This is a genomic window from Rhodospirillaceae bacterium (assembly GCA_002746255.1).
In the GTDB taxonomy this organism is placed as follows: Bacteria; Pseudomonadota; Alphaproteobacteria.
Map to the genome: position 1 here is coordinate 1 of NVWO01000015.1, position 44,408 is coordinate 44,408.

A 44,408-nucleotide genomic window follows, 5' to 3' on the forward strand; every position below is an offset into this window, starting at 1 on the left:
TCCTCCGCAAACGCTGCGCCGCCCACAAAACCAAGCGCAACAACAAATGCGCCAGCCTGTAGAACCTTGCTTAATTTCAACATTCCAAATCCTCTCAAACTAATGCCCCTTAGGTTCGAATAGACGAATCAAGAAGAAAACAAAGGGAACTTTTCTTGCTTTTCACCTGGCAACAAAGCCCGGTGCTTTTTCCTCTGCAGAAAAAAAACTGGCGGAGCCCGAAGGCCCCGCCAGATGTTTTGACGTTCTTAGAACTGACGCGTCAACCGCAGTACGAACTGGTCCTGGTCCTGGAAGAGACCAAAGACATGCCCGCCATTGCCAAGCTCGCCAGGATTGCCCTGACTTGCCACGTTGCTCGACGGCTGACCCTCTGAGTAGAAGAAATTCACTTCTGCCCGAAGACGCCAGAAATCACCCCAGATGAACTCCACCCAAGGCAGGAAGAACCCGCCGCCATGGGTCAGATCCGTACCCCAAGCGATACCTGGGTTAATCAGATCGTAGTTGTAGTTCATCAACAAGACGATTGTGAAGATGAAGGTGTGCTCGGACGACGCCGCATTCCACCCAGCCGTATCGATGACTTCCTCATTCGGGTCGAAGTCGGTGAGCCAGCGATCAAACAGCTGGAAGGACAGGAAGGAAGGCCGTCCCGTACCGATGTAATCCATCAGGCGAACGCCTGTAGATTCGGCGCGCAACATCCACAGCAACTGACTTTTCTCAGTCGGTGCAAGACCATGCCCGGCACTGCCGAACGCGCCCGCGAAGGCCGCCGCCAGGCCGCCCTGGGCCTGCATATTGGCAATGCCGGTGGCATTGCCAGAGAAACCACGGTTCATCGGACGTTCCGGTGTCCACACAACTTCTGCCGCCAGGGTCCATGGCCCGACGCCAAGCACGCTGAGATCGTAGTTAAACGACATCGCATAGTTGTTAAGGATCGGGAAAATTGCCTGACCCAAAGCACCTAAGCCGCCATTTGCGACGGATGTCGGCCCCTCACCCTTGAAGCCCAGGACCGAAGTCGAAATCGGCGACGCGGCCAGATGGGTGCGAATGAAGGCAAAGGAATAGCCCGTGTAGTTCGACCACGCACCAAGCGTACCAGCCCAGCGGACGGCCCCGGTTATATCGTCCTTGTCGCCCGAACGATGTTCGTAATTGAGCGGCAGGATGGCATCCTGGAAGAAGTTGATGGAATCGAAGGGGTTCGGCTGCCAACGGCCACCAAAGAAGTCAACGGAATTACCAAGATCCCGCCCACGATCCAGACCCGGGCGAATGATAACCTGCAGGGAACCGTCAAGTTCCGGCACCTGAGCAATCACGTTGAACATGATCAACGGTTTCCGCCATTCCTCATTTTCCGGCTCGAAGAAAAGACGCCAGCGAAGGTCGCGGCCATGGAGGATGTCCATCGCCTGGAAGAAGTCCGTCTCGCCCCAGACAACCTGCTGCTTGCCGAGTTTGAAGACGAAACGATCGCCAACATCAAATTCGATGAAATATTCACGAAGCTCTTCTTCGTCCAGCTCTGCCTTAATAAAATTCGGCTCGGCCATGTTGTCGCCGCCGCCCTGCTGGAGAGCATTGAAGAATTTGCCGTCGCGCGTACCGCGATCGAGGCTTCTCAGGAACTCGGTTTCCGCTTCCCGTGAAACACGACCGACGATGCCGATGCGAACGGGTCCGATTGAACCGTCCAGATCAACACGGATGGTCGTCCGCAACATCGAGATCATGTATTTGTCATCGAAAGTCGTGCCTGGCCGGTTGGCGAGGTTCATCGACATCTGTTCGCGGACGTACCCACTGGTTGACCACGAACCTGGGATCCATGGATCGTCGTCAAAGACGATCCCTGCTGTCGCACTGCCAGCGCCAAGAAGGGCCGCTGGAGCAAGCGTCGCCGCCAATAGCATCGAGCGCGCCGGCATCTTTCTAAAAATAGAGTTTTTATTCTTCATCGCCATATTTCCCTAAGGTTTGCAAACACAGCCCGTTACAGGCCAAAGCTACACATATGCACATGTGTAAAAGCCGAATGAATCTTTAAAAAGCCGTAAAGATCCCCCGTATTCGACAATTTCGATTTGTCGATTTCTTCAAACGAACGCACTTTGTAGATCAACTCCCCTAAACGACAGGCCGTTCCCTAAAACGTCCCCGAACACACCAAACGACTGAAAACTTTAAAAACGTCGTCGGCTCAACACGTGCCGGCTTGAAAAACACCGGCTGCTTTTTCGTTACGTAATCTTTCCCGCATGCCCGATAACGGACGGGCCACACAAACGTAACTTACCCCAGTCATTTTTTGCTTGTCCAGCCTTTTGTTAAGGACAGGAGACGGCACAAACCGTGCCGTCTCCTGCTTTTCCTTATTGGCTTTTTTGTGCATAGCAATAAATGGTCTCTTTCTCTGCCTGACCGATCAGCTCCCACTGGCCGGAGCCGTTGCCGGCTCCGCCGACGACCCCGCCACACCGAAGATGAATTCCGGCCGGAAAACATAGGCCATTGCCGGAATGACGAAGAGAGCACTCAAGGCCGATATCGTAAGCCAGACGCACATCAGAGCCCCCATTTCCGCCTGGAACCGGACCGAAGAGAAGGTCCAGAGAATGATGCTGATCACCAGAGTGCTCGCGGTAATCAACACCCCACGACCGGCGCTATGCAGCGCCTTGATAATCGCCGCCATCGGGTCTCTGGTTTCTCGAAGTTCCTCGCGAATGCCATCGGCAATGTAGAACGCATAATCAACGCCCAGGGCAATGCCAAGGGCCGCAACCGGCACGGTGTTGATATTCATGCCGATGCCCTTCATCGTCATATAGCTGAACGTGATCACGTTCGAAAGCGCAACCGGCACCATGAAGAAGAGGGCCGACGAAGCGTTCCGATAGATAGCCGCCGCGCAGAGCCCAATCCAAAGGAGTGCCAGGGCAATGGATTCGAGCTGCTTGGCGAGAATGACCTCGTTCACTGCCCCCAAGACACCTATCAAGCCGCCGGCCAGGTAATATTCGGGATGGGCCTGTGCTGCGATCTCTCCAATGGCGGTACCGCCTTCATGGGCCTCTCTTTTACCGGTCCCACCAAGCACGGCATCGCTGATGCCCCCGCCATAGTCGGAGATTTCATGCGCCATGCCGAAATCTTTCTCAAGTTCAAGCGGGTTCTCTGCAATGTAGTCCTTCAGACGCGCGATGCCGGTGCGGATCGTTGTGCCCCTGTGGTCACGGAACATGAAGCGGATCGAACCTTCGCTGTAGACAAAGTTGTTGAACTTGTCCGCATCCCCAGGCTCGGAACCGGAAAGGTAAAGATAAGCCAGCTCCCCGTTCACCAGAATGTCGTCGCCAATCTCGTAAAAGCGTGGATTGCCTTCGTAGAAAACCCGTTGAATCGCCGGCAGAAGGTCGGCGAGTGAGACGGACCCGCCGATTTCAGGCTGCGCCTCCATGAAACGCTGCAGATTGGCCATGTTCCGGAGAATTTTTGGCGATTTCAACGTGTTCCGAGGCCCTCTCACGACGATAAACATGCGATCGGCCCCACGGTACGTCGTATTGATAACGTCCGAGTCGATGTTGTATTTCGAATCCACCCATAGGATCGGCGAACCTGAATTGGCATCCCCCACCGTGAGGTTAAAGGACATCACCCCCCCCATGATGAAAATCACCAGCGCCGCGATCAAAACCCATTTCCGCGACCCCCTGGCGGTGGCCGTACTCACAGCCAGATTCAGGAATTTAAAGATGGCCGGCTGTAAATCAACCGGATGCAACACGGCTTTCGGGTTTTTCACGTAGCTCAACAGCAGCGGCGTCAGGAAATACGCGCTTATGATGATCGTAAACACCCAGATCGTCCCGGTGATCGCCACCTTTTCAAGCAATGGAATGGGCGTAAGCGCAACGACCAGTATGGCGCCGGCGGAAGTGGCAAGCCCAAGAAAAAGCGGCCTGGTCAGCATCGTCATCGACTGCAGCGCCGCCTTCCTCATGTCCGTGTAGCCGGCGTTGACGTTGTCATCAAATCGAACTGTCAGCTGCAGGGAGTGCGAGATGGCCGTCGCCGTTAACAGAAACGCCACAACAATGACGAGCGGATCGAAGTTGAAGCCCATTAAGGCGACGATCCCCAACGCCCAGGTGCCGGACACAAGACCGGACAGCAAGGGCAGAAGCGTTCCCCGCCAGGTCCGCATGACGAGAAACAGGAAGGCCAGAAGTGCCGCCCAGGTAAGCATGAAAATTGTCATCGTCTCCGGGAAATAATAGTGGACCCAGCCATAGAGCATGGGCTCGCCCACCACCCGGATACGGACCGTGTCGTCCCGTTCCTTGTCCAGAATTTCGTTAATCTTGTTAAAGGCAGGCGTGTATTCCAATAGACGGTCGATGAAATCAACCGTAATCAACACCGAGCGAAGATCCTTGGAAACATAGGTTCCATAAACCGTTCTTGACGTCAGAATTGCGTCGCGAAGCTGGTCGAGCTCCTTCTGGGTCTGCGGAACGCCTTCACCTGCCCGATAGGTTTCCTTGTCCATAAACGGCCGGGTTTCGACACCCGCCGTCGAGGCCTTCACCATTTTCAGCTTGCGACCGGCGATCGAGATAACCTGAAACTGGTTGACCCCTGGAACCTCGCGCAAGTTGAACTGCAAATTCTTGATCTTCTGCAGGAACGGCGTCGTGAAGATATTCCCCTCTTTAGCCTCCATCATGATGGTAATCATGTTCGAGCCGCCGAAGGTTTCCTTATATTTTTCGTTAATCTTAATGTAAGGATGATCCTGCGGCAGAAGATCAGGGAAATAACTTTCAATTTTCGTCTGCGTCGCCACCACAATGCCAAGCGCCAATGTCATGCTTCCCAAAACAATCAGGAAAGCAAGACGGTTGCGGATGGTAAACTCGCACACCACTTCGATGAGCTTCGTCATCCGTTGGTTATAGTCCTTAGCCATAACTCACAGTCCTCCGCAAACGACTAAAAATGTGTTTCGGGGCGGGGAAGTTCAACCCACTCCCCAGAAGCCACCGTCAGAATCCCAGCATCTTCACCGCAGACATATATTTTGCCCGCCATCGGCTGGATGTCGACAAACCAGGGGGATTTAGCAGGATCGATCCGGCTGGCAGTCCAGGTTTCTGCAGACGCATCGCTTTTCACGATAACGCCACCCTCGCCCGTGGCCAGCCATGTTTGATCTTGTTCAACCCATTCAACGTCATAAAGATGTGAGATAGGAACGCCTTCGGCCTCAAGCTGCTCCCAGGTCTCACCCCCATCGCTGGTGATGAGAATCGTGCCCGAGCCACCGACGAGAACACCGTGGTCCTTGTCCCGAAATTTCATGCTGTTGATTGTGTCATAGGCGGGACGCGTTTCCAGCCAGTTGTAGCCACAATCCTTTGTCTGGTTCACGTAGCCATACTCGCCGGTGATCATCCATTCGCATTCACTCAGAATGGCGACGTCATAGAACGAGATGTCCCGCTCAAAGCGGCCGCGACGAATGACGTCCTGATTCACGCGTCGAACACCGCCCGCCAGATCGGTAAAGCGCTCTTCAAAAAAGGACCGATCATAATAGCGATATTGCTGTTCCCAGGTTTCGCCCCTGTCTTTCGTAAGAAGAACTCTCCCCAGGCTGCCAACAGCGATCGCCATGTCCGTATTCGGCACGACACGCACGCGGATCAGCTTGTTGGCAATCTTGGATTTCTCAGATTCTTTTTCCACCCAGGTCTCGCCGCCATCGCTGGTTACCAGGATGACACCGGTGTTGCCCACCACGACGGCGTGATCTTTATCCCACGTCGCGATCGCCATTAAGTTCAAATCTGTTTCGGTCTTTTGAACGACCCAGCTAACGCCGTCATCCTCACTGCGGATGATTTTACCACCATTGCCAACCATCCAGATGATGCCCGGCTCAGGCGTTTGAACGCCATAGTAGCGGTCACGTTCCCCAATCGGGGGAATCTGAACTGGCTCTCCAACCGGCGTCAGCTCGATTTGTGCAAGGCCGTAAAGGCCTACAATGATTGCCCATGGAGCAATCTTTGCCGCTATGCCGCCTAGTTTCCCTCTTTTCATACGTCCTTCCCCTCAAAGGTGTCGTCGTCAAAGCTTCATTAAAGCGAACTCGGCCACCTTACATCGATGACAATTCCCAATACACAGCCCCGCGAACTATGAAACCCGGCCCACAAAAAAAGGACTTTGGGAAAACCAAAGGCCAATCGATCGATTTTCCGGAACACGCCAGAAACCCATTGCGGATTTCAACAGACGTCCCCCCCCTTAGTCGCGTAATTATAAAATCCAAAACTTTCGTTTGGTTTCAACAGCAGTAACGTGAAAAAGGCAATTTCGTCAATGAAGCATTAGCGGTTCCGCTAATCACGCCCGCAACCGCCCCCTATCAGCAAAGCTGCCTCCCAATCAACGGGACAGACATCAATGCTGCAATGCTGCAATGCAGTATTCCTGTTTGTTTTTAACCGTCTACCCCTTGGCTCACCTGTAAAATACCGCAATACATGCGGCGCACAAAAAACAACGGCGATCCCGTTACGATCCCGTTCCGGCAGAGGCGATAAATTCCTCGCGGTGAACATGCGACGGGTCGACATTTTTTTCTTTCAGAACCTTATCCACGGCCTCGACCATCGCCGGCGGGCCGCAAAGATAATATTCATAGTCGGTGAAATTCTCGCCTTCCATCTGCTTCAGAAGGCTGTCCGTGACATAGCCCTTGTCTCCCTCCCAGGATTCATCGGCATTCGCGCAAGCGTAATAAGGGGCAAAATCGGGAAGTTCTTCCTGCAATTGCGCAATTTCATCCTTACAGAAAACATCCCCCGGCTCTGTAATACCGAGAAAGAGGCGAATTCGCTTTGGATAGAACTGCGTCGCAAGCTGACGGATGATCCCAAGGTTCGGCCCAAGCCCGGTTCCACCCGCGATGAAAACCGGCGGACGGTCTGTCAGGCAGTAATGATAGAGACCAAACGGACCACGACCGGGGATGACGTCACCGACTTTCGCGCGCTCTTTCAAATAGGTGGAAAAGGTACCGCCATCCAGAATGCTGATATAGAACTCAATCCGATTTTCCATATTTGGTGTATTCGCGGCAGAATACATGCGCCATTCTTCCGTATCCGGCACACACAAGGCCACGTACTGCCCGGCATTCCAGAACAGCATCTTTTCGTCCTTGTAGTCGACCATCGCCTTAAGAACGAGGTGGTAGACGTTGCCCGAAGGTGACGCCGGCCCAACTTCCAGAATCTCGCCGCCACCTTTTTCCGGAACCGTGACGCGGTCCGAATCATATTCAAATTCGATTTCGACGTCGGAAGTAGGATGCGCCTGGCAAAGCAGAATATGGTCATCCTCCGCCTCCTCAGGCGTGAGGGCAGCCGGATCAAGGGCGCCCATGTCAACCTCGCCAGAAACGAGCCTGCCTTTGCAGGTTCCACAAATTCCCTGCATGCAGTACGCGGGCAAAACGACATTCTGAAGGCTGGCGCCGTGGACAAGATCGTCCGCCGAATCACATTCGAAGCTGATTTCTTTGCCATCTAAAAAGGTGCAATGCACTTTATGCATGGAATAAAAACCTCATACGTCTACCGTTTCAATGTCGCCGTTCGAATTTATGCACCCGCCGGGCCGTCGTTCCACCGGTTGATTTTTATAGGGGACACAACAAATCGAACAGCAAAAAACCAAGTGTCTTCAGGATTTTTTAGGGGAAACTTCCTCGCCATCATCCTCGATGCCGATAAGCCGCGTCGTCAAGATAAATTTGTTGTCAACGGTCAACGCACGCCCGACTGTCGTCGAAAGGTTCACCAGAAAGTCAAAGACGCTGTAGGACCGGCCTAAATCCTCTTCGATTTCGTCAAAATCGAGAACGACCTCTCCATCGCAAGCCACATAGTAGTAAGGACCGCGGTCCTCTACGTAAATCCCTTCCTTATCGGCCAGGTAACTTTCGACGATCGTTTCAATTTCATCCGTCTTCATCAGAGCCATCGACACGGTGTTGGTCGTGCGCAGCTTGTCCTGGCTCATGAATTTTTTCTGGAATGCCTCCGGATCGAAGGTTGCCTCGTCGTACGAAATTTCCTTGTTATGCTCTTCGAAGCTAACTTCTTCCGGCACCTCGATATCTTGCGATTTCTTTTTACCGTCTGCCATTTTTGTAATCCCCCGAGGAAAAATTTCAAGGACAAGGAAGGAGGCCCACCTCCTTTGACGAGGTCAATTTCCTTACCGCAGTAACGGATGCTATCGCAACGAATGTGATATAGAAACCAGGAATCCGGTCCACACATGGCGCCGAAAGCCTGTCACACACTGCGATAAAGACCCGCCAGAATTCAGCCCATCCCGGCTCAAACGGTAAGTTGCTTTGCCTTCTGCAAATCAACCTGCAGTTCGATCGGATCGAGGTATTTTTGCTTCCAGTCCTCCAGAATGCCCGCAAACCGGACCTCCGGTGAAGGAAGACCAATGGCCTCACGGGCTTTTTTGATTTCCGGCCTGTCGAAAACCGGCCGGAAGGCACGAACGCAGGCAAGCGTCTTCGGCAACCATCGGTCCAGCCAGACCTGCATGATTTTGCGGTTCATGAACCCAAATTCTGGATCGCCTCCAAGGATATTGTGGAAAAGATCGAAGTTCCAATCCCGCGCCACATGGTCTGCCCGCTTCATGTCCGGCAAGAACATCCCGGTCAGCGTGTCGCCAAAAAGACCCGCATAATCTTCCATGAGAACCTCACGAACAAACCGGCCATAAAGGGCCTCGTGCGTCAGATAAATAACGAACAGAATTTCGCAATGATCCGAGGTCTGGTCCCACAATTCATCGACCATTTTGATCGCCGGCGCGTAAATTTCGCCTTTCTCCCATAATTCCCGGGAGGATTTGACACCCGCATCAAAGCTGTCGGGCAGCAGTTTTGCCAGAAACAGCCGCTGCATTTGAATCATCTGCGAATTATCAAGCAGGTCGAAAGCCCCGGTGCACGTGGCCGCGCGAATAATATCGCTGAGCACGTCCCGACAAACGGAAGACATGGCGTTGAAGACGCCGTATTCGTGATGGAGAAACCCACCCCAGACCTTTCTGAGAATCTCCTCGCGCCACCAGCCGTCCATGCGGTCGCATGCCTTCATCTCGGCATAAGAGGCCAGACGGCGCTGCAACGTCCGCCAATCGTCCGCTTTTTCCCGTACATAGGGGTACTGCCAGCGCCGATTTGGATCACGAAAAGCGTACCAGTCCTGGCACTTCATTTCCGTGAAATAATTCCCCCAGGTGTCGCGTCCCCCGCTGAATTTTGACGGGAAATCCCCCCAGTCAAGCCCGCCGGGAATCCAGTCCGGATTTGGCTGAGCATAAAGGATCAGCTTCTCATATTCCGTTAGTTTCTTCCCACGCGGCTTCGCAAAATAGACAAGCCCGCGATTGCCCGAAAGCGGCTCCCCTTGAGGATCGTGCTCTGGATAGATCCCCCTTCGAGGGGCTACTTTTTTAATTGCCATTTGAGATACGCTCCCCGCGATTTTATTTTACCCGCTCGCTGTAACGGCAAGGGGTTCGAACAATTATGGCTGCCTGCAACAGAGGCGGGAGGGGATTGTACCTTAACCCCCCGCCGCGATTAATTTCTAGCACACGATGAAGGATCAGCTATGGAACACGCGCAGCGGATCTTCGATGATGCAATTACAGGCGCGAAGGTCATCGACCGTCCACATCCGCTCGGCATTTAGATGCGGTTGCGACATCAATGTGCCGTCTGGGCGCACGCCATGGAACCTCTCGACAAGATCCGCGATATTCCAACCATCGAATTCCTCGAAATAGGTCATCTGGTTCAGATAACGCTCCGGCTCCATAAAGAACATCCGCTCACACATATCCGAGCAGAAGGCATGATTCCGACCGGCGTAATCAACGATGCGCGCCTTCTTCGCCGCATTATAGATGTCCGGCGAAATCGTCGGCATCTGACAGGTGCGGCAATGATAAACGCGAACGTTGTTCTTCTGCAGCCACTGATAGGGAATGAAGTTGCTGGCCGGATCCTGATAGTTCGCACCCTGCCAGACGTCGTAGAACACCCCATAACGGGCGTACCAGCCCGGATAATTTTTCTCAAACCAGTCCGAATCTTTCGCGGTCGGCGGCTCGATGCGAATGTACATCAATGGCCAAAGCGCCGTCGCAACAAGGAAGGCCGAATGGTGGGACCAATAGGCCTCCTGCTTCGCTTCCAGCAGATTGCGCGGCGTCTTGATGCCGAATTTTGCAAGCCGGCCAAGCCACATGGACGCCCAGTCCTGATAGACCCAGCGATCCCAGGTAACAACCCAGGGCTCAACCTTGTTGACAGAACCATATTCCAGCACGGCGCCAACGAACGGCGTGATGAATTTGTTTTGCAGCCAGAACGTATTTTCAAGATCCGTCTGAATGTATTTATGATTTTCCTGGTCATGAATAATCGAAACAATCGTCTGATAGCCGTTCGCCATGTGGCGCAGCTCATCCGTTTCGATGCTGAGGAAAATCGTCGGCGTTACTTCGTCACCATTCGCCGCCGCCCATTCCGTCAAACCGACAATCAGCGGGTTCGTAAAGCAGGCCTCGGCAACCAATTGCAGGTTTAACGAACATTCGACCGGGTCGCCGGCGCAAAAACCGTCCGAAAGGGCGCGCTTGGCAGGCCGCCACAATGGGTTCATGTAGCGGGCACGCCGTGCATCCGAATGCCCAGATGGGTCATAGGTATGCTTCGCCATATAGCTGCTCAGATAGCCAATCTGCGCCGTATGGCGCACTTCGTCCATCGTCTGGGCAAGGTAGCCGTTTTTCAATTCCGGGCTTTGCGTCGCATTCCACAAAACGGCGGTACCAGAAATCGCCGCGTACTCACCCGCCTCCAAAAGCGGGGCACCCAGCTTCATAATCTCATTCCACCGCGGTTCGATGCGGCTGCCGACATTCATACGGGTAAGGCCATCGAGAAGCGTGCCGTACTGGCGCGAATCCTTTTCCTCTTCCATGCGGCAATATTCTTTGGCGATGAGCTTGAACTGTTCGCGCGCGGTCGGATTATAGGTGTACTTCGTCGGGTATTTGCCGCGACGCTTGTCCATATTCCAGCCAAATTCCTGAAGGTACTTGTGAACCTCCTGCGGTTTGACGTCTACCTTTGGAATAGCAACCATCTTCTTCCAATCCCCCCACGCCCCGCCAAAGGGCTGATAAAATCAAATGCTCATTGGAATTCTAATGTTTTGCGACAAAAGAGTCAACCAAATGACTGCTTTTTTATAAGGACTGCGGCGTGTTTTTATAAGACAGTCGCCAGCCTTAATAACATCTAAATTTGTAGCTTCCTCTGTAAACACCTCCCATCGCCTTGTTTAAATAGATTTTTTATGGCAATCGCGATAAGCACCTGTTCACAGGGTTCTGCGAAAGACCATATTGCACTACAACATTTTTGACGTCCGTCACGATCCGTTCCACTACCCGAAGCCTGACGGCCCAGACAAACGCGTGGGCCAGCTTCGACAAACAAAGGCACGAGACACGTGCAGACACAATTTCAGAAGGCACTTCGCTTGCATCAGCAAGGCGAACTGGCAGACGCGGAAAAAATTTATCGCCAGCTGCTCGGCGATGCGCCGGATTCAACAGACGCGCCGGACGTCTTCCACGCCCTCGGCGTGCTCTGCCAGCAGAAGGGTGAAAATACCGAGGCTATTCGCTGTTTCAAGGATGCGCTGACGCGCAACCCAAACGCGGTCGATACCTGTTTCAATCTCGGTGCCGTCCTTCACCAGCAGGGAAAATTCGAAGACGCCGTTCGCAATTATCAACGCGCGATCGACCTTGAACCGGAAAACACCGGCATCGCCTATAATCTTGCTGATGCCTTGCTGGCCCTTGGTCGTTTTGAGGAAGCCATTGCCGCCTATCGAATTTTTCTCGACCAGGCGCCAGACACCCCCACCGCCCATTATAATCTTGGCCTCGCGCTCATAAAATCCCATCGTTTTGAGGAAGCCATTGCCGCGTACCGGGCCGCGATTGCGAAACGCCCGGATTTCCCCGAAGCCCTTGCCAATCTTGGCACCCTACTGATGGAAGTGGGACAGCCCGACGACGCATTGGTCGCATACCGCCAGGCTTTTGCGCAGAACCCGGGCCTGGCCGAGGCCCATTACAACCTCGGCAACGCCTTGATGGGACTTGGAAAATTCGAAGAAGCGGAAATCATCTTTCGCGAAGCCATCCGCCGATGGCCTGCCTTTGCGACGCTGCATCTGCGACTTTCAAATCTAAAAACATTTTCGCCCGGGGACCCGGACATCGCAGCGATGGAAACGGAATTCGCCAAACCAAATCTTGACGAACAGCAAAAGGCAATCTTCTGTTTCGCCATCGGCAAGGCCCATGAGGATTGCGAAGCGTACGACCATGCCTTCGATTATTTTGAGAAAGGCAATGCCTTAAAGCACGCGTCCCTTTCCTTCGACATCGACAAGGAAGAGACGCGAACGAACCGCATCATCGCCACCTTCAACAAAGCCTTCCTGACCGGACAAGAGGGGCAAGGCGCAACCAGCGACATGCCGATTTTCATTCTTGGCATGCCCCGATCCGGTGCCACCCTGATCGAACAGATTCTGGCGACCCATTCCGGCGTCTATGGTGCCGGCGAGCGTCAGGAACTTGCCCATCACATCTCAAAACTGGGGGGCGCATCCGGGTCTGAATTTCCGGAAACGGTTCTGAACATGAAAGGCGAAGACTTTGCGCGTCTTGGACAGGCTTACGTCGATGCCATGGCCCGTCTGGCACCAAACGCGTCACATATTACCGACAAATGGCTGCAGAATTTTCACCATATCGGCCTCATTCACCTGGCCCTGCCGAATGCGAAAATCATCCATGCCACCCGCAACCCCTTTGACATCTGCCTCGCCAGTTACAAATGCTACTTCGATGGCGCGCGCGATTTCGCTTACGACCTCACCGAGTTGGGGAAGTCTTATAAACTTTACCAACGGTTGATGAACCACTGGCATGCCGTATTGCCAGGGCGCGTGTTTGACCTATCCTATGAAGGCCTTGTCACCGACCCCGAAACACATATCCGGCGCCTGCTCGATTTCTGCGCGCTTCCTTGGGAAGCGGCCTGTCTCGACTTCCACAAAACCGAACGCCTGGTGCCAACCGCAAGCGTTGCGCGCGTCCGCCAGCCAATGACCACAAGCGCCGTCCGCCGATGGCGGCAATACGAGCACCGCCTGACGCCGCTTCTCGAAGCGCTGGCCTAAAAAAACATCAAAGCACAAGAAGCCAACACACCACTTACGGCAACGCCGGAAAACAAAACCCTTGCGATGCTTGCCAAGGCGCTTGGACACCCCGCTCGATTGCGCATCCTTAAAGCCGCCGGAATCATCACCGGCGAGGTTGAAAGGGCACGTATCTGCTACACGCTTAACGCAGAGGCCCTGAAACCACTCCAAAGCTTCCTGGACGAAGTTGCGCGGCAAACAACCCAATCGCCCAAAACGGAATAGGATATCCATATGTCCAGTTTTGAACGCCACCTGACGATCTGGGTTACCCTTTGCATCGTCACGGGCATCGCATTTGGGCATTTTCTACCCGGCCTGTTCCAGGCCATTGGCAGCGCCGAAATTGCCCAGGTCAACATCCCGATTGCCATACTGATCTGGCTAATGATCATCCCGATGCTGGTGAAGGTCGATTTTTCGGCGCTGGACGGGGTTCGCGAGCATTGGCGTGGGATTGGCGTGACGCTGTTTGTCAACTGGGCAATCAAACCCTTCTCCATGGCAGCGCTTGGCCTGTTTTTCATTGGCTATCTGTTCCGCCCCTATCTGATGCCCGAGCAGATAGACAGCTACATCGCCGGCCTTATCATTCTGGCCGCCGCACCCTGCACGGCAATGGTCTTTGTCTGGAGCAATCTTTCCAATGGCGAGCCGCTTTTCACACTAAGTCAGGTGGCCCTGAACGACCTTATCATGGTGTTTGCCTTCGCGCCGATCGTGGGCTTTCTGCTCGGTCTGTCAGCGATCATTGTACCGTGGGAGACACTCCTTCTCTCTGTCGGGCTTTACATCCTCGTGCCTGTCGTCATTGCCCAGCTTTTGCGCAAACGAACCCTGGGGACCGGCGGAGAGTCGGCCCTCAAGAAGCTGTTGGGCAGGGTGCAGGCCGTCTCGGTCGTTGCGCTTCTGATGATGCTTGTCCTCCTGTTCGCCTTTCAGGGCGAGCAGATCATCGCCCAGCCAATCGTGATCGTATTCCTTGCCGTGCCGATCCTGATCCAAGTCTATTTGAACTCGGGGCTCGCTTACATCCTCAACCGCAAGGTCGGATCGGCCCATTGTGTCGCCGCCCCCTCGGCACTCATCGGCGCGAGTAATTTTTTCGAGCTGGCCGTTGCCGTGGCGATCAGCCTGTTTGGTATCCATTCCGGCGCAGCCCTTGCGACGGTGGTCGGCGTTCTGGTCGAAGTACCGGTGATGCTCTCGGTGGTGAAAATCGTAAATGCCAGCAAGGCATGGTACGAGCGCGGCCCCGCCGTCCAGGCACAACAACACGAGCGAGCTAAAAAAGCCGCAGGGATCATGCGCTCCATATGAAGCGTGTTTTATTTCTTTGCGTTGCAAACTCCGCCCGCAGCCAGATGGCCGAGGGCCTTGCCCGGCATATTCTTGGCGACCAGGTCGACGCGTTGAGCGCCGGCTCAAAGCCCGCGTCCGTAAACCCTCATGCCGTCGCGGCCATGGCCGAAATTGGTATCGATATAACCGGCCAACACGCAAAATCTGTGGATACAATCGACCCCTCCAGCCTTGATCTGGTGGTCACGCTGTGCGCCGAGGAGGTTTGCCCGGCTCTGCCCGGGCGGGTTACGCGATTGCACTGGCCAATAACGGACCCGGCAGCCCCGTCGCGCGGCGAACCACAAGCGCATTTCCGCGCGGCACGGGACCGGATTCAGAAAAAAATCAAGGCGCTTGCCAAGACCATGGGCCCGTCTTAGGGAATCCCTTTCCCAAGCATTCGCCACGGCTCACAAACCACGCACCGCCTGACGCCACGTCTCGAAGCGCTGGCCTAAAGAAAAAACATCAAAGTGGTGCCCGCTGCCGGACTCGAACCAGCACTCCCGTTTCCAGAAAACGGATTTTAAGTCCGTTGCGTCTACCAATTTCGCCAAGCGGGCCAATTTAAGGGCAAACCTCGCGCACCCTAGCCCCGGGGCGGAAGACAGGCAAGCCGCCGGATTCCCTCAGTCGCTGCGTGCAGCCCGCGCCCGCCCGAAGATGTTTTGTTGAAAGGTTCGGGTCCTGCTTTTACCTTCCTGTCATGGATTTTTCAGCGCCGCTGATCCGCGGCACCCTCCTTGAACGTTACAAACGCTTCCTGAGCACCATCGCCCTTGAAGACGGCACCCATGTCACCGCCCATTGCCCCAATCCCGGCTCGATGATGGGCCTGCTTCCTGTCGGTGGCGAGGTGTGGCTGTCCCCGGCCCAAAACCCAAAGCGCAAGCTTCACTACACATGGGAACTCGTGCGCATCGGCAAAACCCTCGTTGGCATCAACGCCGCCTACGCCAATCGCATTGTCGAGGAAAAGCTTGTTGCCGGAGAAATTCCACAACTCGCAGGCTATGACACCGTTCGACGCGAAGTTCGCTATGGGCAAAACTCACGCATCGATTTTCTTCTCGAAAAAACAGGCCAACCGTCCTGTTACGTCGAGGTAAAAAGCGTCACCCTGCGGCTTGGAAATTCAGCCGCCTTCCCCGACTCGGTGACAGTCCGTGGCGCAAAGCATCTGGCCGAACTTGCCAAGGTCGTTCAAGCCGGCAAGCGTGGCGTGATGCTCTACCTTGTCCAGCGGGGGGATTGCGCCGACTTCGTTCTCGCCGGGGAAATCGATCCGGCTTATGCTGCGGCGATGAAGACGGCCCGGGCGGCGGGAGTCGAAATGTTGTGTTTTTCCTGCAAGATGAGCGTGGATGCCATCGAACTGGACCGGCCGTTGCCGTTCTCCCTTTAAAAACCCGACAAACGATAGAGGTATATCTGTGGAGCACGACCCTACAAATGACGACCCCTCCAATAGCTTTGAAGACCCTGGCAACATCACCTTTCACGGTGCCAAGGACTTTGAGAGCATGCACCGCGCCGGGAAACTTGCCGCCGAGACCCTCGATTTTATCACGCCCTATGTGAAACCGGGTGTTTCCACCGAGGAACTCGACCGCTTGTGCGATGCGTTCACTGTCGAACGAGGTGGCATTTCCGCACCGCTGAATTACCGTGGTTTTCCGAAATCCATCTGCACATCCGTAAACCACGTCGTTTGCCACGGCATCCCCGGCAAAAAGGCATTGCACGATGGCGATATCCTGAACATCGACGTAACCGTGATCCTAGACGGCTGGCACGGGGACACCAGCCGGATGTTTTACATTGGCAAACCAAGCGTAAAAGCCCGGCGTCTTATCGAGGTCACCTACGAATGCCTGATGCGCGCCATCGCGATTGTGAAGCCCGGCGTTCGGCTAGGAGACATCGGCCACGTTATTCAGGATTACGCCGAATCCCATCGTTATTCGGTCGTCCGCGATTTCTGCGGCCATGGCCTGGGGCGTATTTTTCACGAAGCACCAAGYGTGATGCATTTTGGCAAGCCGGGAACGGGCTTTCCCCTGCAAGAGGGCATGTTTTTTACGATTGAACCGATGATCAATGCTGGGAAGTTCGATGTGAAAGTTCTGGAAGACGGATGGACGGCGGTCACAAAGGACCGTTCGCTTTCCGCACAATTCGAACACAGCATCGGCGTAACGGCGACGGGCTGCGAAACTTTCACATTGTCGCCGGGTGGGCTCACACATCCGCCCTATAAAATCTGATGCGTACAAGAAGGATGGACAGTTCCCAATCCGAATTCCTCCGCGAAGCTGCAAGCAAAGGCTAGCCCGTCGAATGGACAAAAAACCGCATTACTTTGGTCACCGCGCACGCCTTCGCGAACGCTTCCTGAAAGCCGGGGCGGAATCCCTAGCCGATTACGAGATGCTTGAGATGCTTCTTTTTCTGGCCCATCCCCGCCGCGACGTAAAGCCAACAGCAAAGGCACTGCTGAAGAAATTTGGCAGTTTTGCAAAGGTTATCCGCGCCAAGCCAGACGCCCTTCTTGACATCCCAGGCATTGGTGCGACGGCAATYGCCGCATTGAAAACTGTCCAGGCAGCGGCCTTGAAACTGGTGCGCGAAGAAGTCATGAACCAGCCAGTAATCGGAAATTGGCAACAATTGCTCGACCACCTGCACGCAAGCATGGCCCATGAGGAAAAAGAGCATTTCCGCCTGCTTTTCCTGGATCGCAAAAACGCGATTCTGGCCGATGAAGTACAACAAAGCGGAACCATCGACCACGCGCCGATCTACCCGCGCGAGGTGGTAAAACGCGCCCTCGATTTAAACGCTTCAGCAATCATCATGGTCCATAATCATCCAAGCGGCGACCCAACACCCTCGAAAGCGGACATCGCCATCACAAAGGCTGTCCAGGCGGCCTGTCAAAAACTTGGCATCGAACTTCACGACCACATCATCGTCGCCAAAAGCGGCCACCAATCCTTCAAGTCAATGGGACTTCTCTAAACCCGCCGCTGCGTCAGACGGGTTTGGTGAACCTGTCGAAGTTTTCCCAAAAACGGGCACGAACGAAATCCTGCTCAAGCAAAATTTCGTGGCGCGAGGCGGCAAGAGAAACAAAACGGCCCTGTGCCAGGCGGCGGCTTAAACGTTCCTGTGCGGCGTTTTGCACGACCCGTTCCTCCCCGGCGCTAAGGAATAGAACCGGCACATCAATCGCGCGGACATAATCAGGGTCCGCCGTCTTGCGCATGGATTTAAAGGCCGCGCGCATCCAGCCATAGGTTGGTCCGCCCAGACCAAGCGCGGGGTTTTCCTCCGTCAGGATTTGGGTTTGCCGGAAACGGTCCGGGTCGGAGGTCAGGACGTTTTCCGCAAAGGCCGTCTGGTATGGGTCCGCATCCCCCATACCGGGAACGTAGCGATCCCCAAAACCAAACCGCACGGCCAGATGGGCCAGCCCTTCTACGAGCAGATTGGGAAACCCCAGCGTTTGGATACCAACCATCGGTGCCGACAGCACCGCCCGGGAAAAGAATCCGGGATGTTCGGCGAGATAACGAAGCACCAGGTGACCGCCCATCGAATGGGCAAGCGCCAGGTAGGGCCCGGCGCTGTTCGGGCGAACAATTTCGATAAGAAATTGATGAAGGTCGCAAAGCAGCGGATCGAAGGAACGCGCATGTCCCTTTCGTGGGCAAAGCCGTGCGGACAATCCCTGGCCCCGCCAATCCTTCGCCCAGACCGCAAAACCTCTGTCCAGCAGCTCGCCAATCGTCTCAACGTATTTTTCGATGAATTCCGCCCGACCGTTCAGGAAAACAACCGTTCCCCGCACCGGCCCTTCCGGCTCCCAGGCCGCGTAACGGATGCGCGCACCATCGCGGGCTTCAAAGACCTCAAAACGCCCGCGCGCGATAAGCGCCTTCCACTGGATCACCGTCCCTGACATAAGAGTAAAAGACTCCGTCACATTGTTACTTCCCTGATTCTATATGGCGAACTGGAAAGGGCAATGCGCGAGACGAGAAAGAATGCCTTCTATATGGGCACTATACGGGTCTACCGAACGGATAGCTTATGACGAAAGTCTTTCAGGCCTATTCCCGCTTCCTGGAAAACCTGCCGACGACCCAGCGGCGGCGGCTCCGCTTGTTCGGGAAAACGCAAGACAGCCACATTACACGCGGTGGCGAAACGTTCTGCAATTTCTCATCGAATAATTATTTGGGCCTTGCCCAACACCCGGCCCTGCGCGCGCGCGCAATCGCATGGACAGAAGCATGGGGAACGGGAACGGGTGCCTCGCGCCTCGTATGCGGCAATTTAGAACTCTTCGAAAGAGTAGAGGCAAAACTTGCGAAGGCGAAGCGCAAGGAGACAGCCCTTTTGATGGCGTCCGGTTATCAGACAAACGTGACCGTGCTGGCAACGCTTCTGAACCGCCGGATTCTTGGAGCAGAACCCCTTGTCTATTGCGACACGCTGAACCATGCGAGCATCCACCAGGGCTGCCAAAGTGCCGGTGTCCGCCAGATCCGGTACCGGCACAACGACCTGGACCATCTTGAATCACGCCTGGCACAGGATGCGCAGGAAAACCGGCCCCGCTTTATCCTGACCGAATCCGTCTTCAGCATGGACGGCGACCGACCGGACCTTGATCGCCTTGTTGAAATTTCGACGAAATACGATGCCTTCCTCTATCTGGACGAAGCCCATGCCATGGGGGTTCTGGGCCCGGACGGCTTTGGCCTTGCCACGGAATATGGCGACCGGGTCGACATGGTCATGGGGACCTTCAGCAAGGCGCTCGGCAGTTTTGGCGCCTATGTGGCTTGTTCTGCCAAGCTTCGGGATTTCCTGATCAACCGTTGCCCGGGCCTCATCTATTCGACCGGGTTGCCGCCGGCCGTTCTGGGTGCCAACGATGCAGCCCTTGATCTGGTGCCAAAAATGGCGGCGGAGCGAGCCTGGCTCCAAGGTGCCGCCGAGCGTGTGCGCCACGCTTTCCACGACGCCGGGCTTGACATTGGCGGATCAACAACGCAGATAATCCCCGTGATCGTGGGATCGGAAGAAAAGGCATTGCGCCTTAGCGCCGCCCTTGAGAAAGATGGCCTTCTGGGCGTCGCTATTCGCCCACCATCCGTTTCAGTAGGAGAAAGCCGCATCCGCTTTACGATTACTGCGGCTCATGATGACGGCGATATTGATCGGCTCATTGAAAGCACCGTTTGGGCAGCGCGGGATTTGCGCATAGTTTCCTGATTCTAAAGCCGAATTTATCACCAGATCACGATCACATCACGAAAGCGCTATTTGAATTCATCCGTAAATACCATTAGATGTTAGAGGGTGATGCCCCCCTGCAACGGGTTCACGGAAATCACGGATATAGGGAGCAAATTACGTGTTGAGAAATAAGTTATTTCAGGCCCTTACCATTCTTGGCGCCGGAATCGGTCTGACAGGAACAGCTCTGGCTGCAGGCAGTTCTCTGTCCGATGACAACTACCGTCCCCCGGAGATTTCGGTGGTGAAGGTAAATCCGCTCCGGGTCGTTGATGGCATGGTGATGCTCAGCAATGCGGGCTGCCAGATGGTTGAGCCGGAAGGCCAGTTTCTCGACATTGACGTGACGTTCCCACGGGATTGCCCGCGCATCAATCGCAAATCCAAAAAGGTTCGCATCCCGACCATTCAGACCCTGACCCTAAAACCGGGCACCTATAAATTCCGAGTCTCGAATACAAACGTTCCCTTTCCATCTGGCCTCGAAATCTACAAATTGAAAAAGAACGGAAAGAAAGAAAGAAAACCGATCTTTTCCAAAGGCGAGATTCTTGCGGGCTATGACGAGGTGTTTGAAATCGAGCTTAAAGAAGGCAAATACATCTACACAGGCCGACAAAATCTAACCTTTGATTACCCGTTGATCGTATCGAGCGGTGGCGCATCCAATGCCGATGCCGACACCCATACGAATTCGGCTTCCGCCAAGACCGGTGCAACTTCAACAATTCTCAATTAACGCGTTACGAATAACGCGTGATGGGTTTTTTAAAAATGCCCGGCGAGGGATCCCTCGCCGGGCATTTTTTATGACGGGCGCAATCTAGAAAAAACCTTCAATCACACTTCGCCGGCGAAAGCCTCATCCAGCGGCGTGTCGGCGATATGGTTGGTATAGTTCGAGAGCGTCTTCATGCCGATGCCAAGAACAACCTCTAGAATCTGCGCCTTGCTATATCCGGCATCAAGAAACGCCTTGGTGTCTGCATCCGACGGCCAACCACGCGACGCAACAACAGAGCCTGTGAAGCGGCGAAGCGCCTCAAGCTTCTTATCCGCAACCGGTTGGCCGTCGCGGACGGCGTGCACAACATCAACCGGCACCTTCTGCATCTTTGCAATGACACTGTGTGCGGCAACGCAATAGTTGCACTTGTTCTCGTGGCTGACGGCCAGCAACACGATCTGCTGCTCGGTGGAACTGAGTGACGTTCCCTCAAACAGGCCCGCTACGGTTCGATATGCCTTCAACAATGCCGGAGCTTCGGCCATCACGCCAAGAAGATTGGGCAGAAAACCATAGGCAGCTTTTGCCTCGGCAAGGTCTTCTTTCGCTGCTGCAGGCGCGGTGTCCAAGCTATGCACGGGATACGTCATTGGGTGTTCTCCTTTGGTTGATTGAAACTTTGGCCCTGTCTGGAACAATCGTTCAAAATATAACAAAAAAATTATTTAAGGCGACCGACGGCGTCCTCAATGATGGTTTCAAGCAACGCCCTCTCGGGGCGGCTGCGGAGCAGCACCATAAATCCCAACAGCGAGGCCAGCAGGCCACGCGCTGTCTCGGCGGGCTTCACATGTGCCGCAATCTCTCCCTTGGCTATCCCCTTTTCAATTACCCTTGCAAAGAAGGCCTCAACCTCTTCCTGTGCACAGGCGATGATCTGACCTACCTCCGGATCATGGGACGCAAGTTCCAGAGCCGTATTCGTCAGAAAGCAGCCGCGATTGTCCCCCTCCTCGGAAACGCTCGCCATAAAGGTTAAAAAAACCTGGCGGATCGCTTCACGCGGACCGTAAGTATCTTCGAAATCAGAAAGCAGCTTACGGCGTATTTTTTCGTCATACATCCGAAGCGCCGCGACAAAGAGCGTGTGCTTGTCCCCGTAGGTTGCGTACAGGCTGCCACGGTTGACGCCTGTGCAATCCACCAGGTTCTGCATTGAGGTTGCTTCAAAGCCACGCGCCCAGAAAGCCTGCATGGCTTTGTCCAGCACCGCGTCGGTATCAAACTGCTTTTTCCAAGGCATCTTGTTTTCCAAACTTGGTAAGCCGCGAGTATAGAACGATCATTCTATAAAAACGATATGTTTTTACCGCGATCATAACCAACGGGTAAACAACGGTTTTTCCCATCACACTGGCCTTCTACGCGAAAGAAAGAACCAAGCGGCACGAACCGGCGACGCCTTTCGAATGCGACGGTTCCTTCGGATATTGCTTCACAGAAGGGTGAATTGACGGCCCCTCTATGCCCACCCAATATCTGGGAAGTCTTTTCTTCAGACTGGGAATTTGCCGGTGTTTTACAATCCGCGCCCGTCCTTACGCTTGACAGTCGCCGGCCTCCTGGCCGCCATCTTCTTGGCAGCGCCCGTTTCCAGGGCCGCCGCCGTAAATGCACCTACGGTCATCACCCTCACGCAAACGCCTTGCCAATTTCTCGAACCGGAAGGCCAGGACTACGGCTATGAAAGCACGGCAAAAGCGGATTGCGTTCGCATCAACGCCGATACAGGGGACGCACGACTTGCCAACGTGACCCCCATGCAATTAAAGCCTGGCAAATACGTTTTTCGCGTAACGAACAGGAATGTCCCCTACGTGTTGGGGTTTTACCTTCGCGGAACCGGCCTCGGCAGGCTGACGCTTCCAGCCGTCTCGGGTGGCGGGCTTCAGACCGGCTATGCCCAGGATTACGAGATCGAGCTCACAAAAGGCGAATATGTCTACTCCTGCCCCTTGAATCCAACCCCCGACTACCCGATCATCGTCCGTGATTAGCTGCGGTTAAACGGCGACATTTCGGTTTAAAAAAAACTGAACGCCTGTAGAATTCCTCACCGTCGAGGCAACCCCACAGGCAGGGCGCGGCGGCATTCGCTTTTTCCTTTGACGTTTTATCTTTGAAAAGGTTTCAGTTATGATTCCACGTTACGCACGGCCAAAAATGACGGCCATCTGGGCACCCGAGAACAAATTCAAGATCTGGCTTGAAATCGAAGCCTGTGCCTGCGAAGCGCAAGCTGAAATCGGGGTCATACCCGCCGAAGCCGCAAAAGTCGTGCGCAAGCGCGGCAAATTTGAGATCGCGCGCATCGACGCGATCGAGAAAGAAACCCATCACGACGTCATCGCCTTTCTCACAAATGTGGCCGAACATGTCGGCCCGGAGGCGCGTTTTATCCATCAGGGCATGACGTCCTCGGACGTGTTGGACACCTGCCTTGCCGTCCAGCTTACCCAGGCAAGCGACCTTCTTCTCAAAGACATCCTGGCGCTTCTCGATGCCCTGAAACGACGGGCCTATGAACACAAAGACACCATCTGCATCGGACGCAGCCACGGGATTCATGCCGAGCCGACGACCTTCGGACTTAAACTGGCCAACCATTACGCAGCACTGCAACGCTGCCACAACCGCCTTGAAGCAGCCCGGGAAGAAATCGCCACCTGCGCGATTTCTGGCGCGGTCGGAACCTTCGCCAACATCGACCCACGGGTCGAAGCCTATGTGGCGGAAAAGATGGGGCTTCGGATCGAGACGATTTCAACCCAGGTGATCCCTCGTGATCGCCATGCGGTCTTTTTTTCCTGCCTCGGCGTCATCGCCAGCGTAATCGAGAATTTGTCCGTTGAGATCCGGCACCTGCAGCGAACGGAAGTCCGCGAAGTGGAAGAATATTTTGCGCCCGGCCAAAAAGGGTCCTCGGCCATGCCGCATAAGCGGAATCCCGTGCTTAGCGAGAACGTGACGGGCCTTTCCAGAATTATCCGAGGCTATGTTACGCCTGCGCTTGAGAACGTCGTGCTGTGGCATGAGCGCGACATCGCACATTCCTCCGTTGAGCGGATGATTGCACCCGACGCAACCGTCACGCTTGATTTCGCGCTTGCGCGGATCACCAGCGTTATCGACAAGCTTGTCGTCCATCCGGAGAACATGCGTAAAAACCTTGATGCCCTCGGTGGCCTTGTTTATTCCCAGCGCGTGCTGCTGGCCCTAACCCAAATCGGCATGAGCCGCGAGGATGCCTATGAAGCGGTCCAGCGAAATGCGATGCAAGCCTGGGAAAAGAACGGCGCGTTTCTCGACGCCCTTAAGACGGATAAGGATGTGTCAAAGCACATCGATGAAGCGGCACTGAAGGATCTTTTCAATCCGGCCCACCACACGCGTCACATCGATACGCTTTTCCGGCGCGTCTTTAAAACCGGGAAGGCGTGAAGAAAATCGACCGCCGCAAAGAAGGCGCGCCTAGCCTCTGGTGATCTGCTCAAGCGCAACCTGAAAAAGGCGATCCATTTCTTTTCGTACCTGACGTTGGGAAATGTCGACGCCTTTTTTCTGAAAATCCTCGTAAACTTTTTCAAGAACGTCTTCGTCGCCAGGTTTTTCAAAGTCAGACGCAATGACCTCTTTCGCATAAGACGCGGCATCGGCTTCCGTTAGCCCCAAAAGATCGGCAGCCCATAGCCCGAGCAATTTGTTGCGTCGTGCGCCAGCCTTAAACATCGTTTCCTCGTCGTGTTGAAACTTGGCCTCGGCCGCTTTTTCCCGATTCTTAAAGCTGTCGTTCATTGCTTTCCACCCTAACGATTACCTACCCGAAGGGACCCACGGCCTCCTTCTAGAAGCCCTCTATATAGCGAGAGCGGCGCAGAAGTGGTACCTGTAAGTTTAGACATGTGCACCCTCGCTCTCGCCTATCGTCCAGACGCCGACTGGCCCATCCTTCTGGGGGTCAATCGGGATGAACGCATTGCGCGGCCCTCCCTCGCGCCCGGACGGCACTGGCCGGACCGCCCCCATGTCCGCGCCGGAAAGGACCTCGAAGCCGGAGGGGCCTGGCTGGGCCTAAGCGACCAGGGAATGGTGGCGGGCGTCCTGAACCGCCCAGAAAGCCTGGGGCCGGCCCCGGACAAGCGCAGCCGCGGCGAGCTTGTGCTTATGGCACTTGACCATAAAGATGCGCCAACAGCGGCAAAGGCGCTTGCCAGACAAAATGCGGCTGATTATCGCCCTTTTAATCTGGTCATCGCCGACAGGCAGCACGCCTTTTGGATTCGCAACCTCGGCATGGGGACGATGGCATGCTGGCCATTTCCGCCCGGAATTTCCCTGATAACCGCCCATGACCGCAATGACCTTAGATCGGGTCGTATCCGCACCTATCTGCCGCGCTTCCGCGTGGCCCCGCTTCCAAACCCCGGCCAGGGCCGATGGGAAATCTGGGCCGCCCTTCTTGCCTGCCGTGAATTCGACGACGAGGCCGACCCCGCAAGCGCAATGACAATTGTCGGCAAGGATGGCTTTGGTACCGTTTCCAGCGCCCTGATTGCCCTGCCCTCCCCCCATCAACAGGCGGCATCCGTCTTCCGGTTTGCCAATGGCCGACCCGACGAAACACCCTTCGAAGACGTCGCCGTCTGAGCGGCCCCACCTCTCCCAATCCGGGCGCTCCCGCCCTCTGCGCCCCATTGTTTTCAAGGGGAAGAGTTGCTATATCTTGGGCGTGTTCTGGACCGCTCGCCCCTTGGGTCGAAGGTTTTCTTTTTTACAAAGATGAAGCCATGAACCGCCGCAGACGTATCTATGAAGGCAAGGCCAAAGTTCTTTACGAAGGACCGGAACCGGGGACTCTCGTCCAGCATTTCAAGGATGACGCGACCGCCTTCAACAATCAGAAACATGCAGTCATCACCGGCAAGGGGGTGCTGAACAACCGCATTTCCGAATATCTGATGGTCAAGCTGGCGGAAATCGGCGTGCCCACGCATTTTATGCGCCGGTTAAACATGCGCGAGCAACTTATCCGCGAAGTTGAAATCATTCCCATCGAAGTCGTCGTTCGCAACGTCGTAGCAGGATCGCTTGCCAAGCGTCTGGGGCTTGAAGAGGGAACGCCGCTGCCGCGTTCCATCGTTGAGTATTATTACAAATCCGATAAGCTCGGCGATCCGCTCGTCTCCGAAGAACACATCACCGCCTTCGGCTGGGCATCGACCCAGGACCTTGACGACATCATGTCCATGGCGCTTCGCATCAACGACTTTCTAAATGGTCTTTTCCTGGGCGTCGGAATTCGCCTTGTCGATTTCAAACTCGAATTCGGAAAGCTTTATGAGGGCGAACAGATGTACATCGTTCTGGCCGATGAAATCAGCCCTGACAGTTGCCGTCTGTGGGATATTCATACGAACGAAAAATTGGACAAGGACCTCTTCCGACACGATCTCGGAAACCTGAATGAGGCCTATCAAGAAGTGGCACGGCGGCTCGGCATTCTTCCAGAGGGCGGATCAAAGGACCTAAAAGGTCTGAATGCCATACAGTGACCAAAACAAATTTTTTATGAAAGCGGCATAACACATGAAAGCTGGCGTCCACGTCACGCTGAAGCCAGGCGTCCTCGACCCACAAGGCAAAGCCATCGCGAATGCGTTGGAATCATTGGGCTTTAGCGGGGTAAACGCCATCCGGCAGGGGAAGTATATCGAGATTGATCTCGACGAAACCGACCCCGGACGCGCCTTGAAAAAGGTCGAGGAAATGTGCACAAAACTGCTGGCAAACCTCGTGATCGAAAATTACGAGATTGAACTTTTAGAGTAGAGCCGAATGCGTTCGTTCCCAGGCGCTCATGCGAGACCATCATCGTGAAGACTGCTGTTATCGTCTATCCTGGATCGAACTGTGATCGGGACGTTCGCGTCGCCATCGCAAACGCGACAGGAACCGAGCCACTTGCCGTCTGGCATCAAAATAGCGAATTTCCAGATGTCGATCTGATCGTCCTGCCCGGTGGGTTTTCCTATGGCGACTACCTGCGCGCTGGTGCAATGGCCGCACATTCGCCCATCATGCGCGAGATTAAGCGGCGCGCTAAAAAAGGTGTGCCGATCCTTGGCATCTGCAACGGCTTTCAGATTTTGACGGAATCCGGCCTCCTTCCAGGCGCGCTTCTGCAAAATTCCGGCATCAAATTCCTTTGCCGCGACGTCCACCTTCGGGTCGAGACATCCGACAGCCCCTTCACGAAGGCCTATCGCCAGGGGGCCGTCCTGCGCATTCCGGTCGCCCATCACGAGGGGAAATATCACGCCGATCCTAAGACCCTTGATGCGCTGGAGAGCGAGAACCGGATCGCCTTTCGTTATTGCGACGCCGAAGGGGTCCTCAGCGAGAGGGCAAACCCAAACGGCTCCGCCCGCAACATTGCCGGTGTGTTCGACAAAGAACGCAAGATTCTTGGAATGATGCCGCACCCTGAACGACAGACCGAGCAGCTTCTTGGCGGCGAAGACGGAAAAGCCATGTTCGATGGGTTGGTAGCCGCCCTCGCATGACCGAAGTGAACCCCGAAATCGCCGCCCAGCACGGATTGTCTGCCGAGGAGTACGACAAGGTTCTGGAAATCCTTGGCCGCACGCCGAACATGACCGAGCTTGGTATTTTCTCTGTCATGTGGAGCGAACATTGCTCATATAAATCCTCGCGGCGCTGGCTGAAAACGCTGCCGACAGAGGCGCCATGGGTTATCTGCGGGCCAGGCGAAAATGCTGGCGTCATCGACATCGGTGACGGCCATGCCGTTGTTTTCAAGATGGAAAGCCACAATCACCCCTCGTTCATCGAGCCATATCAAGGGGCGGCGACCGGCGTTGGCGGCATCCTGCGCGACGTCTTTACAATGGGCGCACGGCCCATCGCAAACCTTAATTCGTTGCGTTTCGGAGACCCTGAACATCCAAAAACCCGCCACCTTGTCGCCGGCGTCGTTGCCGGCGTCGGCGATTACGGGAACTGCATCGGCGTGCCGACGGTCGGAGGCGAATGCAATTTTCACCCCTCTTACAATGGCAACATTCTTGTCAATGCGATGACAGTGGGACTGGCCGATGCCGATCGCATCTTTTACTCGGCAGCCGCGGGTCCGGGAAATCTGGTCATCTATGTCGGATCAAAAACCGGCCGTGAYGGCATTCACGGCGCAACCATGGCCTCGGCGGAATTTGATGAGGATTCAGATGCAAAGCGCCCAACCGTACAGGTCGGCGACCCCTTCACGGAAAAGCTTCTTCTGGAAGCCTGCCTGGAATTAATGGCCACGGATGCGATCGTTGCAATTCAGGATATGGGGGCCGCAGGCCTTACCTCATCTTCCTTTGAGATGGCCTCAAAGGGCGGCACCGGCATCGAAATGAACATCGACAATATTCCAGTCCGCGAGGAAGGCATGACCGCGTATGAAATCATGCTGTCGGAAAGCCAGGAACGCATGCTGATCGTCATCCATCCGGACCGAACGGATGCKGCCAAGGCGATCTTYGAAAAATGGGARCTGGACTTCGCGGTCATCGGCCAAGTRACGGACAGTGGCCACATGGTGCTGAAATCGGGCGGGAAAACCATCGCCGACCTYCCCATYGCGCCGCTGGCAAGTGCCGCCCCAAGCTATGACCGGCCGTGGGTTCGCCCAAAGGCCCGGCCTCCTCTTGCGCCAATGGCGGACCCGCCGGCACTGGAAGCCGGCAAGGCGCTGCTCCGCCTGATCGGCTGCCCCGATCTGGCCAGCCGACGCTGGATCTGGGAGCAATATGATCACATGGTGATGGCCGACACCGTCGAGCGACCCGGCGGCGACGCCGCCGTGCTTCGCGTTCATGGCACAAACAAGGGCCTGGCGGTCACAACCGACTGCACGCCGCGCTATTGCGTGGCCGACCCAAAGACCGGGGCGGCCCAGGCCGTCGCCGAAGCCTGGCGGAACCTGACCGCCGTTGGCGCCAAACCTCTTGCGATTACAGACAATTTAAATTTCGGAAACCCGGAACGCCCGGAAATCATGGGCCAGTTTGTCGCCGCCATCGAAGGCATCCGGGAAGCCTGCCTGGCCCTCGACTTTCCGGTCGTCTCGGGGAACGTCTCGCTCTACAACGAAACAAACGGGCAGGCCATTCTGCCAACACCCGCCATTGGTGCTGTGGGGCTGATTGCGGATTTGAACAAACGAACAACCCTTGCCTTCAAAGCCGAAGGCGACGCACTTATCCTGATCGGCACGACCCAGGGTGCCCTGGGCGCCTCGCTCTACCTTCGCGAGATTATGGGCAGGGAAGAAGGCCCGCCGCCAAAAGTTGATCTTGAAATCGAGCGACGAAACGGGGATTTTGTCCGTCATCTCATCGAAACCGGAAAGCTGACCGCCTGCCACGACATCAGCGATGGCGGCATTGCCATTGCGGTGGCGGAAATGGCCCTTGCCGGTGGTATCGGGGCCAAAATCACACCCGAAATGAACGGAACGGCCCAGGATGCCTGGCTCTTCGGTGAAGACCAGGGCCGCTATTTGCTGACGACCCAGGCACCGAACATGATTTTAGCCGCCGCCGAGAAAGCGGGCGTGCCAGCCTGCATCCTAGGGTGCACCGGCGGAGATGGATTGCAAATAAGTCGCATCCTCTCTATATCCTTAGAACAGTTACAAGAAGCCCATGAAGGCTGGTTTCCGGCTTATATGGCCGCACCCTAAAAAACAAAAAGCGGAGTTTGGTGCAACAAATGGCAATGGATGCCCAGGAAATCGAACGGCTGATCAAGGCAACGCTTCCCGATGCGGAGATTGCCATTACCGACCTTCGGGGTGACGGCGATCATTATGCCGCCCGGGTGGCCTCCGCCGCCTTCAAGGGAAAGACCCGCATTCAGCAACATCAAATGGTCTACAAGGCCTTGCAGGGCAACATGGGCGACGCACTGCACGCGCTAGCGCTTCAGACCGTCATTGCCGAAGGTGACTGAATCAAACGGCCCTACAAAACCCAGCAGGCAAAGAGGACAAAATGAGCGAAAACCCTATCTTTGATCGTATTCGTGAGGATATTTCGGAAAACGCCGTTGTCCTTTTCATGAAAGGTTCCCCCGTCTTTCCACAATGTGGCTTTTCTGCCACCGTCGTGGAAATTCTCTCGCGAATGCACGTAAAATTTAAGGGCATCGACGTGCTGTCCGATCCGGACCTTCGCGAAGGCATCAAGCAGTTCAGCGACTGGCCGACGGTCCCCCAGCTTTATGTAAAAGGCGAATTCGTCGGCGGCTGCGACATCCTCCGCGAAATGTATGAAAACGGCGAGCTTGCAAGCCATTTTCAGGAAAAGGGTGTTGAAGCAACCACCTGACCGGCCCAATTCGCGCCAAACAAAAAGGGCCGCCCAATGGGCGGCCCTTTTGCATGTCCGACGCCTTACACGACGTCAGCGCGAATAAAATTCCACCACAAGGTTCGGCTCCATCTGGACCGGGTATGGCACATCGCCAAGCGCCGGAACGCGAACAAATGTGCCCTTCATTTCCTTGTGATCCACATCGATATACTCCGGCACGTCCCGCTCTTGCGACTGCACCGCATCCAGAACGATGATTAATTCTCTGGATTTCTCCTTGATCTCAATGACGTCCCCTTCCTTTACCCGATAGGAGGGAATCGTCACACGCTGTCCGTTTACCCGAATATGACCGTGATTAACAAACTGCCGTGCCGCAAACACCGTCGGCACAAATTTCATTCGATAAACGATAATATCCAACCGGCGCTCTAGCAGGCCAATGAGACGCTCGCCTGTGTCGCCCTTTTGACGAACCGCTTCCTGATAGACGTTCCGGAACTGCCGTTCGCCGATATTGCCGTAATAGCCTTTCAGCTTTTGCTTCGCAGACAACTGCGTTCCAAAATCCGATACTCTCCGACGACGCTGGTTCGTCTGACCATGTTGGCCAGGACCGTACTCACGGCGATTTACGGGGCTTTTCGGGCGCCCCCAAAGATTGACGCCAAGACGCCGGTTAATTTTGTATTTCGACTGCAACCGTTTCGTCATAGAACCCTAAACGCCTTATATTTCCATGTTTTCCGGGCGGTTCCGCCCTGTAAGAGGCCGTACTATACGCATGCTCCCAGCCCTGTCAAACCGATTTCCCAATGCCTTAGCCCCGGGGCCGCTGCGCAAGGCACGAGACGATGCCGCGCAGGGTGCTAACTTCCCGATCCGTAAGCCCGGCCCGGGTGAAAATATTCCGAATATTTAGGACCATGCCGGACCGTTTTTCCGCAATTCTTAGAAAACCGCAGATGTCGAGCTCCCCTTCAAGATGCGCGAAAAAATCGAGCAGCGCCGCTTGTGTCGCCGGAAGGGTGCCTGTCCGAGAGGCCGAAACCGACGACGATGCCACATCATCCGGCGCAAGGCCGGCCTGAAACCACTCATAGCCAAGCAGAAGCACGGCCTGGGCAAGGTTCAGCGAAGAAAAGGCCGGATTTAGAGGCACGGCGATGATGGTCTTTGCAAGGGCGACATCTTCGTTGGTTAGGCCGGACCGCTCGGGCCCAAAGAGAAGGCCGACCTTCTCGCCCTTGTTCGCCACACTGCGCATGACGTTCGCCGCCACCCGCGGCGTCACCACAGGCTTTTCCATATCCCTGGTCCGCGTCGTCGTCGCGAAGACGTGGTGAAGGTCGGCGGTCGCTTCGGCCGTACTGGCATAAACGCGCGCCGCATCAAGAATGGCGTCGGCACCCGACGAAGCGGCGATGGTTTTCTCATTCAGCCACCCCGCCCGGGGGTTCACAAGGCGAAGCTCGCCAAGGCCACAATTCCCCATGGCTCGAACGGCGGTGCCGATATTTTCGCCGAGTTGCGCACCAACCAGCACGACAACGGGGCCTCCGGTTACCAGAATTTTCGTCGAATCGGTTCCCGCCATCACACTTTGGCGCCGTCACGAAGCAATTTATAGGTGATGCTGTCGTGAAGGGCATTGTAGGAAGCGTCGATCACATTCGTCGAGACGCCGACCGTCGTCCAATGCGCCCCCTTGGCGGCGCTTTCGATCATCACGCGCGTCTGGGCCTTGGTTCCAAAGTTCGAATCCAGAATGCGCACCTTGTAATCCACCAACACGATATTCTGCAACTGAGGATATGTCGGCGACAGCGCCTTGCAAAGCGCATTGTCCAACGCGTTTACCGGCCCGTTCCCTTCGGCCACGGTAAGGACATTCCTACCACCAACATCGACGCTGATTTTCGCTTCCGAGAGGGTGACCAACTCCTCCCGGGCGTTCCAGCGACGTTCATCAATCACCCGAAAATTAATCAGCCTGAAATATTCCGGCACACTATCAAGCGCGCGGCGCGCCAGCAGCTCGAAACTCGCCCCCGCGCTGTCATAGGAATAGCCCTCGAATTCCCGCGCCTTTATCTGCTCAACAAGCTGCGCCAGGCGTGGGTCGTCCGAATTCAGCTTAATCCCGATTTCCTTCAGCCGGGCCAAAAGGTTCGCTTTTCCCGCCTGATCCGAAATAACGACATGGCGACGATTGCCGACGCATTCCGGGTCAACATGTTCGTAGCTTTTGGGATCCTTGGCCACCGCCGAGACATGCAACCCCCCCTTATGGGCAAAGGCAGACTCCCCCACATAGGCCGCGTGATGGTTCGGAACCCGGTTCAGCCGGTCGTCGATCAAATGCGACAATTTAGTAAGCTGCTTCAAACCCTTGCTGCTAACGCCCGTCCGGTAGCCCATCTTCAACATCAGCGTCGGCAGTAGCGAGACGATGTTGGCATTCCCGCAACGCTCCCCAAGGCCGTTCATCGTGCCCTGAATCTGCCGCACACCGGCCCGCACCGCCGCCAGGCTGTTGGCAACCGCGTTTTCCGTGTCGTTGTGGCAATGGATTCCAAGATGGCTGCCCGGCACCGCCTCAACTACCTGGGAAAGAATCGACTCAATTTCGTGCGGCAATGCGCCGCCATTCGTGTCGCACAAAACCACCCAGCGTGCGCCCGCCTCATACGCCGCGCGCACACAGGCCAGCGCATAATCAGCGTCCGCCTTGTACCCATCAAAGAAATGCTCGGCGTCAAAAAGAACCTCTTCGACGCGTGTTTTCCCGTGCACCACGCTTTCACTGATCATGCGCAAATTTTCATCAAGGGTGGTTTCCAGGGCAATTTTGACGTGAAAATCCCAGGTCTTTCCAACCATGCAGACGGTTTGCGCGCCGCTTGAAAGAAGTGCTGCCAGGCCGGGATCGTTCTCGACGCTGCGCCCCGGACGCCGCGTCATGCCAAAAGCAGTGAAACGTGCGTGACGTAATTTCGGCGGGTTTGCGAAGAAACTGTCATCCGTCGGGTTCGCCCCCGGCCATCCCCCTTCAACGTAATCGATTCCAAGACGGTCCAACTCACAGGCAATCACCCCCTTGTCGCTGACATTAAAGTCAACGCCCATGGTTTGCTGCCCGTCGCGAAGGGTGCTGTCGTAGAAATAAATCCGTTTGTCGTCTTTTTTCTCGCGGCTCATCCCGCATGTCTCCAAATTGTCTTACCGGCCCGATCTTCAAGCAAGATCCCCTTTTCGGCAAGCGCGTCGCGAATACGATCGGCTTCCTTGAAGTCCTTTTCCAGGCGCGCCTTGTTCCGGAGGGCAATCTGACGTTCGATTTCCGCCTCGTCCAGATCAACGGCCCCCGCCGGCTGCCAGCGAAACCATGCCTCCGGGTCTTGCTGAAGCAGCCCCATCGCCGCCCCCGCCGCAAGCAGCGCCCCTTTTGCGCTGGCTTTTTCCGCCACCGTTTTGGCCTTGTTGATGGCGCTGGCCAGGCCGGCAAGGTTGCTCAACGCCATCGGCGTATGAAGGTCGTCAAGAAGCGGTGCCTCAATCACGTCTGGAACGGCCTCAAAGCCAGGTGCAATGGCTTCTACCTGACGAAGGGCCGTATAGAGCCGGTCCAGCTTCTCTCTCGCCTGGGAAAGCGTTTCCTCCGACCAGTTCAGGGGGTGGCGATAATGGGTCGAAAGCATGGCAAAACGAATGGCTTCGCCCGGGGCCTGCTGCAAAAGCGCACGCACTGTCAAAACATTGCCAAGGGATTTCGACATTTTCTCGCCGCCCACGGTGAGAAAACCATTGTGCACCCAATAACGCGCAAAGGGTTTGCCATCATGAGCACAGCAGCTCTGGGCGACTTCATTCTCATGATGGGGGAAAACGAGATCGCGGCCACCACCGTGGATGTCAAAAGTATCGCCAAGGTAGGCCCCGCTCATCGCCGAACATTCGATGTGCCAACCAGGCCGGCCGCGCCCCCATGGGCTGTCCCATCCGGGAATGTCCGGGTTGCTTGGTTTCCACAGCACAAAATCCGCCGCAACCCTCTTGTAAGGGGCCACCTCGACGCGTGCGCCGGCGATCAGTTCTTCCAGGTCCTTTCCCGAAAGCCGGCCATAATCCGGCATGCTACCCACTTCGAAAAGCACATGCCCATCGGCGACATAGGCATGGCCCTTTTCAATCAGGCATTCGATCATTGCAACCATCTCGGCGATATGTTCCGTCGCCCGTGGCTCTATGTCCGGGGGCAGCGCCGAAAGGGACGCCATGTCCTCGTGAAAGGCCTTGACCGTCCGCTCTGTCAGATCGCCGATCGTCTCTCCCTTTACGGCGGCGGCGGCGTTGATTTTGTCGTCTACGTCCGTGATGTTGCGAACGTAGGTCACGTCTGAAAAATGGCGCTTCAGCAGCCGATAGAGGATGTCGAAGACCAAAACCGGCCTGGCATTGCCGACATGGGCCCGGTCATAGACGGTGGGCCCGCAAACGTAGATGCCGACCTTGTCCGGGCGCAGGGAGGTAAAAACCTCCTTCTTGCGAGTAAGGGTGTTGTAGAGAACAAGTTCCATGGGTCGTCGCGAACGGCATCCTTCATGGCCAGATTGATCAGGCCGTCTGTCCCTGCAATCGGGCAACCGCCCGCTTTCTACCGATGATCGGTAACAGATTCTTCAATTCCGGTCCACGTTCGAACCCGGTAAGCGCCAGGCGAAGCGGATGGTAAAGCTGTTTCCCTTTCCGGTCGCTGGCTTGCTTCACCGCTTCCGTCCAAATTTTCCAGACGTCCGGCCCCCACGCCCCTTCCGGCAACAGCGCCGCCGCCAACCCGGCAAAAGCCGCGTCCTCGATAACCGGCGTGATTTCCCCATGGCAGACACGCCACCAATCCAAAACGTCCGAAAGGCGTTCAAGATTGCCGCGAACGGCAAGCCAGAAATCTTCATCCGCATCTTTTAGGCCCAGCGCGTCAAGACGCGCCTCCACGTCCGAAAAAGAAAAAAGATGAAGCAATTTTGCGTTCATATTTTTGAGTTCTTCCAGATCGAATTTTGGCGTTGCCCGCGCAAATTTTTGCAAATCAAAACTTTCCGCCAGAGCTTCAAGAGAAACCGAGGGTGCGACCAGGTTCGAACTTCCGATCAAAGCAAGCAGACTGTTCAACGCCATCGCCTCGAAAGGCTCTTCACGTAAATCTGCAACGGCCAGACTTTTATGGCGCTTGGAAAGCCCCTTTCCCTGGTGATCCGTCAATAGGGGAAAATGGGAAAATCGCGGCGGCTCGGCACCAAGGGCTTCGAATATCTGCATCTGTATGGCCGTGTTCGTCACATGATCTTCGCCGCGCAGAACGTCCGTGATCCCCATGTCAATGTCGTCAACTGCGGCCGGAAGGATAAAAAGCGGCGTCCCATCAGCACGAATCAAGACCGGGTCGCTCAGGTTTTTTGCGTCAAAGCGAACCTCACCGCGAACCCCGTCCACCCAGTGAATTTCCTGTTGGGCCAACTGGAATCGCCAATGGGGCCGGCGGCCTTCCATCTCAAGGCGCTGGCGTTCCGACGCGTCCAGACGCAACGCCGCGTGATCGTAAATTGGTGGTTTCCCTTGAGAAAGCAAGACCTTACGCTTTAATCCCAATTCTTCAGGGGTTTCGTAACAGGGGTAAAGCCGCCCTGCCACCTTCAACGTTTCGACCGCCGCCCCATAAAGATCAAGCCGTTCCGACTGGCGTGCCTCCACGTCCCATTCCAGGCCCAGCCAGCGAAGATCCTCACGCGCCGCAATCACATATTCCTCGCGGCTACGGTCAATGTCGGTGTCATCGAATCGCAGAATAAACTGCCCACCCGATTTGCGCGCAAGAAGCCAGTTGAGAAGCGCGACGCGGATATTGCCAACGTGCAACCGTCCGCTTGGGCTTGGCGCAAAGCGGGTTCGAACGCAAGACCGGGATGTGCTCATGCCAGCCCCTTGTAACGATTCGTAATCGGATAACGACGGTCGCGGCCAAAAGAACGGCTGGTGATCTTCACCCCAGGCGGCGCTTGACGGCGCTTGTATTCGGCAATGTCCAACATCTTCCAGACCCAGCTTACGGTTTTGCGATCATAACCACGGTCGGCAATCTCATCCACGGACATATCTTTTTCAATCAGGCAGGAAAGAATCGCATCAAGATCTTCGTAAGGCGGCAACGTATCCTGGTCGCACTGGTCCGGCTTCAACTCGGCGGAAGGTGCTTTCGTCAGAATGCGGTCCGGGATAACCATCCCCTTCGGCCCAAGCGCCCCTTCTGGAAAATTAGCATTTCGCCAGCGGCAACATTCATAGACCGTCGTTTTATAAACGTCCTTCAGGATCGCAAATCCACCCGCCATGTCACCATAAAGCGTCGCATAGCCAACGGACATTTCCGACTTGTTCCCGGTGCTGAGAACAAGACGGCCAAATTTGTTGCTGAGCGCCATCAGCGTCATGCCACGCGCACGCGCCTGAATGTTTTCCTCGGTCGCATCCGCATCCTGTCCGGCAAAAAGCTCTTTTAGCATCGCATCGAAAGCAGCCATCGCCGGTTCGATCGAAATCGTATCCAGACGCATGCCAAGATTGTCCGCAAGAATTTCGGCATCCTCAAGACTTGCCGGTGACGTGTAGGGGGAGGGCATGCGGATCCCATGCACGCGATCACCGCCGAGCGCATCCACGGCCAGGGCTGCGGTGAGGGCCGAATCAATGCCACCGGAAAGGCCGATCAGAACGCCGGGGAACCCGTTTTTCGTAACGTAGTCGCGAAGACCAAGCAGCAGCGCCTGATAGATTGCTTCCGTTCCGCTTGTTTCCCCTGCCATCGGCCCGGCTTCACAAATCCAGGCGCTTTTGTCTCGATGCCAGTGCGTAATCATGACCTCTTCACACCAATTGACCGCCCGGGCCGCAAGAGTGCGGTCATGGCCAATGACGAAGGAACCGCCGTCAAAAACAAGCTCATCCTGCCCGCCGACCTGGTTCGTATAAATTAACGGCAGGCCAGATTCGACGCTGCGCGCCACCGCAAAATTCAGACGCTGATCCGGCTTGTCGACTTCGAAGGGTGAACCGTTGAGAACGACGAGAATTTCCGCGCCGGATTCCACCAGACATTCCGTCACCTCCGAAGTCCACATGTCCTCGCACAGCATGATGCCAAGGCGCACGCCACGGAAATTCACCGGACCCGGCAACGGCCCGGAAGAAAAAATCCGCCGTTCGTCGAAAACGCCATAATTCGGCAAATCATGCTTGAACCGCGCATGGACCACCTTGCCGTCGTCCAGCAGAAGCGAGGCATTGTAAAGCGCGTCACCGTCGCGCCATGGAGCCCCAATCAGAAGGCCCGGCCCTGCCCCGCCCGTAAGTTCCGCCGCAAGCACATGCACCGCCTTTTCCGCCGCTTCCTGAAAAGAAGGTTTCAGCATCAGGTCTTCCGGCGGATAGCCGGTGACGACAAGCTCGCTGGAAATGACAAGATCAACCCCTTCCGCCGCGGCTTTACGATAGGCGTGACGAATTTTCTCCAGATTACCAGCCAAATCGCCGACGGTCGGGTTTAGCTGTATGAGGGCAATCCCAAGGTGATTGGTCATCAAATGGATGGCCTTATCCGCCGCTTTTGGTCAGGAGTCGGTGGCATGTCGCCCAGCGCGGTCCAGATGTCAGTGTCAGGAAATGGCGGAGATTTTCGCGGTAACGTTCCGCTCATTCTTCAAGGCCTCAGCAACAAGGAACGCCAGCTCAAGCCCCTGCGAAGCATTTAAACGCGGATCGCAATGGGTATGGTAGCGGTCGGCCAGGCGATCCTCGGTGATTTCCTGGGCCCCGCCAATGCATTCCGTTACGTCCTGGCCGGTCAATTCAAAGTGAATACCCCCGGCGTAGCTTCCTTCCGCTTGATGAATCGCGAAAAACGCCTTGATTTCTTTCAATATCCGGTCGAACGAACGGGTCTTGTAGCCATTTGACGCCTTCACCGTATTTGCGTGCATCGGATCGCAGGACCAGACGACCTTTTTTCCCTCGCGTTCAATGGCGCGAACAAGCGGCGGAAGGTGTTCGGCAATGCCTTCCGAGCCCATCCGGCTGATCAGCGTCAAACGCCCGGGCTCGTTGCCTGGGTTCAGGCGATCGGCCAGACGAAGAAGCGCGTCGGCATCAAGCGTCGGCCCAACTTTCAGGCCGATGGGGTTATGGACACCGCGCAGAAATTCGACATGCGCGCCGTCATCCTGGCGCGTCCGATCGCCGATCCACAGCATATGGGCGGAACAATCGTAACTGTCCCCGGTCGTGCTATCGACGCGCGTCAGCGCCGCCTCATAGCCAAGCAGCAAGGCTTCATGGGAGGTGTAGAAATTGGTCTGGCGAATTTCAGATGTCGTTTCCGACGTCAACCCGCAAGCCTCCATGAAGGCAAGCGTTTCGGTAAGACGCTCCACCAAATCCTGATATTTTTCGCCCTGTTTGCTTTCGCCAACGAAGCCCAGATTCCAGCGGTGCACCTGGTGCAAATCCGCATAACCGCCCTGAGCGAAGGCGCGCAACAGGTTCAGCGTGGCGGCGGCCTGGCTATAGGCCTGTAGCATGCGCTTTGGATCCGGGATCCGCTCCGCTTCCGTGAAACCCATGCCATTGACGATGTCGCCGCGATAGCAGGGCAACGTCACGCCGTCTTTGGTTTCGGTATCCGCCGAACGCGGCTTTGCAAACTGGCCGGCCATCCGCCCGACCTTCACGACGGGACAGGCCGCGCCGAAGGTAAGCACAACGGCCATCTGTAACAGCACGCGAAACGTATCGCGGATCTTATCGGCATTGAATTCGGCAAAACTTTCCGCGCAATCACCGCCCTGCAGCAGGAAAGCCCGGCCTTCCGCAACCTCGGCAAGTTCGGCGCGCAGGCGTCGTGCCTCGCCCGCGAAAACCAGCGGCGGGGCGTCGCGCAACGTCTTCTCGACGGTAGCGAGCGCTGCCTTGTCCGGGTAATCCGGCATCTGCCGGGCCGGCTTCTTGCGCCAGCTATCCGGCGACCAATTTCTTGCCATATCGTTTACCTCAAGACCGCTTCCAACCCGGTGATACGCCGGAATCCGCGTTTTTTCCAGTAAAAACCACGCTAGAACCGCGTGAAGCCCCCGGAATCCCTTAATTTTCTTCCTTTGGGTCGGAACGCGGCAGGCTTAGGGTCACGAATTCCTCGGCGGCCGTTGGATGGACGCCCATCGTCGCATCAAAATCCGCCTTCCGGGCCCCCGCCTTCAATGCGATGGCAAGCGCCTGGACGATTTCCGGCGCATCCTCTCCCACCATATGGCAGCCAAGCACCCGGTCGGTCGCGTGATCGACGACAAGCTTCACCATGGTTTTCGTCTCGCGCCCGGAAAGCGTGTGTTTCATTGGTCGGAATTTCGAAAAATAGACATCGATCGCGCCAAATTTTGCCCGCGCCGTGACTTCGTCATAGCCCACTGTGCCGATTGGCGGCTGGCTAAAGACAGCCGTCGGCACGTCCGCATGATCCGCCCTTTTCGGTTTGCCCCCATAAAACGTATCGGCAAAAGCCCGGGCTTCGGCAATCGCGACCGGCGTCAGGTTGAGGCGGTCTGTGCAGTCGCCAACGGCGTAAACACTGGAAAGCGACGTCTGGTTATCGGCATTCACTGAAATCGCGCCACCGGGTTCAAGGGCGATGCCAATTTCTTCAAGCCCGATGCCGGACGTGTTTGGAATGCGCCCGGTTGCGTACATCACCAGATCAACGTCGAGGATTTCCTCCCCCGCGCCCTTCGTCGCCACATGAAGCGCGACATGCCCGTTTTTCTTCTCGATGCGTTGAACCTGGCTATTCGCTCGAATTTCAATGCCGGAATTTTCCATTTCCTCGGTCAGCGCCGCGCGAACATCCCCATCAAAGCCGCGCAAGATCTGCTCACCCCGGATGATCTCGATCACCGCCACCCCAAGGCGGTCAAAAATACCGGCGAATTCGACAGCAATATAGCCGCCACCGACAATCGCCATGCGGGCGGGCAGCTTTGTCAGATCAAGGGCCTCGTTCGAGGTGATCGCGTGTTCGATGCCGGGGATGTCGGGGAGGCTTGGCCAGGAACCGGTTGCGACCAGAATTTTTTCCGCTGTCACAGATTTTCCGCCGATTTCCACCCGATGCGCATCGACAAGCCGGGCGCGCCCTTCAAGAAGGGTGACGCCGGCATCCTCCAGCATCCGAAGGTAAATGCCGTTTAACCGGTCAAGCTCGCGATCCTTGTTCGCAATCAGTTTTTCCCAGTCAAAATCCCGGGCACCCACCTGCCAGCCAAAACCGGCGGCATCTTCAAACGCATCGCGAAAATGCGCGCCATAGACAAGAAGCTTTTTGGGGATGCATCCCCTAAGCACACAGGTGCCGCCGACGCGGCCCTCCTCGCAAATGGCGGTCTTTGCGCCATAGCCTGCCGCGCGGCGCGTACCCGCAACGCCGCCGGAACCGGCACCGATTGTCAGAAGATTAAAATCAAAGCCTGCCATGCTGTCGCTTTATTCCACCGTCACGCTTTTGGCCAGATTGCGCGGCTGATCGACATCCGTGCCCTTGAGAACGGCAACATGATAGGCAAGCAACTGCACCGGAATGGCGTAAAGGATCGGGGCGACAAATGGATCGACCTCTGGCAGCGCCACGGTGGCGGCGGCCACCCTGCCAAGGCGTGCAACACCTGCATCATCGCTTAGAAAAATGACATGCCCGCCGCGCGTAATCACCTCCTGCATATTTGAAGCGGTCTTATCGAACAGAGGGTCGCTTGGCGCAATCACGATAATCGGCATCCCGGCGTCGATAAGCGCGATGGGTCCATGCTTCATTTCACCCGCCGCGTAACCCTCGGCATGGATGTAGGAAATTTCCTTGAGCTTCAGGGCGCCTTCAAGAGCGATCGGATAGCTTGTGCCACGGCCAAGATAAAGAACGTCAGGAACGCCCGAAATTTCGCCCGCAATTTCTTTTAAACGCTCGTCATGATTTAAGACTTCGACGGCGCGCGATGGCACTTCGATCAGCGCCGTCAAAAGCCTGGCTTCGGCATCATGATCGATGGTGCCCCGAGCCCGGGCCATGGCGATGGCAAGGCAGGCAAGCACCGTTAATTGCGTTGTAAAAGCCTTCGTCGAGGCGACCCCGATTTCCGGCCCGGCATAGGTGAGCAACGCCGCCTCGGCCTCACGGGCAAGGGAACTTTCAAGAACGTTGACGAGGGCAAGCGTGTGCTGCGCCTGCGTTTTTGCATAACGCAACGCCGCCAGCGTGTCCGCCGTCTCGCCGGATTGCGAAATGAAAAGCGCCAACCCGCCTTCCGGCATAACGGCATTGCGATAGCGGAATTCGGAAGCGATATCGACCTCGACGGGAAGGCCCGCGATGCTTTCCAGCCAATATTTTGCAACCATGGCAGCGTAATAAGACGTGCCGCAGGCAATCAGCGTTACCTTCGAAATCTCCGCCAGGTCAAACGGCAGATCGGGAAGGCAGACCGTCCGCGTAACCRGGTTCARAAGGGCGTGCAGCGTGTCGCCAATGACGGCGGGCTGCTCAAAAATTTCCTTCAACATGAAGTGGGGGAAATTCCCTTTGCCTTCGAGCGCACCGGAGGCGGAGCTTTTCTCGACCCTGCGGACGACGACGGCGCCCGTCTCGTCATGGATCACGACCCCATCGGGAGAGAGAACCGCAAAATCCCCTTCCTCAAGATAGGTGATCTTCTGGGTAAGCGATGCCAGGGCAAGGGCGTCCGAGCCGAGATACATCTCGCCATCGCCATACCCAATGGCCAGAGGGCTGCCCCGGCGCGCGCCAATCATCAGGGAAGATTCCCCCGCAAAGATCACGCCAAGGGCAAAAGCGCCTTCCAGGCGGGCAAGCGTCTTTGCCGTCGCCGCCTCGGGGTCCAAGCCGGTGTCCAGATAATGGGCAATCAGGTGAACGATGACTTCCGTGTCGGTGTCCGTCTCGAAGCAGACGCCAAAGCCCGCCAGTTCGTCCCGCAACGTCTGAAAGTTTTCGATGATTCCGTTATGGACGACGGCGACCTTTTCGCAGGCATGGGGGTGCGCGTTGATTTCATTGGGGATGCCATGGGTCGCCCAACGCGTATGACCGATACCGGTTTTTCCGGAGATTGGCTCTTTCGCAACACGGCTTTCCAGATTAACGATGCGCCCTTCAGCCCGGCGACGTTCGATACGGCCATCGACAAGGGTCGCAATGCCGGCCGAATCATAGCCCCGATATTCAAGCCGCCTGAGCCCGTCCAACAGAAGGGGCGCAACTGCCTCCTTGCCGATAATGCCGATAATTCCACACATGTTTCGGCGATCAGCCCTTCGTTTTCTTTTTACGGCCAGCCGTATTACGGTCAGCCGCATTACGGCCAGCCGTATTTTTCGCACGGTGGCGGCGGGCCCAGCCCTTGATCTCTTTTCCTGCCGCGCGCGTCAATGCCAGCGCATCCCGGGAAACGTTTTTCGTAATCACGCTACCCGCGCCAACAATAGCCCCATCCCCAATGGTAACCGGCGCAACGAGGGATGTGTTCGAACCGATAAAGGCGTCTTTCCCAATCACCGTCTCTGACTTCGTAAAGCCGTCGTAATTGCACGTGATTGTCCCGGCACCGACATTCGCGCCCGAACCAATCCGGGCATCGCCGATATAGGCCAAATGGTTTGCCTTCGCGCCAGCGCCGATTTTTGCCTTTTTCACTTCGACAAAATTGCCGATATGCGCGCCCTCGCCAAGGTCTGCCCCCGGCCGCAGACGGGCAAAGGGGCCAACAATGGCACCCTTGCCGATACGCGCCCCTTCGATATGTGAAAACGCGCGGATAACGGCACCATCGGCCACCCGAACGCCAGGCCCAAAGAAAACATTCGGGCCAATGGTGATGTCCCGGCCAAGCTTTGTATCGAAGCTGAACCAGACCGTCGTCGGATCAAGAAGCGTGACCCCTTTGGCCATTGCCACCGCCCGACGCTCAAGCTGAAAAAGCGCCTCAGCCTCGGCCAGATCGGCGCGATCATTGATGCCAAGAAGCTCGCCCGCGTCCCCTTCCACACAGGCGCAGGAAAGCCCTTCTTTGCGGGCAATCGCGACCAGATCGGTCAGATAAAACTCGCCTTTCACGCTGCTTTTTTTGACGCGGCTCAACAGGCGGAACAAATGCTTGCCATCGACCACCATGACGCCGGAATTGCAAAGTAGAATCTTGCGGGTTTTTTCATCGGCTTCCCGATATTCGACAATGGCTTCCAGCGTGCCGCGCGCATCCGTGACAAGGCGGCCATATTCCCCCGGATCTGCCGGACGCATGCCCAGAACAACAACGGCGGGCTTCGACTTTGCCCGCCTGCGCGCAAGCAGTTTCCGCAACGTGGCGGGCGTAAGAAAGGGCGTGTCGCCAAAAAGGATCAGAACGTCGCCGGTAAAACCGGACAACCGCTTTTTCGCCGCGCGAACGGCATCCCCCGTCCCGGCCTGGGTCTTTTGAACTACGGTAGGCCATGGCGCGACCGCGTCAGCAACCGCCTTCATGTCCGGCCCGATGACGACGACCCCTAAATCCGGTTTTAGTGCTTTTGCCGCAGCCAGCGCGTAGCCGATCAAGGGCTGCCCCCCCAGGGGGTGTAGCACCTTGGGAAGGGCCGATTGCATCCGGGTGCCTTTCCCGGCGGCGAGGATAAGAATTGCGGTTTTTTGTCTGGCCATCGTTCCGCACGTAATAGGGGAGGGCGTTTTCTTGTGTCTGCTTATGAAAGCTTGTCATAAAGCCCTCACCACGTCCAAAGCAAGATTTCCATTCCAGGCAACCGGCAATATGAGGTCCGCCTGGCGGGGCCAGGCCGCGATGAATTCCCGGTCACCATGCGTCACCCGCCTTGACAGGTGAAAACCGGGCCCCTTATATCGCGGTTTCGCATCATGGGGCGCTTAGCTCAGCGGGAGAGCACTGCCTTCACACGGCAGGGGTCACTGGTTCAATCCCAGTAGCGCCCACCATGAAATCCCACGAAATCAATTGCTTGGCTATGAAACACGCAACGGCCCGTGGTTCTTTTGAA

General features: G+C 55.9%; 39 protein-coding genes and 2 tRNA genes. 19 read left to right on the top strand and 22 right to left on the bottom strand.

Annotated features, from left to right (window positions below; all coding sequences use genetic code 11):
* Positions 1-248 precede the first annotated feature (248 nt).
* From COA65_08140 to COA65_08170, 7 genes are all read right to left on the bottom strand, one after another.
* The gene (locus COA65_08140) at positions 249-1,943 is read right to left on the bottom strand and encodes a hypothetical protein (GenBank protein PCJ58198.1); all 1,695 of its coding nucleotides are present in this window, start codon (positions 1,941-1,943) and stop codon (positions 249-251) included.
* A gap of 497 nt (positions 1,944-2,440) precedes the next feature.
* On the bottom strand, positions 2,441-4,990 hold the full coding sequence (locus COA65_08145; GenBank protein ID PCJ58199.1) for an RND transporter: 2,550 nt from the start codon (positions 4,988-4,990) through the stop codon (positions 2,441-2,443).
* A 23-nt stretch (positions 4,991-5,013) separates the two neighbouring features.
* On the bottom strand, positions 5,014-6,126 hold the full coding sequence (locus COA65_08150) for a hypothetical protein (protein PCJ58200.1): 1,113 nt from the start codon (positions 6,124-6,126) through the stop codon (positions 5,014-5,016).
* Positions 6,127-6,603: 477 nt separating this feature from the next.
* The gene (locus COA65_08155) at positions 6,604-7,647 is read right to left on the bottom strand and encodes a hypothetical protein (protein ID PCJ58201.1); all 1,044 of its coding nucleotides are present in this window, start codon (positions 7,645-7,647) and stop codon (positions 6,604-6,606) included.
* Positions 7,648-7,776: 129 nt separating this feature from the next.
* The gene (locus tag COA65_08160) at positions 7,777-8,241 is read right to left on the bottom strand and encodes a hypothetical protein (GenBank protein PCJ58202.1); all 465 of its coding nucleotides are present in this window, start codon (positions 8,239-8,241) and stop codon (positions 7,777-7,779) included.
* A 197-nt stretch (positions 8,242-8,438) separates the two neighbouring features.
* Positions 8,439-9,593, bottom strand: a complete 1,155-nt coding sequence (locus COA65_08165; protein PCJ58203.1) for a methane monooxygenase — start codon at positions 9,591-9,593, stop codon at positions 8,439-8,441.
* Between the two features lie 144 nt (positions 9,594-9,737).
* Positions 9,738-11,285: a methane monooxygenase gene (locus tag COA65_08170; protein ID PCJ58204.1), complete on the bottom strand. Its 1,548-nt coding sequence runs from the start codon at positions 11,283-11,285 to the stop codon at positions 9,738-9,740.
* A 369-nt stretch (positions 11,286-11,654) separates the two neighbouring features.
* On the opposite strand from COA65_08170, the gene COA65_08175 reads away from it, so the two are divergent.
* Genes COA65_08175 through COA65_08190 form a run of 4 tightly spaced genes read left to right on the top strand, consistent with a single transcriptional unit; the run spans position 11,655 to position 15,154 of the window.
* Positions 11,655-13,406, top strand: coding sequence for a hypothetical protein (locus tag COA65_08175; protein PCJ58205.1), 1,752 nt, complete (start codon positions 11,655-11,657; stop codon positions 13,404-13,406).
* Positions 13,407-13,412: 6 nt separating this feature from the next.
* Positions 13,413-13,655, top strand: coding sequence for a hypothetical protein (locus tag COA65_08180; protein ID PCJ58206.1), 243 nt, complete (start codon positions 13,413-13,415; stop codon positions 13,653-13,655).
* A gap of 9 nt (positions 13,656-13,664) precedes the next feature.
* Positions 13,665-14,750 (top strand): arsenical-resistance protein, encoded by a 1,086-nt coding sequence (gene arsB, locus COA65_08185; GenBank protein ID PCJ58207.1) that lies wholly within the window; start codon positions 13,665-13,667, stop codon positions 14,748-14,750.
* On the top strand, positions 14,747-15,154 hold the full coding sequence (locus COA65_08190) for a low molecular weight phosphatase family protein (GenBank protein ID PCJ58208.1): 408 nt from the start codon (positions 14,747-14,749) through the stop codon (positions 15,152-15,154). The genes arsB and COA65_08190 overlap by 4 nt, the downstream gene beginning before the upstream one ends.
* Positions 15,155-15,248: 94 nt before the next feature.
* Here the strand turns inward: COA65_08190 and COA65_08195 are convergent.
* Positions 15,249-15,337: transfer RNA gene (locus COA65_08195), tRNA-Leu, on the bottom strand.
* Positions 15,338-15,480: 143 nt separating this feature from the next.
* On the opposite strand from COA65_08195, the gene COA65_08200 reads away from it, so the two are divergent.
* From COA65_08200 to COA65_08210, 3 genes are all read left to right on the top strand, one after another.
* Positions 15,481-16,179 (top strand): DNA/RNA nuclease SfsA, encoded by a 699-nt coding sequence (locus tag COA65_08200; protein PCJ58209.1) that lies wholly within the window; start codon positions 15,481-15,483, stop codon positions 16,177-16,179.
* Entirely contained in the window at positions 16,139-17,041 is a 903-nt protein-coding gene (gene map / locus COA65_08205; GenBank protein ID PCJ58210.1) for a type I methionyl aminopeptidase, read from the top strand. The genes COA65_08200 and map overlap by 41 nt, the downstream gene beginning before the upstream one ends.
* 73 nt (positions 17,042-17,114) lie before the next feature.
* Positions 17,115-17,795 (top strand): hypothetical protein, encoded by a 681-nt coding sequence (locus COA65_08210; protein PCJ58211.1) that lies wholly within the window; start codon positions 17,115-17,117, stop codon positions 17,793-17,795.
* Between the two features lie 13 nt (positions 17,796-17,808).
* Here the strand turns inward: COA65_08210 and COA65_08215 are convergent, their stop codons facing one another.
* Positions 17,809-18,741, bottom strand: coding sequence for an alpha/beta hydrolase (locus COA65_08215; GenBank protein PCJ58212.1), 933 nt, complete (start codon positions 18,739-18,741; stop codon positions 17,809-17,811).
* Between the two features lie 128 nt (positions 18,742-18,869).
* Between COA65_08215 and COA65_08220 the strand changes: the two genes are divergently transcribed.
* Together COA65_08220 and COA65_08225 are read left to right on the top strand one after the other, a co-directional pair.
* The gene (locus COA65_08220) at positions 18,870-20,060 is read left to right on the top strand and encodes an 8-amino-7-oxononanoate synthase (protein PCJ58213.1); all 1,191 of its coding nucleotides are present in this window, start codon (positions 18,870-18,872) and stop codon (positions 20,058-20,060) included.
* A 145-nt stretch (positions 20,061-20,205) separates the two neighbouring features.
* Positions 20,206-20,823 carry a hypothetical protein gene (locus tag COA65_08225; protein PCJ58214.1) on the top strand — a complete coding sequence of 206 codons (618 nt, stop codon included), beginning with the start codon at positions 20,206-20,208 and terminating at the stop codon, positions 20,821-20,823.
* Positions 20,824-20,924: 101 nt separating this feature from the next.
* Here COA65_08225 and COA65_08230 read toward each other — a convergent pair whose 3' ends face one another.
* Positions 20,925-21,461, bottom strand: a complete 537-nt coding sequence (locus COA65_08230) for a carboxymuconolactone decarboxylase (GenBank protein ID PCJ58215.1) — start codon at positions 21,459-21,461, stop codon at positions 20,925-20,927.
* A gap of 71 nt (positions 21,462-21,532) precedes the next feature.
* Positions 21,533-22,126 carry a TetR family transcriptional regulator gene (locus COA65_08235; protein ID PCJ58216.1) on the bottom strand — a complete coding sequence of 198 codons (594 nt, stop codon included), beginning with the start codon at positions 22,124-22,126 and terminating at the stop codon, positions 21,533-21,535.
* A gap of 307 nt (positions 22,127-22,433) precedes the next feature.
* On the opposite strand from COA65_08235, the gene COA65_08240 reads away from it, so the two are divergent.
* Together COA65_08240 and COA65_08245 are read left to right on the top strand one after the other, a co-directional pair.
* Entirely contained in the window at positions 22,434-22,868 is a 435-nt protein-coding gene (locus COA65_08240) for a hypothetical protein (GenBank protein ID PCJ58236.1), read from the top strand.
* A gap of 139 nt (positions 22,869-23,007) precedes the next feature.
* Positions 23,008-24,312, top strand: coding sequence for an adenylosuccinate lyase (locus COA65_08245; protein PCJ58217.1), 1,305 nt, complete (start codon positions 23,008-23,010; stop codon positions 24,310-24,312).
* Between the two features lie 30 nt (positions 24,313-24,342).
* Here COA65_08245 and COA65_08250 read toward each other — a convergent pair whose 3' ends face one another.
* A complete protein-coding gene (locus tag COA65_08250; protein PCJ58218.1) occupies positions 24,343-24,666 on the bottom strand; it encodes a hypothetical protein in 324 nt (107 codons plus the stop codon).
* A gap of 105 nt (positions 24,667-24,771) precedes the next feature.
* Between COA65_08250 and COA65_08255 the strand changes: the two genes are divergently transcribed.
* From COA65_08255 to grxD, 7 genes are all read left to right on the top strand, one after another.
* Positions 24,772-25,518 carry a hypothetical protein gene (locus COA65_08255; protein PCJ58219.1) on the top strand — a complete coding sequence of 249 codons (747 nt, stop codon included), beginning with the start codon at positions 24,772-24,774 and terminating at the stop codon, positions 25,516-25,518.
* A 140-nt stretch (positions 25,519-25,658) separates the two neighbouring features.
* Positions 25,659-26,423 carry a phosphoribosylaminoimidazolesuccinocarboxamide synthase gene (locus tag COA65_08260; GenBank protein ID PCJ58220.1) on the top strand — a complete coding sequence of 255 codons (765 nt, stop codon included), beginning with the start codon at positions 25,659-25,661 and terminating at the stop codon, positions 26,421-26,423.
* Positions 26,424-26,457: 34 nt separating this feature from the next.
* A complete protein-coding gene (locus tag COA65_08265) occupies positions 26,458-26,700 on the top strand; it encodes a phosphoribosylformylglycinamidine synthase (protein PCJ58221.1) in 243 nt (80 codons plus the stop codon).
* Positions 26,701-26,741: 41 nt separating this feature from the next.
* Entirely contained in the window at positions 26,742-27,434 is a 693-nt protein-coding gene (locus COA65_08270; GenBank protein ID PCJ58222.1) for a phosphoribosylformylglycinamidine synthase I, read from the top strand.
* On the top strand, positions 27,431-29,620 hold the full coding sequence (locus tag COA65_08275; GenBank protein ID PCJ58223.1) for a phosphoribosylformylglycinamidine synthase II: 2,190 nt from the start codon (positions 27,431-27,433) through the stop codon (positions 29,618-29,620). The genes COA65_08270 and COA65_08275 overlap by 4 nt, the downstream gene beginning before the upstream one ends.
* Before the next feature lie 29 nt (positions 29,621-29,649).
* Positions 29,650-29,889 (top strand): BolA family transcriptional regulator, encoded by a 240-nt coding sequence (locus tag COA65_08280; protein ID PCJ58224.1) that lies wholly within the window; start codon positions 29,650-29,652, stop codon positions 29,887-29,889.
* Between the two features lie 41 nt (positions 29,890-29,930).
* Positions 29,931-30,266 (top strand): monothiol glutaredoxin, Grx4 family, encoded by a 336-nt coding sequence (gene grxD / locus COA65_08285; protein PCJ58225.1) that lies wholly within the window; start codon positions 29,931-29,933, stop codon positions 30,264-30,266.
* A 75-nt stretch (positions 30,267-30,341) separates the two neighbouring features.
* Here grxD and COA65_08290 read toward each other — a convergent pair whose 3' ends face one another.
* The 10 genes from COA65_08290 to glmU form a co-directional block, all read right to left on the bottom strand.
* Positions 30,342-30,965 carry a 30S ribosomal protein S4 gene (locus COA65_08290; protein ID PCJ58226.1) on the bottom strand — a complete coding sequence of 208 codons (624 nt, stop codon included), beginning with the start codon at positions 30,963-30,965 and terminating at the stop codon, positions 30,342-30,344.
* Between the two features lie 106 nt (positions 30,966-31,071).
* Positions 31,072-31,848, bottom strand: a complete 777-nt coding sequence (locus COA65_08295; protein PCJ58227.1) for an rRNA methyltransferase — start codon at positions 31,846-31,848, stop codon at positions 31,072-31,074.
* On the bottom strand, positions 31,848-33,452 hold the full coding sequence (locus COA65_08300) for a citramalate synthase (GenBank protein ID PCJ58228.1): 1,605 nt from the start codon (positions 33,450-33,452) through the stop codon (positions 31,848-31,850). The genes COA65_08295 and COA65_08300 overlap by 1 nt, the downstream gene beginning before the upstream one ends.
* Complete coding sequence (locus tag COA65_08305; protein PCJ58229.1) at positions 33,449-34,831, bottom strand: cysteine--tRNA ligase; 1,383 nt, start codon at positions 34,829-34,831, stop codon at positions 33,449-33,451. Before COA65_08305 ends, COA65_08300 begins: the two co-directional genes overlap by 4 nt.
* A gap of 37 nt (positions 34,832-34,868) precedes the next feature.
* Positions 34,869-36,224: a glutamate--tRNA ligase gene (locus COA65_08310; protein ID PCJ58230.1), complete on the bottom strand. Its 1,356-nt coding sequence runs from the start codon at positions 36,222-36,224 to the stop codon at positions 34,869-34,871.
* Positions 36,221-37,885, bottom strand: a complete 1,665-nt coding sequence (locus COA65_08315; GenBank protein ID PCJ58231.1) for an NAD+ synthase — start codon at positions 37,883-37,885, stop codon at positions 36,221-36,223. Before COA65_08315 ends, COA65_08310 begins: the two co-directional genes overlap by 4 nt.
* A gap of 75 nt (positions 37,886-37,960) precedes the next feature.
* Positions 37,961-39,340, bottom strand: a complete 1,380-nt coding sequence (locus COA65_08320; protein ID PCJ58232.1) for a 3-deoxy-7-phosphoheptulonate synthase class II — start codon at positions 39,338-39,340, stop codon at positions 37,961-37,963.
* A 100-nt stretch (positions 39,341-39,440) separates the two neighbouring features.
* Complete coding sequence (gene gor, locus COA65_08325) at positions 39,441-40,823, bottom strand: glutathione-disulfide reductase (protein ID PCJ58233.1); 1,383 nt, start codon at positions 40,821-40,823, stop codon at positions 39,441-39,443.
* 9 nt (positions 40,824-40,832) lie between these two features.
* Positions 40,833-42,656 (bottom strand): glutamine--fructose-6-phosphate transaminase (isomerizing), encoded by a 1,824-nt coding sequence (gene glmS, locus COA65_08330; GenBank protein ID PCJ58234.1) that lies wholly within the window; start codon positions 42,654-42,656, stop codon positions 40,833-40,835.
* A 10-nt stretch (positions 42,657-42,666) separates the two neighbouring features.
* On the bottom strand, positions 42,667-44,055 hold the full coding sequence (glmU, locus tag COA65_08335; protein PCJ58235.1) for a bifunctional N-acetylglucosamine-1-phosphate uridyltransferase/glucosamine-1-phosphate acetyltransferase: 1,389 nt from the start codon (positions 44,053-44,055) through the stop codon (positions 42,667-42,669).
* 216 nt (positions 44,056-44,271) lie between these two features.
* Here glmU and COA65_08340 point away from each other — a divergent pair.
* Positions 44,272-44,346, top strand: a tRNA-Val gene (locus COA65_08340).
* The last annotated feature ends 62 nt before the right edge of the window (positions 44,347-44,408 follow it).

Bases quoted from the DNA above. Each gene is read 5' to 3' on its own strand.
- COA65_08140 (PCJ58198.1), bottom strand. From the start codon at position 1,943: ATGCCGGCGCGCTCGATGCTATTGGCGGCGACGCTTGCTCCAGCGGCC.
- COA65_08145 (PCJ58199.1), bottom strand. From the start codon at position 4,990: ATGGCTAAGGACTATAACCAACGGATGACGAAGCTCATCGAAGTGGTG.
- COA65_08150 (PCJ58200.1), bottom strand. From the start codon at position 6,126: ATGAAAAGAGGGAAACTAGGCGGCATAGCGGCAAAGATTGCTCCATGG.
- COA65_08155 (PCJ58201.1), bottom strand. From the start codon at position 7,647: ATGCATAAAGTGCATTGCACCTTTTTAGATGGCAAAGAAATCAGCTTC.
- COA65_08160 (PCJ58202.1), bottom strand. From the start codon at position 8,241: ATGGCAGACGGTAAAAAGAAATCGCAAGATATCGAGGTGCCGGAAGAA.
- COA65_08165 (PCJ58203.1), bottom strand. From the start codon at position 9,593: ATGGCAATTAAAAAAGTAGCCCCTCGAAGGGGGATCTATCCAGAGCAC.
- COA65_08170 (PCJ58204.1), bottom strand. From the start codon at position 11,285: ATGGTTGCTATTCCAAAGGTAGACGTCAAACCGCAGGAGGTTCACAAG.
- arsB (PCJ58207.1), top strand. From the start codon at position 13,665: ATGTCCAGTTTTGAACGCCACCTGACGATCTGGGTTACCCTTTGCATC.
- COA65_08190 (PCJ58208.1), top strand. From the start codon at position 14,747: ATGAAGCGTGTTTTATTTCTTTGCGTTGCAAACTCCGCCCGCAGCCAG.
- COA65_08200 (PCJ58209.1), top strand. From the start codon at position 15,481: ATGGATTTTTCAGCGCCGCTGATCCGCGGCACCCTCCTTGAACGTTAC.
- COA65_08215 (PCJ58212.1), bottom strand. From the start codon at position 18,741: ATGTCAGGGACGGTGATCCAGTGGAAGGCGCTTATCGCGCGCGGGCGT.
- COA65_08220 (PCJ58213.1), top strand. From the start codon at position 18,870: ATGACGAAAGTCTTTCAGGCCTATTCCCGCTTCCTGGAAAACCTGCCG.
- COA65_08230 (PCJ58215.1), bottom strand. From the start codon at position 21,461: ATGACGTATCCCGTGCATAGCTTGGACACCGCGCCTGCAGCAGCGAAA.
- COA65_08245 (PCJ58217.1), top strand. From the start codon at position 23,008: ATGATTCCACGTTACGCACGGCCAAAAATGACGGCCATCTGGGCACCC.
- COA65_08250 (PCJ58218.1), bottom strand. From the start codon at position 24,666: ATGAACGACAGCTTTAAGAATCGGGAAAAAGCGGCCGAGGCCAAGTTT.
- COA65_08255 (PCJ58219.1), top strand. From the start codon at position 24,772: ATGTGCACCCTCGCTCTCGCCTATCGTCCAGACGCCGACTGGCCCATC.
- COA65_08260 (PCJ58220.1), top strand. From the start codon at position 25,659: ATGAACCGCCGCAGACGTATCTATGAAGGCAAGGCCAAAGTTCTTTAC.
- COA65_08265 (PCJ58221.1), top strand. From the start codon at position 26,458: ATGAAAGCTGGCGTCCACGTCACGCTGAAGCCAGGCGTCCTCGACCCA.
- COA65_08280 (PCJ58224.1), top strand. From the start codon at position 29,650: ATGGCAATGGATGCCCAGGAAATCGAACGGCTGATCAAGGCAACGCTT.
- grxD (PCJ58225.1), top strand. From the start codon at position 29,931: ATGAGCGAAAACCCTATCTTTGATCGTATTCGTGAGGATATTTCGGAA.
- COA65_08290 (PCJ58226.1), bottom strand. From the start codon at position 30,965: ATGACGAAACGGTTGCAGTCGAAATACAAAATTAACCGGCGTCTTGGC.
- COA65_08295 (PCJ58227.1), bottom strand. From the start codon at position 31,848: ATGGCGGGAACCGATTCGACGAAAATTCTGGTAACCGGAGGCCCCGTT.
- COA65_08300 (PCJ58228.1), bottom strand. From the start codon at position 33,452: ATGAGCCGCGAGAAAAAAGACGACAAACGGATTTATTTCTACGACAGC.
- COA65_08305 (PCJ58229.1), bottom strand. From the start codon at position 34,831: ATGGAACTTGTTCTCTACAACACCCTTACTCGCAAGAAGGAGGTTTTT.
- COA65_08310 (PCJ58230.1), bottom strand. From the start codon at position 36,224: ATGAGCACATCCCGGTCTTGCGTTCGAACCCGCTTTGCGCCAAGCCCA.
- COA65_08315 (PCJ58231.1), bottom strand. From the start codon at position 37,885: ATGACCAATCACCTTGGGATTGCCCTCATACAGCTAAACCCGACCGTC.
- COA65_08320 (PCJ58232.1), bottom strand. From the start codon at position 39,340: ATGGCAAGAAATTGGTCGCCGGATAGCTGGCGCAAGAAGCCGGCCCGG.
- gor (PCJ58233.1), bottom strand. From the start codon at position 40,823: ATGGCAGGCTTTGATTTTAATCTTCTGACAATCGGTGCCGGTTCCGGC.
- glmU (PCJ58235.1), bottom strand. From the start codon at position 44,055: ATGGCCAGACAAAAAACCGCAATTCTTATCCTCGCCGCCGGGAAAGGC.